This is a genomic window from Streptomyces sp. B3I8 (assembly GCF_030816915.1).
In the GTDB taxonomy this organism is placed as follows: Bacteria; Actinomycetota; Actinomycetes; order Streptomycetales; family Streptomycetaceae; genus Streptomyces.
Genome location: NZ_JAUSYN010000002.1, coordinates 1546646 through 1604316, shown reverse-complemented (window position 1 = coordinate 1604316; position 57671 = coordinate 1546646). Strand labels below are relative to the sequence as shown.

Below are 57671 nucleotides of genomic sequence, written 5' to 3'. Positions count from 1 at the left end.
GCGTCTTCCTCAAGCGCGAGGACCTCAACCACACCGGCTCGCACAAGATCAACAACGTGCTCGGCCAGGCCCTGCTCACCAAGCGCATGGGCAAGACCCGGGTCATCGCCGAGACCGGCGCCGGCCAGCACGGCGTCGCCACCGCCACCGCCTGCGCGCTGTTCGGGCTCGAGTGCACCATCTACATGGGCGAGATCGACACCCGGCGCCAGGCCTTGAACGTGGCCCGGATGCGGATGCTCGGCGCCGAGGTCGTCGCCGTGAAGTCGGGCAGCCGCACCCTGAAGGACGCCATCAACGAGGCGTTCCGCGACTGGGTCGCCAACGTCGACCGCACCCACTACCTGTTCGGCACCGTCGCCGGACCGCACCCCTTCCCGGCCATGGTCCGCGACTTCCACCGGGTGATCGGCGTCGAGGCCCGCCGCCAGCTCCTGGAGCGCGCCGGACGGCTGCCCGACGCCGCCGTGGCCTGCGTCGGCGGCGGTTCCAACGCCATCGGCCTCTTCCACGCGTTCATCCCGGACGAGGACGTACGCCTGATCGGCTGCGAACCGGCAGGGCACGGCATCGGGACCGGCGAGCACGCGGCCACCCTCACCGCCGGCGAGCCCGGCATCCTGCACGGCTCGCGGTCGTACGTGCTCCAGGACGAGGAGGGCCAGATCACCGAGCCTTACTCGATCTCGGCCGGCCTGGACTACCCCGGCATCGGCCCCGAGCACGCGTACCTCAAGGACAGCGGCCGCGGCGAGTACCGCGCGGTCACCGACGACGCCGCCATGCAGGCGCTGCGCCTGCTGTCGCGCACCGAGGGCATCATCCCGGCCATCGAGAGCGCCCACGCCCTGGCCGGCGCCCTGGAGGTCGGCCGGGAGCTGGGCCCGGACGGGCTGATCCTGGTCAACCTCTCCGGCCGCGGCGACAAGGACATGGACACCGCCGCCCGGTACTTCGGGCTGTACGACACCGACGCCGAGGTGGCTGCCGACGCCGCCGACATCGCGGAGATCGAGGGGGACGCCAAGTGAGCGGCAAGATCCAACTCCTGACCGACACCCTCGCCGCCGCCGAGGCGGAGGGCAGGGCCGCGCTCATCGCCTACCTCCCGGCCGGGTTCCCCACGGTGGACGGCGGCATCGCCGCCATCAAGGAGGTCTTCGACGGTGGCGCCGACGTCGTCGAGGTCGGCCTGCCGCACAGTGACCCCGTCCTGGACGGCCCCGTCATCCAGACCGCCGACGACATCGCCCTGCGCGGCGGGGTGCGGATCGCGGACGTCATGCGGACGGTGAGGGAGGCGCACGCCGCCACCGGCAAGCCCGTCCTCGTCATGACCTACTGGAACCCGATCGACCGCTACGGCGTCGAGCGGTTCACCGCCGAGCTCGCCGAGGCGGGCGGCGCGGGCTGCATCCTGCCCGACCTGCCGGTGCAGGAGTCGGCGCTGTGGCGGGAGCACGCCGGGAAGCACGGTCTCGCGACCGTCTTCGTGGTGGCGCCCAGCAGCAAGGACGCCCGGCTCGCCGAGATCACGGAGGCCGGCAGCGGCTTTGTGTACGCGGCCTCGCTGATGGGCGTCACCGGCACCCGTGAGTCGGTGGGCGCGCAGGCGCAGGACCTGGTGGAGCGGACCCGCGCCGCCCGCTCCGACCTGCCCGTCTGTGTCGGCCTCGGCGTCTCGAACGCCGCCCAGGCCGCCGAGGTGGCCGGCTTCGCCGACGGTGTGATCGTCGGTTCGGCGTTCGTGAAGCGGATGCTGGACGCGCCGGACGAGACGGCGGGGCTGAGGGCCGTACGGGAGCTGGCGGGCGAGCTCGCGGCCGGCGTCCGCGAGGCACGACGGTAAACACCGGCGACCCTCCCGGTGGTAAACACAGCAACACCCGCTCACTCGAACGGGTGGACCTGGGACCGGGGAGGCGCGCTGCGCCTCCCCGGTTCGTTTGCCGGGTGTGAGCGAGAAAAACCGTGACCGTGAGGGAAGGCGCACCGCCCGGCAGCGGCTGGCGGACGAGCGCGAGAAGCAGAAGGCCGCCGACCGGCGCCGCCGTACGCTGATCATCGGAGCCGCGGTGATCTGTGTGCTGGGCCTCGCGGCCGTCGGCGGCGTCCTGGCCGCGAACTCCGGCAAGGAGGACAAGAGCGATTCCTCCGGCCCTGCGGTCGCTCCCTCCGGGGCCGTCGGCAAGGACGCGCTGGCCGTCCCTGTCGGCAAGGACTCCGCCGGTGCGGCCCTCACCATCTGGGAGGACTTCCGCTGCCCGGCCTGCCAGGCCTTCGAGAAGACCTACCGCTCGACGATCCACCAGCTGGTCGACGCCGGCCAGCTCAAGGTCCAGTACCACCTGGTCACCCTCATCGACGGCAACACCCACGGCAGCGGCTCGCGCCACGCGGCCAACGCGGCCGCCTGCGCCCAGGACGCGCGGAGATTCACCGCGTACCACGACGTGCTCTACGACAACCAGCCGCAGGAGATGGACGACGCGTTCGCGGACGACGGCAAGCTGATCGACCTGGCCAAGCAGGCCGGAGGGCTGGACACCCCGGCGTTCCGTTCCTGCGTCGAGGGCGGCACGCACAACACCTGGGTGGACAAGTCGAACGCCGCCTTCCAGCACGGGGGCTTCGGCGGCACGCCCACTGTTCTCTTCGACGGCAAGAACCTCGTCGAGGACCGCTCCATGAGCCCGGCGAAGCTGAAGCAGATGGTCGAGGCGGCGAACAAGAAGTGACCGGGGAGAGGACGGCACCCGGGTGTCGCCCCGGGGCACGGTTACCGAGGCGTACGTTATGGACCCGTAGCCCGGCGGGTTGCCGTGCCACAGGTCCGGCACGGTAGCGTCGACCCTGCCATGTACCTTGCCTACATTCCCAGCCCGTCCCGCGGAGTGCTGCACCTCGGCCCCATTCCGCTGCGCGGCTACGCGTTCTGCATCATCATCGGCGTCTTCGTGGCCGTCTGGCTCGGCAACAAGCGCTGGATCGCCCGCGGCGGCCGGACCGGCACGGTGGCCGACATCGCGGTGTGGGCCGTGCCGTTCGGCCTCGTCGGCGGACGGCTCTACCACGTCATCACGGACTACGAGCTGTACTTCAGCGCGGGCCGCGACTGGGTGGGCGCCTTCAAGATCTGGGAGGGCGGCCTCGGTATCTGGGGTGCCATCGCCCTCGGCGCCGTCGGTGCCTGGATCGGCTGTCGGCGCCGGGGCATCCCCCTGCCGGCCTATGCCGACACCATCGCGCCGGGCATCGCCGTCGCGCAGGCGCTCGGACGCTGGGGCAACTGGTTCAACCAGGAGCTGTACGGCCGGGAGACCCACGTGCCGTGGGCGCTGCACATCACCTCCTCCACGGGCGGCCGGGTACCGGGCTACTACCACCCGACGTTCCTGTACGAGTCGCTGTGGTGCATCGGCGTCGCGCTGCTGGTCATCTGGGCCGACCGGCGCTTCACGCTGGGCCACGGCCGGGCGTTCGCCCTGTACGTCGCGGCGTACTGCGTGGGCCGCGCCTGGATCGAGTACATGCGGGTCGACGACGCCCACCACATCCTCGGCCTGCGGCTCAACGACTGGACCGCGCTGGTGGTCTTCCTGCTCGCCGTGACGTACATGATCGTCTCGGCGCGGAAGCGGCCGGGCCGCGAGGAGATCGTGGAGCCGGGGGCGGACGTGCCCGGGGAGCCGGGCACGGAGGGCGCCTCGACGGGCACTTCGACGGACAGCAAGGACGCCGCCAAGGCCGGCGCCGCCGACACCGGGGCCGCCGCGGTGAAGTCCGAGGAGGCCGCCTCCGGGGCGGAGGCCGCCGGGGGTGAGAGGACCGAGGAGGAGAAGGCCGAGGACCGGGGCGAGGCCGCGGCGAAGCCGAAGGCCGCGGGTGAGGGCAAGGCGTCGGCCGGTGCTTCCTCGAAGTCGGCACCGACGGCCGAGAAGAGCTGAGCCCGCGCACACCGGACGCGACGAGAACCGGGGGCCCCGCACGGAGCGCGTGCGGGGCCCCCGGTTCTCGTATGCCGTACGTACAGCGGGCGGGCGCGGGGCTCAGCGACGGCGGCGGGCCAGGGTCAGAGTGCGGTGGGCGACCGCCACCACCGCCGCGTCGATGAAGCGACCGTCGGGCAGGGCCTGGGCGCCCGCCGTGGCCGTGGCCGCCCGCGTGATCTGCTCCGCCTCCACGATCTCCTTCTGCGTCGGCAGGTACGCCCGCTCGATCACCGGCAGCTGACGCGGATGGATCGCCGCTCGCCCCAGGAATCCCAGGGCGCGGCCGTGCGCGCAGGACGCGGCCAGCCCCTCCAGGTCCCGGACGTCCGGGTACACCGACTGCACCGGCGCCGGCAGGCCCGCCGCCCGTGCGGCCGCCACCACCCGGGACCGCGACCAGTCCAGGCCCCGGTCCTCCCGCACCCCCAGATCGGCCCGCAGATCCGCCTCGCCCAGCGCGATGCCGCGCAGCGCGGGGTGCGCACAGGCGATGGCGAACGCGCGTTCCACCCCGAGCGCCGATTCCAGGAGGGCGTACAGCGCGACACCGCCGCCGTCCGCCCTCGCTCCGGTCCTCGCCTCCGCCCGCGCCGGGCCGGTCAGCTCGGCGACCCGCACCACCTCGCGGGGCGAGGTCACCTTCGGCAGCCGCAGTCCGGACACCCCCGGCAGCCCGGACAGCGCCTTGAGGTCGCCCTCCACCCACGGCCCGTCCAGCGCGTTGACCCGGACATGCACCGGCACCGGCTGCCGCTCCCGCAGCCGGTCCGCCGTCGCCGTACGGGCGTACTCCTTGCGGTCGGGCGCGACCGCGTCCTCCAGGTCGATCAGCACCACGTCCGCCCCCGAGCCCAGTGCCTTGCCGACCACGTCCTGCCGGTCGCCGGGCGCGTACAGCCACGTCAGCGGCAGGACGTCGGCGGTCACACGGCCTCCTCGGCGCGCAGCGCCGCGATCTCGGCCACGCTCAGGCCCAGCTCGCCGAGGACCGCGTCGGTGTCGGCGCCGTGCGGCCGGCCCGCCCAGCGGATGCCGCCGGGCGTCTCGGAGAGCCGGAACAGCACGTTCTGCATGCGCAGCACGCCCAGCTCGGGGTCGTCGGGGACGGTGGCGAAGGTACCGAGTGCCTGGTACTGCGGGTCGGTCAGTACCTCCCGCACGTCCTGCACGGGGGCGACGGCCGCCTCCGCCTTCTCGAACTCCGCGAGCACCTCGTCGCGGGTGCGCTCGGCGATCCACGCGCCGACCGCCGCGTCCAGCTCGTCCGCGTGCCCGGCCCGCCCCGCACCGGTCGCGAACCAGGGCCGGGCGGCCAGGTCGGGGCGGCCGACCAGGTCCATCAGCCGTTCGGCGACCGACTGCGCGGAGGTGGAGACGGCGACCCAGCCGCCGTCGGCGGTGCGGTAGGTGTTGCGGGGCGCGTTGTTGGTGGACCGGTTGCCGGTGCGCGGCTGGACGTAGCCGAGCTGGTCGTACCAGACCGGCTGCGGACCGAGCACGGTGAGGATCGGCTCGATGATCGCCATGTCGACGACCTGGCCCCGCCCGGTGCGCTCGCGGGCGGCGAGGGCGGTCATCACGGCGTACGCGGTGGTCAGGCCCGCGACGGAGTCGGCGAGACCGAACGGCGGCAGTGTGGGTGGGGCGTCCGGCTCGCCGGTGATCGCGGCGAAGCCGCTCATCGCCTCGGCGAGCGTGCCGAAGCCGGGCCGGTGCGCGTACGGTCCGAACTGGCCGAAGGCGGTGACCCGGGCCAGGACGAGACGCGGGTTGACGGCGGCCAGTTCCTCCCAGCCCAGGTCCCACTTCTCCAGCGTGCCGGGGCGGAAGTTCTCCACGATCACGTCCGCGGTCGCGGCGAGCCGGAGGAGGACGGACCGGCCGCCCGGCGTGGACAGGTCGAGGGTGCAGGTCCGCTTGTTGCGGCCGAGCAGCTTCCACCACAGTCCGACGCCGTCCTTGGCGGGGCCGTGGCCGCGGGAGGGGTCCGGCTTGGCCGGGTGCTCGACCTTGACGACCTCCGCGCCGAAGTCGCCGAGCAGGGTGGCGGCGAGGGGGCCGGCGAAGAGGGTCGCCAGATCGAGGACGCGCAGGCCGGCCAGCGGCGGGGCGGGGGAGGCCGGTCCGGCGGACGGGGGTGCCTGCGGGGGCGCCTGCTTCCGAGAGACGGTCATGGGCGGTGGATCTCCCGGTGGGTGAGTTGGGCGAGGGTGTCGAAGCCGACGCCGTCGAAGTCGCCGAAGGAGGTGGCGAGCCGGTTCTTGAGCGGGGCGGTCCAGCGCTCCGGCAGCGCGGCGGGGTCGCCCGCGAGCAGGCCGGCGATGCTGCCGACGGTCGCCCCGTTGGAGTCGGTGTCCCAACCGCCCGAGACCACGCGGCAGATGGAGGCCGAGAAGTCGCCGTCCGCGTGGGTGAGAGCGGCGGCGATCAGCGCGGTGTTGGGGACGGCGTGCACCCAGTGGCAGCCGTCGTGCGTGTCGTGCAGCCGGTCCACGACCGTGTCGAAGTCCGTGTGTTCCCGGGCCAGTCCGCTCGCGTGCCGGACGGCGCGGGCGAGCCGGGAGCGGGGCGGGACGACGGCCAGGCCGGCGGCCAGGCAGTGGTGCACGTCGTGGGAGCCGGTGGCGGCCTCCGCGATGACGGCGGCGGTGAACATGGCCGCGTAGACGCCGTTCGCGGTGTGCGTGAGGGTGGCGTCGCGGTGCGCCTGGTCGGCGGCGGTCACCGGGTCGCCCGGGTTGGTCCAGCCGTGGACGTCGGCGCGGATGAGGGCGCCGATCCACTCGCGGAACGGGTTGCGGTGGCGGGCGGTGGACGGGGGTTCGATGCCGGAGAGCAGGTTGCGGTAGGCCACGCGTTCGGCGGTGAACGTCCGCCCGGCGGGGAGTTCGTCGAGCCAGAGACGGGCGACGTCGGCGGTGGTGAACGCGCGGCCGTGACGCCGGAGCAGGAGCAGGTTGAGTACCGGGTAGTTGAGGTCGTCGTCCTCGGGCATGCCGTCGATGTTCTCGGCGAGGGAGGTGGCGGCGGCACGGCGGTTCCACGGCGGTGCGGCGGCCAGGTCCGGGGGCAGGCCGCGGGCGGTGAAGTAGGCGCTGAGGGGCCGGTTACCGGTGGCGGCGGCGAGCGTGCGGAGCACGGTGAGGGGCAGCTTCTCCACCGGCCTGCCGAGGAGGCAGCCGACGGCCCGGCCCAGCCAGGCCGCTTCCAGCGCGGCGGGGGTGGGCCCCCGCTGACCGGGCGGGGTGCCGGCCGGGGACATCGTCGCGGACGGCGCGCAGGCGGCCTTGATGGCCGCGAGGTCCGTCGGCTCGTCGTCCGCCAGTCGGCTGGGCAGGTCGGCCAGTTCGTCCAGCAGGTCCTCGGCCAGCAGCCGCAGGTAGCGGGAGACGGGGTGAGGGGACGCGCCCGCCCTCGACGGGGCTTCGAGGCCGCCCGCCGCCGCCCAGCGGCGCGCGATCGCCTCCGGGCGGCGGCCGTCCTGTTCCGCCTGGCGGAGTTCGTGGCCCAGCAGGTCCTCCGGCTGGACCCAGGTGACGCGCAGCATGTCAGCCCCCGGTCCCGTCGAGGAGCCGTTCGCACCCGGCCTCGTCCCGCGTCCCGCCGAGGAGCGCCTCGAACGCGGCCTCGTGCGCCCGGCGCCGGGCCACGTCCCGCGTGAACACCTCGCGTGCGACTTCCGTGAGGGTCCGCGCCGGGGCGGTCAGGTCCAGGCGGCTCGCTTCGGCGACCGTCTTCGCCCAGTCGTCCGGCACGGGCGAGCCCAGCGCGCCCGTGAGCGCGCCCGCCATGGTGGCGATGGAGTCGCAGTCCCGGCCGTAGTTGACCGAGCCGAGCACCGCGTGCCGGTATTCGCCACCGGAGACCACCAGCATCCCCAGCGCGACGGGCAGTTCCTCGATCGCGTGCAGCCGCGAGGGGCGGCGGGCGCCGAGCGAGGGGGCGCGGTAGTCGGGGCCGACGGTGTCGTACGGCGCCACGGCCCGCCGCAGCGGGCGCAGCGCCGACTCGAAGTCCGTGTACCGGGCGGCCGTTTCGCACACCGCCTCGATCGCCGCCCGGGTGCCGTCCTTCGCCAGTGACAGACAGGCGGCCACCACCGAGCCGGGGGTCGCGCCCGGCGCGCAGGCCGCCGCGACCGCCGCCGCGAACACCCCGGCCGCCTCCCTGCCGTACGACGACTGGTGCGCGCCCGCCACGTCGAGCGCCTCGGCGTACGCGCCCGCCGGGTGGGCCGCGTTGACCAGTCCGACCGGGGCCATGTACATCGCCGCCCCGCAGTTGACGATGTTGCCGGTGCCGGCCTCACGGGGATCGACGTGGCCGTAGTGCAGCCGGGCCACGAGCCACTTCTCGGCGAGGAAGACGCGCTGCAACGGGAGCGCCTCGGCCTCCAGTTCCGGGATCCAGCGCGGGTGTTCGATCAGTTCGGGGACCAGGCGCTCGGCGACCGCGTACGCGTCCAGGTGGTCACGGACGGCGGCGTACACCCGCACCAACGCGTGGGTCATCAAGGTGTCGTCGGTGACGTGGCCGTCGCCCTTGTGGTACGGGGCGAGGGGGCGGGCGGTGCGCCAGCGGTCGCCGTCCCAGGGGCCGACGATGCCGTGGATCAGGCCGCCGTGCCGCTCGGTGATCTGCTCGGGGCTGTGGCCCTCGACCGGTCCGCCGAGGGCGTCGCCGACGGCCGCGCCGACCAGGGCGCCGGTGATCCGTTCGTCAAGAGTGGGCGTCATGTCCGAATCATCCACCTGTGGGGGCCGCTTCCGTGGAGGTCAGGCGTTCGGCGAGGTGTACGAGGTCGGTGCCGGTGAGCCGGGGGAGTGCGCAGCCGGAGAGGGTGCGGCAGGCCTCCCGCCAGGTGTCCGGGATCGCGTCGCCGCCGCCGAGCGCGCCGGTGAGCGCGCCGGCCAGGGCCGGGGCGGAGTCGGCGACCCGGGACAGGCAGGCGGCGGCCGGCACCGCCTCGGCGATCCGCCCGCGGGCCGCCGTCGCCAGGGCGAGCGCGACGGGGACGGTCTCGGCGGCGGCGATGCCGTAGCTGTAGACGTGGTCGACGATCCTGTGTTCCAGGAGCGGGAGCACGGTGAAGGTGTCGGGGCAGGCGGCGGCGAGGTCGAGGGCGTGGCGGGCGTTGCGGCCGATCTCGGTCGTGGTGGGGAGTTCCGCGAGGGCGGCCTCGGCGCACGCGGTGACGTCCTCGCCGGCCAGGGCGAGGGAGAGCGCGGCGGCCATGGCGCGGGCGCCGTGCACGCCGTCGCCGTCCTGGGTGTAGCGGGCGTCGAACTCGGCGAGGTCGGCGGCGCGGCGGGGCTCGCCGGGGTGGGCGACGGCCAGGACGCAGGCCCGTACGCAGGCGGCGTCGTCGAAGTAGTGCGGGTTGTCGTGGCCGGTGGCGGGCGGGCGCAGACCGGCGGCGAGGTTGCCGAGACCGGCCCGTACGGAGATGCGGGCGCGCAGCGGGAGCAGGGCGGACTCGACCTCGGGGGCGCGGTGCGTGGCGGCGGCGACCTCGTCCGCGACGGCGCTCCAGGACAGGTCGATCGCGGCGCGCATGCGGCGGTCGTGGGTGAGGTCGCCGAGGGCGGCGCCGTCGCCCGCGCGCAGCACCGCCTCGGCGGTGAAGGCCGCCCACTCGGCGTCGTCGGAGGGGCCGAGGCGGAGGGGTTCGGGGGGCTGGTTCAGGGCGATGGGGACGGGGAGGGTGGTGGTGGCGTTCTGCTCGGCGAAGGTGTCGAGTTCGCGGGTGAGGCGGCGGGTCCAGTCCGGCATGCGGGCGGCCCGGTGCCGGGCGGCGGGCCACCCCGCGGCGTCGCCCGCGGCGAGGCCGAGCAGGAGGCCCTCGGTGCGACGCGGGGCGCCGGGGACACGGGGGGTCATGGGGCGGGCTCCTCGACGGTCTTGTCGGACGCCGTGAGAACGAGGTGGTCGACGGGGTCTTCGACGGTGGGTGGTGCGGGCGGCGTGTGCGGCGTGTGCGGCACCGGTGGTGCGAGCGGCGTGGCCGGTGCGGGTGGTGCGGGTGGTGCGGGTGGTGCGGGTGGTGCGGGTGGTCCGGGTGGTGCCGGTGGTGCGGGCGGTGTGGGCGGTGCGGGCGGCGTGGCCGGTGTGGCCGGTGCGGGTGTTGTGGCCGGTGCGGCGGTGGTGTCGTCGAGCCCCGGCCCGGCTGCCGTCGGCGCGGGTGGTGCGGCGGTGAGGGTGTCGTCGGCTCCGGTGGGCACCGGCGGGAGGGAGAGGGTGCCCGCGGGTGGGGGAGCCGCGCGGGTCGCCGCCGTGACCAGCGCGTCCGCCACCTCCCGTACGTGGTGGCCCCGCATCGAGGGCAGGCAGGTGCCCCGGGAGGGGCCGATGGCCCCGGCCCAGTCGGCGGGGATGGCCGCCGTGCCCCTGGTGGCGCCGGCCAGCGCGCCCGCCACCGCCGCCGTCGTGTCGGCGTCGCGGCCCATGTTGACGGCCGTGAGCACCGCCTCGCGGAACTCGCCGTCCGCCGCCGCGTACGCGCCGAAGGCGAGGGCGACCGCCTCGGGGGCGAGGTCGGTCCACGGGTAGCCGCCGACGACCACCGCGGAGCGGACCGCGCGTTCGCCCCGGTGGGCCGCGGTCACCGCGCGGCGCAGTGAGCGGGCGGTCCAGGAGTCGTCGGGGACGACCGCCAGCGCGGAGGCCACCACCGCGCCGACCGGTGCCCCGGCCATCGCCGCCGCGACACCGGCCGCCACCGCCTGGCCGCCGTAGATGCCCTCACCCTCGTGGCTGACCGAGCCGTCGATCGCGACCAGCCGGGCCGCCTCGGCGGGCCGCCCGGCGGCGAAGATCCCGAAGGGCGCGGCCCGCATGGCGAGCCCGTCGCTCCAGGCGTGCCGGTGCTGCGCGGAGATCGGCGCCGCCAGCCCCCGGCGAAGGTTCTCCAGCGTGCCGCGCTCGCTGAACCCGGCGCCGCGGAAGGGACCCTCGTCCCGGTCCGCGATCCAGTGGTGCCAGGCGGCCTCGACGTGCGCCACGGTGAGCGCCGAGCCGTGCCGGGCCAGCAGGAGCCCGGAGAACATCGCGTACTCGGTGTCGTCCGTGCCGGCCGGGTGGTCGGTGACGTAACCCGTGACGCGGCCCCAGCGGGCGCGGATCTCGGACGGTTTGAGGTTCTCGGCGGGGGCGCCGAGCGCGTCCCCGACGGCCAGCCCGAGCAGCGCGCCCCGGGCCCGGTCGCGCAGTTCCCGCGGCATGCGGTCGAGGGTTTTGCCGGGGCCCGGTCGCGTGCCGACCCTCGTGGCGGCCGGGAGCGGGGCCTGGTGCGGGGCCGCGGGCGGGTCCGGGGGAGTGCGGGTGGGGGAAGCCATGGGCGCCCTCTCCTTCCGGGGCACGGCACGCACGCCGCTCCCGCGGTGGGAGCGCGGTCCGTGGACACCCCTGGCGGATCTGTCCCCGAACGGCGGTTCACAAGAGCACGAAGTGCCCTGCTGTCACCCGGTCGAGCATCCGGCCCGGTACGGGTCGAATACGCGGCCCGGCACCGGCCGGGCCACCGGCCCGGTACCGAACGGCATCGCACGTACGGCATCGCACGGCACCCAAGGCACCGGACCGCACCCGAACGGGGGCCCGACCGGCCCCCGGACGTACGATCGAAGAGATGCCGCGAACGGCAAAAGCCCAGGTTAGGCGTGCCTTTCCTTGCTGGCGGCCATGGAATCGACGGCGTACCTTAGGTGTTGTCGAAGTATGGATTCAGTCCAGAAAGCTTCTCGCACACACACCCTGGGGGACCGCATGGCCGTCATCGAGACCGGTGCCGCGCTGCACGAGGCACACCGTGACAACCACACCCACCGCGACGTCAACGGCGGCTGGCTGCGCCCCGCGGTGTTCGGTGCGATGGACGGTCTCGTCTCCAACCTCGCGCTGATGACCGGCGTCGCGGGCGGCGACCTGAGCCGGTCCACGATCGTGCTCACCGGACTCGCGGGCCTCGCCGCCGGCGCCTTCTCCATGGCGGCCGGCGAGTACACCTCCGTCGCCTCCCAGCGGGAGCTGGTCGAGGCCGAGCTGGACGTCGAGCGGCGCGAGCTGCGCAAGCACCCCAAGGACGAGGAGGCCGAGCTCGCCGCGCTGTACGAGTCGCGGGGCGTGGAGCCGGCGCTCGCCCGTGAGGTGGCCCGTCAGCTTTCCCAGGACCCCGAGCAGGCGCTGGAGATCCACGCCCGCGAGGAACTGGGCATCGACCCCGGCGACCTGCCCTCCCCGCTGGTCGCCGCCGTCTCCTCCTTCGGCGCCTTCGCGCTCGGCGCCCTGCTCCCCGTCCTGCCCTACCTGCTGGGCGCCACGGTCATGTGGCCCGCGGTACTGCTGGCGCTCGCCGGATTGTTCCTGTGCGGCGCGGTGGTGGCCCGGGTGACCGCGCGCAGCTGGTGGTTCAGCGGTCTGCGGCAGCTCGCGGTGGGCGGCGCGGCGGCCGGTGTGACCTACCTCCTGGGCAGCCTGTTCGGCGGGGTCGTAGGATAGTCTGCGCAGGCTTATGCGGTCTGCCGCATAAATAACCGCGGCGTACGTGGCCGCACAACCAGCCGCACACGTAGTCGCCAGGAGCCGCTACTGTTCGGTAATCCCGGCCCGTTCCGCTGGTTTCGGCGAGTCGGGCACCGGGCATGAGCCGTACGCGCTGTGGGCAATGAAGCCCACCGCACCCGTGGGCCGGGCGACACCGCCCTCCACACCGGACCACCGGTCACCGATCTGCCCGTCCTGGTCCCCACTTCCCGCCGTCGCGCGCGGTACCCCCGCCGCGCTCCGCGGCGACCGCATGACAGATGTCCGCGCGATGTCCTCCCGATGTCCGCATGATGGAACGGAGTATCCGGTTTCCGAGAATCCCTCCATCATGTAATCTGCACGAAATTTTGCGCTCATGTGGACTTGTCCCCGTACACAGGGCGCAGTGCACTTGTCGCAGTGCCACCGCGGTGTCACCGCGCCGCACTTCTCGCAGAGGGCCAGCGTCGTCCCTCGGCACCCGCACCTCCCGCACAGGCCGCATTCGACCGCGTCGACTGCGGGAGGCACGCGCACCCCAGCCAGAACGACGACGGGAGAGCCGATGCGTACGACGCGCCAGCCGTCCCAGCACTCCACGACTGGCCAGAACTGGTCCTTCATGGATGCTCGCCCTGCCGCGCAGGGCTTGTACGACCCGCGCAACGAGCACGACGCCTGCGGCGTCGGCTTCGTGGCCACGCTCACCGGTGAGGCGAGCCACACGCTGGTCGAGCAGGCGCTCACCGTCCTGCGCAACCTGGAACACCGCGGTGCCACCGGCTCCGAGCCCGACTCGGGCGACGGCGCCGGCATCCTGTCCCAGGTCCCGGACGCCTTCTTCCGCGAGGTGGCCGGATTCGAGCTCCCCGAGGCCGGCGCGTACGCCGTGGGCATCGCCTTCCTGCCCGAGACCGGGACGGCCGAGGCCGTCGCCCGCATCGAGGGCCTCGCCACCGCGGAGGGCCTGACCGTCCTCGGCTGGCGCGAGGTGCCGGTCGCCCCCGAACTGCTCGGCGCCACCGCCCGCGCCACCATGCCCGCCTTCCGGCAGGTCTTCGTCACCGACGGGGCCTCGACGGGCATCGCCCTGGACCGCAAGGCGTTCGCCCTGCGCAAGCGCGCCGAACGTGAGGCGGGCGTCTACTTCCCGTCGCTGTCCGCGCGGACCATCGTCTACAAGGGCATGCTGACCACCGGCCAGCTCGAACCCTTCTTCCCGGACCTGTCCGACCGCCGCTTCGGCTCCGCGATCGCGCTGGTGCACTCCCGGTTCTCCACCAACACCTTCCCGAGCTGGCCGCTGGCCCACCCCTACCGCTTCGTCGCGCACAACGGCGAGATCAACACGGTCAAGGGCAACCGCAACTGGATGCGCGCCCGCGAGTCCCAGCTCGCCTCGACGCTCCTCGGCAACGGAAACGCCGAGGCCGCCGCCGGGAACCTCGAACGACTGTTCCCCGTTTGTACCCCGGACGCCTCCGACTCCGCCTCCTTCGACGAGGTCCTGGAACTCCTGCACCTCGGCGGCCGCTCCCTGCCCCACTCCGTGCTCATGATGATCCCGGAGGCCTGGGAGAACCACGCCTCCATGGACGCCGACCGCCGCGCCTTCTACGCCTACCACTCCACGATGATGGAGCCCTGGGACGGCCCGGCCTGCGTCACCTTCACCGACGGCACCCAGGTCGGCGCGGTCCTCGACCGCAACGGCCTGCGCCCCGGCCGCTACTGGGTCACCGACGACGGCCTCGTCGTCCTCGGCTCCGAGGTCGGCGTCCTCGACATCGACCCCGCCCGGGTGGTCCGCAAGGGCCGCCTCCAGCCGGGCCGCATGTTCCTGGTGGACACCGCCGAGCACCGCATCATCGAGGACGACGAGATCAAGGCGTCCCTCGCCGCCGAGCAGCCCTACGCCGAATGGCTCCAGGCCGGCGAGATCGAGCTGTCCGACCTGCCCGAGCGCGAGCACATCGTGCACACCCACGCCTCGGTCACCCGCCGCCAGCAGACCTTCGGCTACACCGAGGAGGAACTCCGCGTCATCCTCGCGCCGATGGCCAAGGCCGGCGCCGAGCCGATCGGCTCCATGGGCACCGACAGCCCGATCGCCGCGCTCTCCGAGCGCCCGCGGCTGCTGTTCGACTACTTCACCCAGCTCTTCGCGCAGGTCACCAACCCGCCGCTGGACGCCATCCGCGAGGAGCTCGTCACCTCGCTGCGCTCCACGCTCGGCCCCTCCGGCAACCTGCTGGAGCCCACCGCGGCCTCCTGCCGCAGCGTCACCCTGCCCTTCCCGGTGATCGACAACGACGAGCTGGCCAAGCTCATCCACATCAACGCCGACGGCGACATGCCCGGCATGAAGGCCGCCACCCTCTCCGGGCTGTTCCGCGTCTCCGGCGGCGGCGAGGCACTGGCCGACCGCATCGAGGAGATCTGCGCGGAGGCCGACGCCGCCATCGGCAACGGCGCCCACCTGATCGTCCTGTCCGACCGGCACTCCGACGCCGAGCACGCGCCGATCCCCTCGCTGCTGCTCACCTCGGCCGTCCACCACCACCTGATCCGTACCAAGCAGCGCACCCAGGTCGGACTCCTCGTCGAGGCCGGCGACGTCCGCGAGGTGCACCACGTCGCCCTGCTCATCGGATACGGCGCCGCCGCGGTCAACCCCTACCTGGCGATGGAGTCCGTCGAGGACCTGGTCCGCGCCGGCACCTTCCTGTCCGGCATCGAGACCGAACAGGCCATCCGCAACCTGATCTACGCCCTCGGCAAGGGCGTCCTGAAGGTCATGTCCAAGATGGGCATCTCCACCGTCGCCTCCTACCGGGGCGCCCAGGTCTTCGAGGCCGTCGGCCTGGACGACGCCTTCGTGGACGAGTACTTCAACGGCACCACCACCAAGATCGGCGGCGTCGGCATCGACGTCATCGCCGAGGAGGTCGCCGCCCGGCACGCCAAGGCCTACCCGGCCACCGGCATCGCCCCCGCGCACCGCGCGCTGGAGATCGGCGGCGAGTACCAGTGGCGCCGCGAGGGCGAGCCGCACCTGTTCGACCCGGAGACGGTCTTCCGCCTCCAGCACTCCACCCGCACCGGCCGCTACGACGTCTTCAAGCAGTACACGGACCGGGTGAACGAGCAGTCCGAGCGCCTGATGACGCTGCGCGGCCTGTTCGGCTTCACCTCCGACCGGAGCCCGATCCCGGTCGACGAGGTCGAGCCCGCCTCCGAGATCGTCAAGCGGTTCTCCACCGGCGCCATGTCCTACGGCTCGATCTCCCGCGAGGCGCACGAGACGCTCGCCATCGCCATGAACCAGCTCGGCGCCAAGTCGAACACCGGTGAGGGCGGCGAGGACGCCGAGCGCCTGTACGACCCGGCGCGCCGCTCGGCGATCAAGCAGGTCGCCTCCGGCCGCTTCGGCGTCACCAGCGAGTACCTGGTCAACGCGGACGACATCCAGATCAAGATGGCCCAGGGCGCCAAGCCCGGCGAGGGCGGCCAGCTCCCCGGCCACAAGGTCTACCCGTGGGTGGCCAGGACCCGGCACTCCACGCCCGGCGTGGGCCTCATCTCCCCGCCGCCGCACCACGACATCTACTCCATCGAGGACCTCGCCCAGCTCATCCACGACCTGAAGAACGCCAACCCCAAGGCCCGCATCCACGTGAAGCTGGTCTCCGAGGTCGGCGTCGGCACGGTCGCGGCCGGCGTGTCCAAGGCCCACGCCGACGTCGTCCTCATCTCCGGCCACGACGGCGGCACCGGCGCCTCGCCGCTGACGAGCCTCAAGCACGCGGGCGGCCCCTGGGAGCTCGGCCTCGCCGAGACCCAGCAGACGCTGCTGCTCAACGGCCTGCGCGACCGCATCGTCGTGCAGACCGACGGCCAGCTCAAGACCGGCCGCGACGTCGTCATCGCCGCACTGCTGGGCGCCGAGGAGTTCGGTTTCGCGACCGCGCCGCTCGTCGTCTCCGGCTGCGTCATGATGCGCGTCTGCCACCTGGACACCTGCCCGGTCGGCATCGCCACCCAGAACCCGGTGCTGCGCGAGCGGTTCTCCGGCAAGGCCGAGTACATCGTCAACTTCTTCCAGTTCATCGCCGAAGAGGTCCGCGAGATCCTCGCCGAGCTGGGCTTCCGCTCCATCGAGGAGGCCGTCGGCCACGCCGAGACGCTCGACGTCACCCGCGCCGTCGACCACTGGAAGGCGCAGGGCCTGGACCTCGCGCCGCTGTTCCACGTCCCCGCGCTGCCCGAGGGCGCCGCACGCCACCGGATCGTCGCCCAGGACCACGGACTGCAGAAGGCGCTCGACAACCAGCTCATCAAGCTGGCCGCCGACGCCCTGGCCGCCGACGCCGCCACCGACGCGGCGCCCGTGCGCGCCCAGGTCGCCATCCGCAACATCAACCGCACCGTCGGCACGATGCTCGGCCACGAGGTGACGAAGAAGTTCGGCGGCGCCGGCCTGCCCGACGACACCATCGACATCACCTTCACCGGCTCCGCCGGCCAGTCCTTCGGCGCCTTCCTGCCGCGCGGCATCACCCTGCGCCTGGAGGGCGACGCCAACGACTACGTCGGCAAGGGCCTGTCCGGCGGCCGCGTGATCGTCCGCCCCGACCGGGGCGCCGACCACCTCGCCGAGTACTCCACCATCGCGGGCAACACCCTCGCCTACGGCGCCACCGGGGGCGAGCTGTTCCTGCGCGGCCGCACCGGCGAGCGGTTCTGCGTCCGCAACTCCGGCGCGCTCGTCGTCTCCGAGGGCGTCGGCGACCACGGCTGCGAGTACATGACCGGCGGCCACGCCGTCGTCCTCGGACCCATCGGGCGCAACTTCGCGGCCGGCATGTCCGGCGGCATCGCCTACGTCATCGACCTCGACCCGGCCGACGTCAACGCGGGCAACGCCGACGCCGTCCACGAACTCGACGAGGCCGACCGCCAGTGGCTGCACGAGGTCGTGCGCCGCCACCAGGAGGAGACCGGCTCCACCGTGGCCGGCAAGCTCCTCGCCGAGTGGGACACCGCCGTGACCCGCTTCAGCAAGATCATCCCCAGCACCTACCAGGCTGTGCTCGCCGCCAAGGACGCCGCCGAGCGGGCCGGTCTCTCCGAGACCGAGATCACCGAGAAGATGATGGAGGCGGCGACCAATGGCTGATCCCAAGGGCTTTCTCAACCACGGCCGCGAGGTCGCCCGTTCCCGCCCCGTCGAGGAGCGGGTGCGGGACTGGAACGAGGTCTACGTTCCCGGCTCGCTGCTCCCGATCATCTCCAAGCAGGCAAGCCGCTGCATGGACTGCGGCATCCCGTTCTGCCACAACGGCTGCCCGCTGGGGAACCTGATCCCGGAGTGGAACGACTTCGCCTACCGCGAGGACTGGTCGGCCGCCTCCGAGCGGCTGCACGCCACCAACAACTTCCCGGAGTTCACCGGGCGGCTCTGCCCGGCCCCGTGCGAGTCGGCGTGCGTCCTCGGCATCAACCAGGCGCCCGTGACCATCAAGAACGTCGAGGTCTCCATCATCGACAAGGCGTGGGACACCGGTGACGTCACGCCGCAGATCCCCGAGCGCCTGTCCGGCAAGACCGTCGCCGTCATCGGCTCGGGACCGGCGGGCCTCGCCGCCGCCCAGCAGCTCACCCGGGCCGGCCACACCGTCGCCGTCTACGAGCGCGCCGACCGCATCGGCGGCCTGCTCCGCTACGGCATCCCCGAGTTCAAGATGGAGAAGCGGCACATCAACCGCCGCATCGAACAGATGCGCGCGGAGGGCACCCGCTTCCGCACCGGCGTCGAGATCGGCCGCGACATCACCGCGGACGACCTGCGCAAGCGGTACGACGCCGTCGTCATCGCCGCCGGCTCCACCACCGCCCGCGACCTGCCCGTCCCGGGCCGGGAACTCAAGGGTGTCCACCAGGCGATGGAGTACCTGCCGCTGTCGAACAAGGTCCAGGAGGGCGACTACGTCACCTCCCCGATCTCCGCCGAGGGCAAGCACGTCGTCGTCATCGGCGGCGGCGACACCGGCGCCGACTGCGTGGGCACCGCCCACCGCCAGGGCGCGGCCTCCGTGACGCAGCTGGAGATCATGCCCCAGCCCGGCGCCGAGCGGAACCCGGTCAGCCAGCCCTGGCCGACCTTCCCGATGCTGTACAAGGTCACCTCCGCCCACGAGGAGGGCGGCGACCGGCTCTACTCCGTCTCCACCACCCACTTCGAGGGTGACGAGGACGGCAACGTGCAGTGGCTGCACCTGAGCGAGGTCGAGTTCGTCGACGGCAGGCTGAACCCGAAGCCGGGCACCGAGCGCAAGATCCCCGCCCAGCTCGTCACCCTCGCCATGGGCTTCACCGGCCCCGACAAGCAGAACGGCCTGATCGAGCAGCTCGGCCTGGACCTCGACGAGCGCGGCAACATCGCCCGCGACGCCGACTTCCGCACCAACGTGCCCGGCGTGTTCGTCGCCGGTGACGCCGGCCGCGGACAGTCGCTCATCGTGTGGGCCATCGCCGAGGGCCGTTCCGCGGCACGCGGCGCGGACCGTTTCCTGACCGGCGCGAGCGACCTGCCCGCGCCGATCCGGCCGACGGACCGCTCGCTGACGGTCTGACGCCCGGCGACGCGGACGCCCGTCCGCCGGGTGTCCGCGCCCGAACCCGGTGACCCGCCGGGACCGCCCCCGGCGGCCCGGCGGTAAGGTCATCGCACACACGTCCCGTACAACGGCGTACGGGCGGGACATCCGGGGGAAGCAGTTCCCCCGGGGCCCCCCCGAACGGCGCCCGCCCTGCCGTCCCCGACCGGACATCTGGGCGGGCGTCGTTGCTTGTGTCCGAAGGCTGTATTTCAGTGCTCGACGCGGTAGCGCTCGCCGTACACCCGCCACACCAGCGGCGTGTCCAGATCGTGGTTGCCGCGGTCCAGGAACCGGCGCAGCGCCGTGTCGATCCGCGAGGTGTCGCCGTGGTCGCCACCGGCGGCGTCCCGCTTGATCGCCTCGCGCCGGACGTCCAGGAACGCCTTCAGATACGCCGTGCGCGAGCCGCCGTCCGACGGCAGTTCCGCCCGGCGCAGCGCCTCGTCCCGCAGGCCGTAGAAGCCGTCCGCGTCGACGCCCGGGCCGTGCAGCACCATCGCGTCGTAGTAGATGAGCCGGCCCAGCGTGCCGAGCCCGTCGAGCTTCGCCAGCCGGACCGCCGGGCCGAAGTAGACCCGGTCGCGCTCCTCCTCCTGCGCGGTGCGGAACGCCTCGACCCGGGCCTCGGCCCGCCAGGCGGCGGGGAAACCGGGGTCGAGCCCCTTGTGCGAGTCGGTGCCGTTCACCGCGCGCAGCGCGGGGAGGTAGCGGGCGAGCCCGTTGTCCGGGTGATCCTCGGTGTACCGCTCCACCAGCGTCAGGAGGTCGTCGGTACCGGTGCAGAACCCGATGATCCCAGCGGTGTAGCCGTGCCCGTCACCGGTGTCCTCGATCGAGCCGTACGCCGAGCGCCAGTCGAGCGTGGAGTTCTCCGCACTGGAGAGGAAACGTTCCGCCAGCTCCTTCTTCGCCGGCGCCGCCAGCCCGGCCGGAGCGTCGGCCACGACGGCGTCGTCCGCGCGGCGCTCCCTCTCGTGCGCGGCGGCCGAGGCGGACGCGGAGGCATCCCCCACAGCCCCCGACCCGCCGTCCGGCGCGACGAGATGCACCACCCCCACCACGACCGGCACAGCGAGAACCAACAGACATCCCCGCCATGCCCCTGACCTTGCCTTCGACCGCTTTTCCCCACCCATACGGCGCAATCTACCGAACAGCCGCGAAACGTTCCTTCCAGGGGCGCGCCCTCGGGGCGAAAACCCTCCGGTCAAGGAATCTCGTACCGCTCCCCGTACGCCCGCCACCGCAGCGGCGTCTCCAACGCCAGATTCCCCTCCCGCAGGAACACCCGCTGCGCCGTGTCCACACGGCTCGTGTCCACCCCCGCCCCCCGCTCCCGCATCGCCGCCCGCCGCACGTCCAGGAACGCCCCGAGGTACGCCACCTCCGACCCGCCCTCCGCCGGAGAGTCCGCCCGCCGCAGCGCCTTCGCCCGGATGCCTCCGAAGCTGCCCGGCGCCTTCCCCGGCCCGTGGAAGACGATCGCGTCGTAATAGATGAACTGCCCCAGCGCCCCCAGCCCGTCCTCCTTCGCCTGCCGCACCGCCGGATCGAAGTACACCCGGTCCCGCTCCGCGTCCTGCGCCCGCCGGAACGCCGGAACCTTCGCCTCCGCCTTCCACGCCGCCGTGAACGGCTTCCCGAGCCCCTCGTGCGAGTCCGTGCCGTCCACCGCGCGCAACGCGGGGAGGTACCGGGCCAGCCGGTTGCCGGGGTGGTCGTCCGTGTACGTCCGCACCAGCGTCAGCAGATCGTGCGTGCCCGTGCAGAACCCGATGATCCCGGCGGTGTACCCCTGGCCGTCGCCGATGTCCTCGATGTAGCCGTAGGCGCTGCGCCAGTCCAGCGTGGCGTTCTCCGCGCTCGCCACGATCTGCTGGGCGATGTCCTTCTTCGCGGGGGAGTCCAGCCCCGCCCCGTGCCCGGAGCCCCGCTGCCCGGCCCCGTCGTCCACGCCCCGGTCGCCGGGGTCGGGGGCAAGGCCGTACACCGCGGCCACGACCAGCACGGCCACGGCCGCCCACAGCAGGTGACGGACTCGCTTCATGCGGTACAGCGTACGGTCGCCGCGCCGCCCTCCGGGGCGGTCCTCCGGGCGGTGGCCAGGCCCGCCGGCGCCCCGGCCGGACGCGGGACCCCGCCCGGCTCAACCGTTCCCCCGTGCCCGCCCCAGCAACTCCGTCACGATCGCCGCGTGTCCCAGCTGCCGGTCGTCGCCCGCCACCACACGGCCGTCCCGGGCCAGCGTGACCTCCACCGTCGGCGCCCCCTTCTCCGCCACGAACCGCCGCACCCGGTACCGGTACCCCGGCCCCGCCCCGTACGCCGCCTCCAGCCCCGCCCGCAGCTCGGCGGCGACATCCGCCGCCACCCACCGCCGCGCCTCCGCGAGCGCCTCCTCACGTGCCCCGGCACCCGCCGCCAGCAGTGCCCGCACGCAACCGGGCGACCCCCGCCGCGCCGCCGCCACCAACGGCGGTTCCCCGCCCGGACCCGGCCGGTCCGGGTCCGCCCCGGCTGCGAGCAGCGCCACGACCACCCCGGCATGCCCCAGCCGCACCGCCCACGTCAGCGCCCGGAACCCGTACTCCTCCTCCAGATCCACCGCCGCCCCGACCGCCAGCAGCGCCCGTACCACCTGCTCGTGCCCGCCGCACGCCGCCCCGCACAGCGGCACGTCCGTGCCGCCGCTCAGCCGGTCCGGGTCCGCGCCGGCCGCCAGCAGCAGCCGGACGATGCCGGGCGTGTCGGCGACCGCCGCGAGATACAGGACCGTCTGCCCGTCCTCGTCGGCCGTCTCCGCGCTCGCGCCGGCCCGCAGCAGCCGTACGACCGCGTCCTCGTCCCCTTCGCGCACCGCCGCGAGCAGACCCGGCGGCCCTTCCTCGTCCATCCTTCGACCCTCGCGCGCCAAGGGCCCACGGGCAAAGGAAGAAAGGGGTGTTCTGCACCACCTGTCACCGTGTCACCGACCGCGCCCGCTCCCTGAGCACACCTCCCACGCCCCGCCGTCCGCCCCCTTACGCGCCACCGCCCGCCGCCTACGTGTCGCACTCCAGCACCGTCCGGCACAGCCCGCACCGCGCCCGCGTCCGACCCCGTACGGGCACCCGGATGCGCTGGAAGCAGACCGGGCAGGGGAACGCCACCCGCACCGACCCCTCCCCGCCCGGCGCGAAGGAGTACCCGACCCCCTCCGGCGCGCGCCCGGCGCCCCCCGCCTGCTCCCGTGCGCGCCGACGCTCGTGCGCGTAACGCCGGCGGCCCGCCCAGCCCGCGGCCGTCAACGGCGGCTCCCGCCCGTCCTGCCGGGCCCGCGTCAGCCCCCGGGTGTACGCCGTGTACGCCTGCGCACTGGTGAACCACACCGACGGGTCCTCCCCGAACGCCAGCGCCCGCTTGGCCACCACGTACCCGAACTCCTCCGGCGTCAGATAGCCCAGCTTCTGCGAGGACGCCCCGTCCTCCCGGTAGGCGTCCAGGAGCAGCCAGCCCGCGCCGAGATAGGCCGCCGCCGTGTCCGTGAGGATCTCGTTGTCCCGCGTGCCGGGAAACGCCAGGTCCAGACGGTGCAGATAGACGTGCATCACCTCGTGCGCCAGCGCCGCGCCGATGTCCCGGCGGTGCGTACGGAAGCGGTCGTTCAGCTCGATGAAGTACTCGGGGCCGGCCGCCAGTTCCACCTGCGCCGCGTGCGTCATCTCCCGGAACCCGACGATCATCCGGGCGTCCGGCAGCCGGTAGTGACGCACCATCTCCCGGGCCACCCGCTGCGCCCCCAGATGCAGATCGTCACCGTCGGCGAACGCCACGTCCACGGGCGCCACGCTCGTCTCGAACGTCCGCACGGTGTCGTACGACAGCCGCCGGTACAGCGCGGTGAGGGCCGACCGCACCGTGTCCAGATGCGGAAAGCCGTGCTCCACAGGCCCGCCGTTCACCACGTCCGCACCCCCGGAAGACGCCGGCCGCGCGACGCCCGGCCGCGCCCTCCACTGTAGGCGCGGCGACCCGCCCCCCGCCGCACACGGCGGTACTGTCCGGCCCGCGGAACGCCCCCGAGCCACACCCCCGCCGCACCGTAGGGTGTGCGCCCATGACCACCAGCAACAGTGCCGGGACCGATCCCGCGGTCCACGCCGAGCTCGAACGGCTGCGCGACAGCATCGACAACATCGACGCCGCCGTCGTCCACATGCTCGCCGAACGCTTCAAGTGCACCCAGCAGGTCGGCCATCTCAAGGCCGCGCACCGGCTGCCCCCGGCCGACCCCGAGCGGGAGACCCGCCAGATCACCCGGCTGCGCCGCCTCGCCGAGAGCGCCAAACTCGACCCCGCGTTCGCCGAGAAACTCCTCAACTTCATCATCGCCGAGGTGATCCGCCACCACGAGCGCATCGCCGACACCTCCGCCGACCCCACCCCGGGCACCCCCACCAACCCCTCCTGAGCAGCCCGCGCCGCCCGCCGCGCCCCACCGCACTCCGGGGCGGCGCCCGCCGTCCGCAGGGCCCCCCTGTGCCGTGCGGACGGCATCGGGCAGCATGGCCACATGTCCGTACTGACGCGCGACGAAGCGCAGACCCGTGCCCGGCTGATCGACGTCCACCACTACACGGTCGACCTCGACCTCACCGCGGGCGACGACACCTTCGACTCCCGCACGACCATCCGGTTCACCGTGCACGGAGACCGCGACAGCACGGACACCTTCGTCGAACTCAAGCCGGCCGCACTGCGCTCCGCCACCCTCGACGGACAGCCCCTCGACCCGCCGCTCCCCGACGACAACCGGCTCCCCCTGACGAACCTCACCCCCGGCGAGCACGAACTGCGCGTCGACGCCGCCATGCGCTACTCCCGCACCGGCGAGGGCATGCACCGCTTCACCGACCCCAGCGACGGCGAGACGTACGTCTACACCCAGATGTTCATGGACGACGTCCAGCGCGTCTTCGCCGCCTTCGACCAGCCCGACCTCAAGGCCGTCTTCGACCTCACCGTCACCGCCCCCCAGGGCTGGACCGTCCTCGCCAACGGCGTCACCGCACACACCGGCGACGGCGTCTGGAAGGCCGCCACCACCCCGCGGATCTCCACCTACCTCGTCGCCGTCGCCGCCGGCCCCTGGCACTCGGTGCGCACCGAACACCGCGGACTTCCCTTCGGCATCCACTGCCGCCGCTCCCTCGCCCCCCACCTCGACGCGGACGCCGACGAGATCCTCGACCTCACCCGCGCCTGCTACGACCGCTACCACGAGAAGTTCGAGGAGCCCTACCCCTTCGACTCCTACGACCAGGCCTTCGTCCCCGAATTCAACGCGGGCGCCATGGAGAACCCCGGACTGGTCACCTTCCGCGACCAATTCGTCTACCGCTCCGCCGTCACCGACGCCGAACGCCAGACCCGCGCCATGGTCATCGCCCACGAGATGGCCCACATGTGGTTCGGCGACCTCGTCACCCTCAAGTGGTGGGACGACATCTGGCTCAACGAGTCCTTCGCCGAATACATGGGCTACCAGACCGCGGCCGAAGCCACCCGCTTCACCGACACCTGGACCGAATTCGGCGTCTCCCGCAAGGCCTGGGGCTACGACGCGGACCAACGCCCCTCCACCCACCCCGTCGCCCCCGAAGCCGTCCCCGACACCGCCTCCGCGCTCCTCAACTTCGACGGCATCTCCTACGCCAAGGGCGCCTCCGCCCTGCGCCAACTCGTCACCTGGCTCGGCGAGAAGGACTTCCTGGCCGGCATCAACACCCACTTCACCCGCCACAAATTCGCCAACGCCACCCTCGCCGACTTCCTCGACTCCCTCACCTCCGCCACCGAACGCGACGTCCACGCCTGGGCCGGCGCATGGCTGCGCACCACGGGCATCGACACACTGAGCGTCGAGCGCCACGGAACGGACACCAACGGCGGCATCCGGATCAGCCACCGGGGCGACCCCGGCGTCCTGACCGGCCGCAACCCCGACGAGGACCACGACGGCCTGCGCCACCTGAACACCTCCCGCCCCACCGGCGGCACGCGCCCGCACCGCCTCGCCGTCGGCTTCTACGACCACGACCTCCACGACACGGACCGCCTCACCCTGCGCACCCGCGTCGACCTCGACCTCGACCCGCACAGCAGCTCCCAGCTCGGCCTCGACATCGGCGGCCCACGCCCCGCCGTCGTCGTCCTCAACGACGGCGACCTCACCTACGCCAAGGTGCGCCTGGACACCGACTCGCTCCGGACCCTGCGCACCCACCTGTCCGGCCTCCCCGACCCCCTCACCCGCGCCGTCGTCTGGAACTCCCTGCGCGACGCCGTGCGCGACGGCGAACTCGCCCCCGACGTCTACCTCGAAACCGCCCGCGCCCACCTCCCGCGCGAGACCGACGTGGCCCTCGTCCAGGGCGTCCTCGCCTTCGCCGCCGGCCAGGTCGCCGACCGCTACCTCACCCCCGGCCACCGGCCCGCCGCCCTCGCCACCCTCACCGACCTCTGCCGCGACCTCGTCCGCCGCACCGAGGACGGCTCCCACCCCGGGCTGCGCCTGACCGCCGTACGCCACCGCATCGACGTCGCCGCACACCCCGACACCATCGCCGCCTGGCTCGCCGAGGGCACCGTCCCCGGCGGTCCCGAACTCGACCCCGAACTGCGCTGGCGCATCCTCGGCCGCCTCGCCGCCCTCGGCGCCGTCGACGAGGACACCATCGCCGCCGAACTCGCACGCGACCCCAGCGCCACCGGCCAGGAAGGCGCCGCCCGCTGCCGCGCCGCACTGCCCGACCCGGCGGCCAAAGCACGGGCCTGGGCCGCCATGTTCACCGACGACCCCGCCGCGGAGCTGTCCAACCACCTCTTCACCGCCACCGCCCGCGGCTTCTGGCAGCCCGAACAGACAGACCTGCTCGGAGAGTACGTCGACCGGTACTACCAGGACGCCACCGCTCTGGCCGCCCGCCGCGGCCCCGCCATCGCCGCCGCCGCAGGACGCTGGGCATTCCCCGCGTACGCCATCGACGCCGACCACCTCCGGCGCGGCGAGAGCTGTCTGCGCGAGGGCGACCCCGTCCCGTCCCTGCGCCGCGGGCTCGCCGACCAGCTCGACGACCTGGCCCGCGCCCTGCGCGTCCGCGAACGCTGACCGACCCCGCCGGGGCGGGCCGTGCACGCGGCCCGCCCCCGCTCACCGCACCGGACCGTCGTCCTCCCCGACCCGGTGCACCCGCACCATGTTCGTCGTCCCCGGAACCCCGGGCGGCGAACCCGCGGTCACCACCACCAGATCCCCGCGCCGGCAGCGCCCGCAGCGCAGCAGCGCCTCGTCGACCTGCCGCACCATCGCGTCCGTCGACCCGGCGGCCGGCACCAGGAACGTCTCCACCCCCCACGTCAGACTCAACCGCGAACGGGTCGCCTGCTCGGCGGTGAACGCCAGCAGCGGAATCGGCGAACGGTAGCGCGACAGGCGGCGCACCGTGTCACCGCTCTGGGTGAACGCCACCAGGAACCCGGCCCCGAGGAAGTCGCCGATCTCCGCCGCCGCCCGCGCGACAGCACCCCCCTGCGTGCGCGGCTTGTTCCGGCCCGTCAACGGCGCCAGCCCGGCCGCCAGGAGACCTTCCTCCGCGGCCTCGACGATCCTCGCCATCGTCGCGACCGTCTCGACGGGATGCCTGCCCACGCTCGTCTCGCCCGACAGCATCACCGCGTCCGTACCGTCGAGGACCGCGTTCGCCACGTCGCTGACCTCCGCACGTGTCGGCCGCGCGTTCTCGATCATCGAGTCGAGCATCTGGGTGGCGACCACCACCGGCTTGGCATTGCGCCGCGCCAGCTTCACCACCCGCTTCTGCACCAGCGGCACCTGTTCCAGCGGCATCTCTACGCCCAGGTCACCGCGCGCGACCATGATCCCGTCGAACGCGGCGACGATGTCCTCGATCGCCTCCACCGCCTGCGGCGTCTCCACCTTGGCGAGCACGGGCAGCCGCCGGCCCTCCTCGTCCATGACACGATGCACCGCCTCGACATCCCGGCCGTCACGGACGAACGACAGAGCCACCACGTCGAACCCGGTCCGCAACGCCCACCGCAGATCGGCCTCGTCCCTCGCGGACAGCGTGGACAGGGCGGGTCGCGCGGACCCGAGGGCGCCCACCGGCCCCCGCAGATCGGCGAGCACCCCGACACTGCGCCCGGTCTCGTCGGCAGCCTTCCGCACCAGGCGGTACCGCTCCTCGTGATCCGCGTGCTCCTCGCGCCCACCGTGCCCGAAAGCGAAGCGGGCCACGTCCATTCCGGCCTCGACCAGCGCCTTGACCCGCTCGTACGAGTCGGTGGCGGGCCCCAGAGTGCAAACGATCTTAACTCGACGCATATGTCCGACTTTATGACAGTGCACCAGAAGTCGCGCGGGGCTGTTTCACACCGCGGCTCCGCCGCGGGGCGCGCGACAAGCCACGACGCGCCCGCGCCCGCCCCTCGATCCCACCCACCCGAGCTCTCACGCACACCAGGCCAAAGGGGGCACAGCCCCACGAGGACGGGAAGGACAGGGGTGGCGGGGGCGAAAACCCCTCACCCACCTCCCGGTCACCAGATCGCAACCCCCGCCCCCTGTCGCACCCCCGACCCCCCGGTCCACAATCTACGCGCGTCACCACACCAACAGCCCCGACCCCACCCACCTCGCCCCACACCACTCATAGGAGCACCCCCTCACATGCCCCTCAACCGCCGCCGCTTCCTGGAGAACGCCGCCCTGACCACCACCGCCGCCACCCTCACCACCACAGCCACCGCCACCACCGCCCACGCCTCCGGCCCCCACAAGAAGCCCGAACGACGCCACACCCTCACGGTCATGGGCACCACAGACCTCCACGGCCACCTCTTCAACTGGGACTACTACAAAGACGCCACCTACACCGACACCGCCGGAAACACCCTCGGCCTCGCCCGCATCTCCACCCTCGTCAACCACATCCGCAAGGAGAAGGGCCGTCACAACACCCTCCTCATCGACGCCGGCGACACCATCCAAGGCACCCCCCTCACCTACTACTACGCCAAGGTCGACCCCATCACCGCCAAGGGCGGCCCCGTCCACCCCATGGCCCGCGCCATGAACACCATCGGCTACGACGCCGCCGCCCTCGGCAACCACGAGTTCAACTACGGCATCGACACCCTCCGCGAGTTCGAATCCCAGCTCGACTTCCCCCTCCTCGGCGCCAACGCCGTCGACGCCACCACCCTCAAACCCGCCTTCCCCCCGTACCTCATCAAGACGTTCCACGTCCACGGCGCCCCACCCGTCAAGGTCGCCGTCCTCGGCCTCACCAACCCCGGCATCGCCATCTGGGACAAGGCCAACGTCCAGGGCAGACTCGCCTTCCCCGAACTCAAGGTCACCAACGACACCACCGGCAAGACCGTCGTCCTCTCCGAACCCCTCTGCTTCGCCGAACGCCTCACCGTCTTCGACATCGAACTCACCCTCCACAGAGGCCGCTGGGAAGTCGACACAGTCAGCGCCTCACTGCACAACACCAACCAGGCCGAGGACGACCCCCGCATCACCGAACTGCTCACCGACGAACACGCCGCCGTCGTCACCTACGTCAACCAGGTCGTCGGCACCGCCACCCAGACCCTCACCACCGTGGACGCCCGCTACAAGGACGCCCCCATCATCGACCTCATCACCAAGGTCCAGGAGGACGTCGTCAAAACCGCCCTCGCCGGCACCGAACACGCCCGACTCCCCGTCCTCGCACAGGCCTCACCGTTCTCCCGCACCTCCGAGATCCCCGCCGGCGACGTCACCGTCCGCGCCCTGTCCAGCCTCTACGTCTACGACAACACCCTCGTCGCCAAACTGCTCACCGGCGCCCAGATCCGCGCCTACCTCGAATACTCCGCCCAGTATTACGTACAGACCGCACCCGACGCCCCCGTCGACATCGACGCACTCACCAACGCCGACGACCGCCCCGACTACAACTACGACTACGTCTCCGGACTCACCTACGACATCGACATCGCCCAACCCGCCGGCAGCCGCATCAAAAACCTCGCCCACGACGGCAACCCACTCGACGACACCGCCCCATTCGTCCTCGCCGTCAACAACTACCGCGCCAACGGCGGCGGCGCCTTCCCCCACATCGCGACCACCAAGGAACTCTGGACCGAATCCACCGAGATCCGCACCCGCATCGCCGAATGGGTCACCGCCAAGGGCGTCCTCGACCCCCAGGACTTCGCCTCCACCGACTGGAAACTCACCCGCGACGGCACACCGGTCTTCTGACCTCCCCGGGAAACACCTCAGACCCCGTCCACGAGAGGCGTCAGCGCCACCGTGCCACCACCCCGCGTGGACGGGACCCCGGACACCACCCGCTCCCGCTCCCGCAACCCGAACGACGTGAACGCCGTCCGCCGCGGCAACGGATACGACTCCTCACCCGTCACCGCGTTCAGGATCCGCGCACTGCGCCACGCCGTCATACCCAAATCAGGCGCACCCACCCCATGCGCGTGCGACTCCGCGTTCTGCACATACACCGCACACCCCGTCGCCGCGATCTCCCGCGCCAGCACCACCCGATAGTGCTCGTCGACACGCGGCCGCTCCGCGGCATCACGGCAGACGTAAGGCTCCAAGGACCGCAACAACGAACCCACCGGACGCTCCCGGAACCCCGTCGCCAACACCACCGCATCCGTCGCCAGACACGTCCGCAACCCCTGCCCCCCGTGCTCCAGATGCAACTCCACCCGGGAACCCGACAACCACCCGGCCGTCCGCACCCGCACACCAGGGGTCAACACGACATCCGGCCAGCCACCGCCCACCACCGAACGGCGATACAACTCCTCCTGCACCGCCGCGATCGTCCCCGCGTCGATTCCCTTGTACAACTGCCACTGCGCGGGCAACAACCGATCCCGCACGGACTCGTCCAACGCGTGGAAATACGCCGCGTAATCCGGAGTGAAATGCTCCAGCCCCAGCTTCGAATACTCCATCGGCGCGAACGCCCCCGTCCGCGCCAACCAGTGCAACCGCTCCCGCCCCACCGGACGATTCCGCAACAGATCCAGAAACACCTCCGCACCCGACTGCCCCGCACCCACCACCGTCACATGACCCGCGGCCAACACCCGCTCACGGTGCTCCAGATAATCCGCCGCATGACACACCGCCACCTCCCGCGCCCCCACCAGAGGCCGCAACGCCTCCGGCACATACGGCTCCGTACCCACCCCCAACACCACATTGCGGGTATGAGCACGCCCCAGCGACTCCACCCCGCCCTCCGCATCCACCCGACTGAAATCCACCTCGAACAACTCACTACGCGGATTCCACCGCACCGCATCCACCTGATGCCCGAAACGCAACGCCGGCAGCCGCTCCGCGACCCAACGGCAATACCCCTCGTACTCCGCCCGCAAAATATGCGGCCGCTCCGCGAAATAGAAAGGGAACAACCTCTCCCGCGCACGCAGATGATTGAGAAAGGACCACGGACTCGTCGGATCGACCAACGACACCAGATCCGCCAGGAACGGCACCTGCAACCGAGTCCCCTCGATCAACAGCCCCGGATGCCAGTCGAACCCCTGCCGCTGTTCGAGGAAGACAGCGTCCAGTCCGGCCAGCGGCTGGGCCAGCGCCGCCAGGGAGAGATTGGCCGGCCCGATGCCGACACCGACGAGATCACGAGGAGACGCGGACGTCATCAACGGAGATGTCCTTCCACCAGACACAGCACACCCGCCAACTCACTCAGGCGCACATGGGGATTGAGAAGAGTGACCTTGAACCACAACCGGCCGCCGAGACGCGCCCGGCCCAACACCGCCCGCCCCTCCACCAACAACCTCCGCCGCACCTCGGCAACGATGTCGTCACCCACCCCCGAGGGACGGAACACCACCGTGCTGATCACCGGCAGGCCGTACAACTCGAACCCCGGACGCCCCGCCACCAGCCCGGCGAACTCCCGCGCCCCCGCGCACACCCCGTCGACCAGCGACCCCAGCCCCGCACGCCCCAACACCCGCAGCGTCACCGCCACCTTGAACACATCGGCACGCCGGGTCGTCCGCAACGAACGCCCCAGCAGATCCGGCAACCCCGCCTCGACATCATCAGCAGCGCTCAGATAATCGGCACGCTGCCCCAGCACCGCCAGGTCCCCACCGTCACGCACCGCGAACACCCCCGCAGCCACCGGCTGCCAACCCAGTTTGTGCAGGTCCAACGCCACACTGTCGGCCGCCTCAAGACCCGCCAGCAGCCCCCGGTACCGGTCGCTGAACAGCAGCCCGCCACCGTACGCGGCATCCACATGCAGCCGCGCCCCGTACCGGGCACACAACGCGGCCACCTCCGGAAGCGGATCGATCAACCCCGCATCCGTCGTCCCCGCCGTCGCCGCGACCAGCACCGGCCCCGCCACCCGCGACAGCGCCGCCTCCAACGCCGCCGCCTCCACCACCCCGCCCGACGCCGGCACCACCACCGGCTCCGCCAGCCCGAACAACCACGCCGCCCGTGCCAGCGAATGGTGCGCGTTCGCCCCGCACATCAACCGCACCCCGGGCCCGCACACCTCCCGCGCCAGCAGCACCGCGAGCTGATTCGCCTCCGTACCCCCCGACGTCACCAACGCGTCCGCCATCCCCGCGAACCGAGCCAACGCCCCCGTCACCGACTCCTCGAGCGCTGACGCGGACGGCGACTGGTCCCAGGAGTCCAGCGAGGGATTGAGCACGCTCACGGCGAGATCCGCGGCGACGGCCACGGCCAGCGGCGGACAGTGCAGATGCGCCGCACACAACGGATCCGCAGGATCGGCGGCCCCCGCCGCCAGCACCCGCACCAGGTCCTCCAGCGCCCCCGGGTCCCCCTCCTCCGGCAGCACCTCTCCGACGGCGTCCCGCACCAGCGCCGCCACCGCCTCCGGCCCGCCGACGGGCAGGGGCCCACCGCGCTCCCGGCCGCCCGCCTCCAGCGCACCGAGCACACAGTCGACCAACGGACGCACAGCAGCGCCGCCGGACGGACCGGAAGCCAGGGCTGACGCGCACATATGACATCCTCCGGGCACGCGGAGCGGAAACCCGCGCCCCGCACCCCCCAACGACACCGCGCGGGCTGAGGCAACGGGTCAGTACTTCGGACCGATGTGAACGTCCATGAGAGCGACGGAGGCTTTGCGGGCGACGGAGATGTTGAAGTGCGCGCCGTCGAGGGAACAGGACGCCCACTCGACACCGAGCTTGTCGAGCGTGTCGGTACACAGCTTCCGGATGTCGTCCGACTTGTTGGTGAAGAAGTACCGCGGGTATTCGTACCGCTTCCGCTCGCCGCCGACGAGCCGGGTGGTCCAGTTGGTGATCCGGCAGCCGTCCGAGTGGATGAGACCCCGGACGAACTCCCAGGGGTGCGCGTCGACGATCTCCTGCTGCCAGGGGACAAGGGCGATGCGGCGCTCGTGCTTCCGACCGGAGCCGTGTTGGGGGAACAGGCAGACCAAGTGCTTCGAGTACACCTTGACGTCACTGCATCCCTTGCGGCGACGGTGCCACACCGAGTTGTCGGGGAACACGGCGCGCATGGCTTGCTCGCATTCGTTCATGAGGCCCACCCATGACTGAGTGCAGGTGATCATGAGAGTCGGCACACGGTGGCCGGAGTAGTGGGTGATGTATCCGTCGCCGAGATACAGGCCGAGCAGGTAGCTGTACGCCGCTGGATCGAGACTGCGCCCGTCACACCGTGGACATGCAGGATCGTGCTTGCCCGGACACTCTCCCCGCTTCGCGCGGTCCATGTGCTTCCAGTAGCCGACCGTGCCCGGTGGGACGCTGAGCCGACGTGCCACGTCGGTGTTCTTCGCGCCGTCCCTCAGCATGGTCAGGGCCTGCTGTCGTACCTGTGTTCCATGGTGGTTCATGTGAACACGGTGCGTGACCGTGAGTAGCGACACGCAGCAAAAAGCGGAGATTCACGAGAATGTGAACCTCCGCTACGGGTGCCGGGTACGGGATTCGAACCCGTATGTCCTTTCGGACAGATGTGTTTGAGACATCAGCGTATGCCGTTCCGCCAACCCGGCCGGCCAACCCCTGAGGAGTGTACCGGGTGACCTCCTGAAGCCGCAGCTAGGTACGCTTTCGGGAGCAGTACCCCGCCCCGAACAAGGAGCCCCCGTGACCGTGCCCGAGTCGCCCCAGTCCGCTGACGCAGCCGATGACGACAAGTCGCACGTGCCTCCCTTGACGACGCGCGTGGTCATCGCCGAGGACGAGGCGCTCATCCGGCTCGACCTCAAGGAGATGCTGGAGGAGGAGGGCTACAGCGTCGTCGGTGAGGCCGGGGACGGGGAGCGGGCCGTCGAGCTGGCCCGGGAGCACCGGCCGGACCTCGTGATCCTGGACGTGAAGATGCCGAAGCTGGACGGCATCTCGGCGGCGGAGAAGATCGCCGAGGAGAGTATCGCCCCGGTGCTGATGCTGACCGCGTTCTCGCAGCGGGACCTGGTGGAGCGGGCGCGCGACGCGGGGGCGATGGCGTACCTGGTGAAGCCGTTCAGCAAGAGTGATGTCGTACCGGCGATCGAGATGGCGGTCTCGCGGTTCACGGAGCTGAAGGAGCTGGAGAAGGAGGTCGCGGACCTCTCGCTGCGGCTGGAGACGCGGAAGCTGGTGGACAGGGCGAAGTCGGTGCTGCAGACCGAGTACGGGCTGTCGGAGCCGGCGGCGTTCCGGTGGATCCAGAAGACGTCGATGGATCGGCGGATGTCGATGCAGCAGGTGGCGGAGGCCGTGATCGCGGACGCGGAGGAGAAGAAGGCGGCGAAGGGCTGAGCCGTCCCTGCGGACCCACGTCACGAGGCCCGCGCCCCGGTCGACCGGGGGCGCGGGCCTCGTCGTGTGCGGTCGTGGTGGCGTCAGTCCTCGCCGAGGTACGCCTTGCGGACCGATTCGTCGTGGAGGAGGTCCTGTCCGGTGCCGGAGAGGACGATGTTGCCGATCTCCATGACGTGACCCTGGTCGGCGAGGGAGAGCGCCGCCTGGGCGTTCTGTTCGACGAGGAGGATCGTGGTGCCCTGTGCCTTGAGCTCCGTGATGGTCGCCATGATCTTCTGCATCATGATCGGCGAGAGGCCCATGGAGGGTTCGTCGAGCATGAGGAGTTTGGGCTGGGACATCAGGGCGCGTCCCATGGCGAGCATCTGCTGTTCGCCGCCGGAGAGGGTGCCCGCGGCCTGCTTCCGTCGTTCGCCGAGGATGGGGAAGAGGTCGTAGGCGCGCTGGATGTCCTTCTCGATGCCTTCCTTGTCCTTGCGGAGGAAGGCGCCGAGCTGGAGGTTCTCCGTGATGGTGAGGCGCGGGAAGATGTGCCGGCCCTCGGGGGAGTGGGCGAGTCCCAGGGAGACGATCTTGTGCGCGGGGACGCCGGTGAGCGGCTTGCCGTCGAACAGGATCCGTCCGGAGCTGGGCTTGAGGAGTCCGGAGAGGGTGCGCAGGGTGGTGGTCTTGCCGGCGCCGTTGGTGCCGATGAGGGTGACGACCTGGCCGCTCTCGACGCTGAACGAGATGCCCTTGACGGCTTCGATCTTGCCGTAGGCGACCTTGAGGTCCTCGACCTCCAGGAGTGCGGTCACTGGGCTTCTCCCTTGGTGGTGCCGGCGCCCTGGGCGCCGTCGGTGCTCTCCGCCGCGTCGGCCTTCGCGCCGTCGGTCCCGGCGGAGCGTTGCGCTGCGTCGGCCTTGGCGGTGTCGGTTCCGGAGGTGTTCGCCGCGGCGTCGGTCTCGGCCGTTTCGACCTCGGCGGCTTCGGCGTCGCCGGGTGCGCCCTCGAAGGGTTCGCCGAGGTAGGCGGCGATGACGCGTTCGTCGGCCTGGACGACGTCGGAGGTGCCCTCGACGAGTTTTTCGCCTTGTACGAGGACGGCGACGCGGTCGCACAGGTTGAAGATGAAGCGCATGTCGTGCTCGATGACGAGGACGGCGATGCCCTTGTCGCGGATGGCGAAGACGAGTTCCTCGGTCGCGCGGGTCTCCTGCGGGTTCATGCCGGCGGTGGGCTCGTCGAGGAGGAGCAGGCCGGGTTCGCTGGCGAGGGCGCGGGCGATCTCGAGCTTGCGCTGTTCGCCGTAGGGGAGGTTGCGGGCGAGGTGGTCGCGTTTGTGGTCGAGCCCGATGAATTCGAGCAGTTCGAGGGCTCGTTCCTCGCTGGCTTTTTCGGCCTTGCGGAAGCCGGGGCCGCGCAGGAGGGCGGACCAGAGTCCTTCCTTGGTGCGGGTGTGGCGGCCGACGAGGACGTTTTCCAGGACGGTCATGTTGGCGAAGAGCCGGATGTTCTGGAAGGTGCGGGCGATGCCGGCTTTGGTGACGAGGTGGGGTTTGGGCGGGAGGATCTTGTTGTTGTAGCTGACGGTGCCTTCGGTGGGCACGTAGAGCCCGGTGAGGCAGTTGAAGAAGGTGGTTTTCCCGGCGCCGTTGGGTCCGATGAGGCCGACGATCTCGCCGGTGTTGACGGTGAGGTCGACGGAGCGTACGGCGGTGAGGCCGCCGAAGCGCATGGTGACGTCGCGGGCCTGGAGTGCGGGTGTGGTCATGGTGGTCACGCCCCTGCCTTGGTGACGCCGAGGGTGGAGTCGGGAAGGCCGCGCTCGGGGACGTCGAGCTGGTCGATCTCGTGGAATTCGAGCTGGCGGCGCCGGTTGGCGATGACGCCTTCGGGACGGAATCGCATGAGGAGGACGAGTGCGATGCCGAATGCGAAGAGTTCGTAGTTCTGGAGGAAGCCGAGTTTTTCGGGGATGAGGTAGAGCAGTGCGGCGCCGAGGAGGGGACCGTTGACGGTGCCCATGCCGCCGAGGACGACGGCGGCGAGGAGGAAGGCGCTGTTGGGCGGGGCTGCTCCGGCGAACTGGTAGGGCGCCGGGTTGACGCTGTAGGAGACGTGTGCGCCGACGGTGCCGGCGAGGCCGGCGAGGGAGGCGCCGAGGGCGAAGGCGACGAGTTTGACGCGGAAGCCGTTGATGCCCATGGCGGTGGCGGCGGTCTCGTCCTCGCGGATGGCGATCCAGGAGCGGCCGATGCGGCTGTCGGCGGCCCGGGTGAAGACCAGGACGACGATGGCCGTGACGAACAGCATGAGGAAGAAGTAGTTGGAGAACCGGCCGAGGGTGAAGCCGGCGACGTCATGGCTGTCGCCGAGGTTGAACCCGAAGATTTCGAGGTCGGGGATGCGGCTGATGCCGTTGGGGCCGTTGGTGATGTTGGGTCCGGAGCTGCCGTCCAGGTTGTTGACGGCGATGCGGAAGATCTCTCCGAAGCCGAGGGTGACGATGGCGAGGTAGTCGCCGCGCAGTCGGAGTGTGGGGGCGCCGATGAGGACGCCGAAGACGAGTGTGACGGCCATGCCGGTCAGGGCGGCGGCCCAGAAGGGGAACTGGGTGCCGGAGAACCGGCTGTACTCGCTGCCGGAGACCAGGGCGGCGGTGTAGGAGCCGACGCCGAGGAAGGCGACGTAACCGAGGTCCAGGAGGCCGGTGAGGCCGACGACGATGTTGAGGCCGAGGGCGACGGTGCCGAAGGTGAGGATGTTGACGCCGAGGTTGGCATTGTGGTCGTCGCTCTGGGTGAAGGGGAAGATCACCGCGGCGAGGAAGGCCAGAGCGACGGCGAAGCCCTTGTGGTGGGTGCTGATCGCGGTGTAGCGGGCGAGCAGCCCCGAGCGGTTGAACGCCAGGAGGGCGAAGGCGAGGAGCAGGACGAAGCCGACGAAGGTCTCGCTGTCGTCGCTGTCGATGCCGATGCCGTAGGTGAAGGCGATCAGGGCGGCGGCGGTGCCGAGGGTGATCACGAGCCGGCGCACCCAGGGGTTGGCCGGGACGGTGATGCGGCCGAGGTCGGCGGCGCTCAGGTAGGCGCGGATGCCGTCGGGGCCGGCCGGGACGGTGAGCGCGCCGGCGAGGGCGAGGGCGCTGGCGACGGCGGCGACGTAGGCGCCGGGGTCGAGGTTGGCGAGGCCGCCGAGGTCGACCGCGATGGCGATGGCCGCGAACCAGCAGACGGTGAACGCGGACAGGGCGGCGGCGAAGAGGGCGGAGGGTGCGGCGATCCTTTCGGCGCCGGGGAGTTTGAGCAGGCCGAGGCGGGTGGCGCCGAAGAAGAGGGTGAGTACGCCGGCGACGATGGCGAGGATCTGAAGGCCGGCGGGGTAGCCGTAGACCGTCAGGTCGCCGGGGAATTCACTGGTCCAGGTCCAGGACATGAAGGCGGAGGCGATGGTTCCGGCGCCGCCGAGGAGGACGAGGGCGAGGCCGGCGCCGGGGGACAGGGGGATGAGTCCGCGGGGTGCGGGTGGGGTGGGTGACACGGTGGGTTCCGGTGTCGTGGGGTCGGGGGTCGTGGTGTGGGTCATGGGATCACGCCCTGTCCGCGACGCGTTCGCCGAGGAGGCCTTGTGGCCTCAGCAGGAGGACGAGGATGAGGAGGACGAAGGCCCAGACGGAGGCCCAGCCCTGGCCGCCGAGTTGTTCCATGCCGGGGATGTCGGCGATGTAGGCGGTGGCCATGGCTTCGGCGACGCCGAGGACGAGGCCGCCGAGCATGGCGCCGTAGATGTTGCCGATGCCGCCGAGGACGGCGGCGGTGAAGGCCTTGAGGCCGGCCTGGAAGCCCATGTCGTATTTGACGGAGCCGTATTTGAGGCCGTAGGCGACGCCGGCGACGGCGGCGAAGAGGCCGCCGATGGCGAAGGCGATGACGATGATGCGGTTGGTGTCGATGCCCATGAGCTGGGCGGTGTCCGGGTCCTGGGCGGTGGCCTGCATGGCGCGGCCGGTGCGGGAGAGGCGGACGAAGAAGGCGAGGGCGGTCATGCAGAGCACGGCGGCGACGACGAGGAAGATGTCGCCGCTCTGGATGCGTACCGAGCCGAGGTGGTAGGGCCCGAAGGGGAGCTGCGGGAAGACGCGGTCGGTCTTGGCGCCGGGGTACCAGTTGAAGACGGCCTGCTGCAGCGCGAGGGAGAGGCCGATGGCGGTGATGAGGGGGGCCAGGCGTGGTGCGCCGCGCAGTGGGCGGTAGGCGAAGCGTTCCGCTCCGACGGCGACGAGGACGGCGACGACCGCTCCGCCGGCCAGCATGAGGGGCAGTGCGAGCCACATGCTGGTGTTGCCGGGGAGCCAGAGGTAGACGGAGAGGGCTCCGAAGCCTCCGGTCATGAAGATCTCGCCGTGGGCGAAGTTGATGAGCTGGACGATGCCGTACACCATCGTGTAACCGATGGCTATCAGCCCGTACATCGAGCCGAGGAACAGCCCGTTGGCCAGCTGCTGCGGCAGTGTGTTCACCGCGCGGCCTCCGTGTGTGAAGTGAGGGGTGGGCCGGTCCGGTGGGACGGCCGGACCGGGGTATGGGAAGGGGGCCGCGCGGTGAGGTGTGGTCTCCCGCGCGGCCCGGGTGGTGCGGTGGGGTCAGCCGGCGTCGTAGGTGCCGCTCTTGACGGCCTTCCACTTGCCGTCGGTGACCTGGTACACGGTGAGCTGCTTGTTGGTGGTGTCGCCGTACTCGTCGAAGGCGACGGGGCCGGCGATGCCGTCGAACTTGACCTTCTGGACCTGGTCGACGATCTGCTGGCGGGCGTCGTCGGGGACCTTGCCGTCCTTCACGACCTCGCCGACGGCCTTGATGATGGCGGTGGCGGCGTCGTAGGAGTAGCCGCCGTAGGTGCCGTAGTCGCCGGGGTACTTCTTGGCCTTGTAGGCGTCGATGAATTCCTTGGCGGCGGGCAGGGTGTCGACCGGGACGCCGACGGAGGTGACGAGGTCGCCCTCGGAGGTCTTGCCGGCGGTCTTGATGTAGGTGTCGGAGAACATGCCGTCGCCGCCGAAGAGCGGGATGTTCGCGCCGGCGTCCTTGAGCTGCTTGGTGAGGATCTGCGACTCGTCGTACTGGCCGCCGTAGTAGAGCATGTCGGCCTTGGAGTTCTTGACCTTGGTGACGAGGGTCGAGAAGTCCTTGTCGCCGGTGTTGACGTGGTCGGTGCCGGCGATCTTGCCGCCCAGCTTGGTGAAGCCGGCGGTGAAGAGTTTGGAGAGGCCGGCGCCGTAGGTCTGCTTGTCGTCGACGACGTAGACCTTCTTCTTCTTGAGCGTGTCGTGGGCGTACTGCGCGGCGAACCCGCCCTGGAGGGCGTCGGTGGTGGCGGTGCGGAAGTACGTCTTGTAGGGGCGCGACTTCTTGGTCTGCCAGTTCTTGCCCTGGGTCAGCTCGGGCGCGGTGTTGGAGGGGGAGATCTCCACCAGGTTGGCGGTGGCGAACACCTGCTGCATCTGGGTGGCGACGCCGGAGTTGAGGGGGCCGACGACGCCGAGGACGTCGTCGGCGGCGACGAGTGCGGTGGCGTTCTGCTGGCCGGTGGCGGGGACGGCCTTGTCGTCGAGGGCCTTCACCTTGAAGGTGACGCCGGGGACGGTCTTGTTCTTGTTGGCGTCGTCGACGGCGATCTGGACGCCGTACTGGATGCCGAGGCCGGTGGCGGAGTTCTGGCCGGTCAGCGGGGCGTCGACGCCGATGACGACGGTCGTGCCGCCCTTGTCGTCGCTGCCGCCGCTGTCGTCCCGAGAGCCGCAGGCGGTGAGGGTGAGTGCTCCCGCCGCCAGGGCGGCGGTGATGGCGGTGAGCGAACGTGGGCGCACGGTCGTAAGTCCTTTCACTGGCGCAGCTGTTTCCCCGTGGAAGCAGCCGAGTCGTACGGCGGCCGGTTTGGCTTTTCGGCTGCGCGGTGACTGGCCGTGACTCTAAGCGCGGGTGTGGAAGGCAGAGGAGAGCTTGGCCAAGGCTGTGACGCTCTTGTTATGACACGAGGTAATGCAGAGCGGTACCGACTGGGTGGAACGGTGGATTTCTGACCCATTCGTCCTGTCCGCATGGTGAGAATCCGCAGTACCGGGACGGATTCGTTCAGGAGTCTCGGCGTTTTTGGTAGTGACGGGAAACCTTGTCAGGATGACTCGTGGGGATTCCGGTACGGGGCGGGGTGCGGGCGGCTCGCCGGGAAAAGTCCGGTGATTTATTGCCCGCGTATTACACAGCGTTACGCCGGGGAAAGGGGTTCCGGCATTTTCATCACTTCGTGTATGTCGTCCCATACGCGGATGCGGGGCCCGTGGCGGACCCCGCGGGCACGGCTGTGCCGGAGCGCGTGGTGCGGCGCTCCGGCACGGGGGGTGCGTTTCAGGCCGTGGCGGGGACGTCCGCCGGGGTGCCGGGGTCGAGGTCCCGCAGCATGCAGGTCAGTCGTGCGCTGCAGACCCGTCGGCCCTCCTCGTCGCTGATGGCGATGTCGTACGTCGCGGTGGAGCGGCCCCGGTGCAGGGGGGTCGCCACGCCGGTGACCAGGCCGGATCGTGCGCCGCGGTGGTGGGTGCAGTTGAGGTCGACGCCGACCGCGAGCTTCTTGCTGCCGCCGTGGAGCATGGCCCCGACCGACCCGAGCGTCTCGGCGAGGACGGCGGAGGCGCCGCCGTGCAGCAGTCCGTAGGGCTGGGTGTTGCCCTCGACCGGCATGGTGCCGACTACCCGGTCCGCCGAGGCTTCGACGATCTTGACGCCCATCCGTGTGCCCAGGTGGCCGGCGGAGAACAGCGCCTCCAGGTCCACTCCGAGCGCGGCGTACTCGTCGACAGTTGTCTGCGGGAAGGTCACGTTCCGCTGTTCACCCATGGGGGCCGGCTCCGTTCGTTCGTCGTGGCCGGTCCCCGTCCGTGACCGGCCGCCGGCGTCCTGCCGCCGGCTTCGCTGAGCGAACGCTCAGTCGGTCGTCGATTGTTCCAGGCGGACCACGACGGACTTGCTGGCGGGGGTGTTGCTGGTGTCGGCCGTGGCGTCCAGCGGGACCAGCACATTGGTCTCCGGGTAGTACGCCGCCGCGCAGCCCCGGGCGGTCGGGTAGTGCACGACGCGGAAGCCGGGCGCGCGCCGCTCCACGCCGTCCCGCCACTCGCTCACCAGGTCGACGTAGGTGCCGTCGGCGACGCCCAGGGCGCGCGCGTCCTCGGCGTTGACCAGTACCACCCGGCGGCCGCCCCGAATGCCCCGGTAGCGGTCGTCCAGGCCGTAGATCGTGGTGTTGTACTGGTCGTGCGAGCGCAGCGTCTGCAGGAGCAGCCGGCCCTCCGGCAGCTCCGGGTACTCCACCGGCGCGGCGGTGAAGTTGGCCTTGCCGGTGGCGGTGGGGAAGCGCCGCTCGTCGCGCGGGGCGTGCGGGAGGGCGAAGCCGCCGGGGCGGGCCACGCGCGCGTTGAAGTCCTCGAAGCCGGGGACGACCCGGGAGATGCGGTCACGGATCGTGGCGTAGTCCCGCTCGAACTCCTCCCACGGCACCCGGCTGTCCGCGCCGAGCACCCGCCGGGCCAGCCGGCACACGATGGCCGGTTCGGACAGCAGCCGCGCACCGGCGGGCTTCAGCCGGCCCCGGGAGGCGTGCACCATGCCCATGGAGTCCTCCACGGTCACGAACTGCTCGCCGCCGCCCTGGACGTCCCGCTCGGTGCGGCCGAGGGTGGGCAGGATCAGCGCGCGGGCGCCGGTGACCGCGTGGGAGCGGTTGAGCTTGGTCGACACATGGACCGTGAGCCGGGCGCGGCGCATGGCGGCCTCGGTGACCTCGGTGTCGGGGGAGGCGGAGACGAAGTTGCCGCCCATGGCGAAGAAGACCTTCGCCTCACCGTCGCGCAGGGCGCGGATGGCCCGCACGACGTCGTAACCGTGCGCGCGGGGCGGGGCGAAGCCGAATTCCTTCTCCAGAGCGTCCAGGAAGGCGGGGGCGGGCCGCTCGAAGATGCCCATGGTGCGGTCGCCCTGCACGTTGGAGTGGCCGCGCACCGGGCACACGCCCGCGCCGGGGCGGCCGATGTTGCCGCGCAGCAGCAGGAAGTTGACGATCTCGCGGATCGTGGGCACGGAGTGCTTGTGCTGGGTCAGGCCCATCGCCCAGCACACGATGACGCGCTCGGAGTCGAGCACCATCCGCAGGGCTTGCTCGATGTCCTCGCGGGTGAGGCCGGTCGCGGTGAGGGTCTGGGCCCAGTCGGCGGCGCGGGCCGCCTCGGCGAACTCCGCGAAGCCGTGCGTGTGCGCGGCGACGAACTCCTCGTCGACCGCACCCTCCGTCTGGAGGATCAGCTTGTTCAGGAGGCGGAACAGGGCCTGGTCTCCGCCGAGGCGGATCTGCAGGAACAGGTCGGTGAGCGCGGCGCCCTTGACCATGCCCTGCGGCGTCTGCGGGTTCTTGAACCGCTCCAGGCCCGCCTCGGGCAGCGGGTTGACGCTGATGATGCGCGCGCCGCCGGCCTTGGCCTTCTCCAGCGCGGACAGCATCCGCGGGTGGTTGGTGCCCGGGTTCTGCCCGGCCACGATGATCAGGTCCGCCTTGTACAGGTCCTCGAGCAGGACGCTGCCCTTGCCGACGCCGATCGTCTCCGACAGGGCCGAGCCGGAGGACTCGTGGCACATGTTGGAGCAGTCGGGCAGGTTGTTGGTGCCCAGTTCGCGGGCGAAGAGCTGATAGAGGAACGCGGCCTCGTTGCTGGTGCGGCCCGAGGTGTAGAAGACCGCTTCGTCGGGGGAGCCGAGCGCGGTCAGTTCCTCGGCGACGATGTCGAAGGCGCGGTCCCAGCCGATCGGTTCGTAGTGGTCGGCGCCCTCGGGCAGGTACATGGGGTGGGTGAGCCGGCCCTGCTGGCCCAGCCAGTAGCCGCTGCGCCCGGCGAGGTCGGCGACCGGGTGCTCGCGGAAGAACTCCGGGGTGACCCGGCGCAGGGTGGCCTCCTCGGCGACCGCCTTGGCGCCGTTCTCGCAGAACTCGGCGGTGTGCCGGTGCTCGCCCTCGGGCCAGGCACAGCCGGGGCAGTCGAAGCCGTCCTTCTGGTTGACGCGCAGCAGGGTCAGCGCCGTGCGCCGCACACCCATCTGCTGCCTTGCCATGACGAGGCTGTGCCGGACGGCCGGGAGGCCGGCCGCCGCGTGCTGCGGCCCGGCGACCTCGGGGGCGTCCTGCACCGGATCTGCCTTCGGCGGCTTCGTTGCCATCGCTCGCTCTCCCTTGGGCCCCGCGGGTGTGAACTGCCTCTGCGATCCTCGCACGCGGCACCGGCAACCGGTCCCCCGGCCGACGGGGTCAGTGTGCGCCGGGCGGGGAGGGGCGGGACGGAAGCGGTGCCGGGGGTGAGGACGGGGCCGGGAGGGGGCGCCGGGGCATGGGTGGGTGCGGGGTGCCGGTGCTCCGGTGGCGGACGTCGCGTCGGCCGGTGGCGGACGTCGTACCGGCCGGTGGCGGACGTCGCGTCGGGGAGCCGGTGGGGCCCGGCTGTCAGTGGGGCGTGGCAGGATCGGGGGCGTGGCAGAGACAGCAGCGAAGAAGACCGACACGACCCCCGGCGGCGACCGTCCACGGCTGATGCTCATGGACGGGCACTCGCTGGCCTACCGCGCGTTCTTCGCGCTGCCCGCGGAGAACTTCACCACCGCGGCGGGTCAGCCGACGAACGCGATCTACGGTTTCGCGTCGATGCTGGCGAACACGCTGCGTGACGAGGCGCCCACGCACTTCGCGGTGGCGTTCGACGTCTCCCGCAAGACCTGGCGCTCGGAGGAGTTCACCGAGTACAAGGCGAACCGCTCCAAGACGCCCGACGAGTTCAAGGGCCAGGTCCAGCTCATCGGCGAGCTGCTGGACGCGATGCACGCGGACCGTTTCGCCGTCGAGGGGTTCGAGGCGGACGACATCATCGCCACCCTCGCCACCCAGGCCGAGGCCGCGGGCTTCGACGTGCTGATCGTCACCGGTGACCGCGACTCCTTCCAGCTGGTCAGCGATCACGTCACGGTGCTGTACCCCACCAAGGGCGTCTCGGAGCTGACCCGGTTCACCCCGGAGAAGGTCGTCGAGAAGTACGGGCTGACGCCCGCCCAGTACCCCGACTTCGCGGCGCTGCGCGGCGACCCGTCGGACAATCTGCCCGGCATCCCGGGCGTCGGCGAGAAGACGGCCGCGAAGTGGATCAACCAGTTCGGCTCGTTCGCCGAACTGGTCGAGCGCGTCGAGGAGGTCAAGGGCAAGGCCGGGCAGAATCTGCGCGACCACCTGGAGTCGGTCAAGCTCAACCGCCGGCTCACCGAGCTGGAGCGGCAGGTCGAGCTGGACAAGAGCGTCGCCGACCTGGAGCGCGTCGCCTACGACCGCAAGGCGGTCACGATGCTCCTGGACACCCTGGAGATCCGCAATCCGTCCCTGCGGGAGCGGCTGTTCGCCGTCGATCCCGGCGCCGAGCAGGCCGAGGTGACCCCGGTCGCGGCCGGTGTCGCGGTGGACGGCGCGGTGCTCGGCGCGGGCGGGCTGCAGCCCTGGCTCGCCGAGCACGGCACGGTCCCGCTGGGCCTTGCCACCGTCGACACCTGGGCGCTGGGCACCGGTTCGGTCGCCGAGGTCGCGCTGGCCACGGCCGCCGGTGCCGCCGCCTGGTTCGACCCGACGGAGATCGACGAGGAGGACGAGCGGGCGTTCGCGGCCTGGCTCGCCGATCCGGCTCTTCCCAAGGTGCTGCACAACGCCAAGAGCGCGATGCGTGTCTTCGCCGAGCACGGTTGGACGATCGAGGGCGTCACGATGGACACCGCCCTGGCCGCCTACCTGGTCAAGCCGGGCCGCCGCTCCTTCGACCTGGACGCGCTCACCCTGGAGTACCTCGGCCGGGAGCTCGCGCCTCCGGCCGCCGCCGACGGCCAGCTCGCCTTCGGCGCCGACGAGGAGGCCGAGGCGGACGCGCTGATGGTGCAGGCCCGCGCGATCCTCGACCTCGGCGAGGTGTTCACCGGCCGGCTGGAGGAGGTCGGCGCGGCCGACCTGCTGCGCGACATGGAACTGCCGACCTCCACGCTGCTGGCCCGTCTGGAGCGGCACGGCATCGCCGCCGACCGGGCCCATCTGGAGTCCATGGAGCAGATGTTCGCGGGCGCCGTCCAGCAGGCCGTGAAGGAGGCCCACGCGGCGGCGGGACACGAGTTCAACCTCGGCTCGCCCAAGCAGCTCCAGGAGGTCCTCTTCGGCGAACTGGGCCTGCCGAGGACGAAGAAGACCAAGACCGGCTACACCACGGACGCCGACGCGCTGGCCTGGCTGGCCGCCCAGACGGAGAACGAACTCCCGGTGATCATGCTTCGTCACCGTGAGCAGGCCAAACTCCGCGTCACCGTCGAGGGCCTGATCAAGATGATCGCCGCGGACGGCCGCATCCACACCACGTACAACCAGACCGTCGCCGCCACCGGCCGGCTGTCCTCCACCGACCCCAACCTGCAGAACATCCCGGTCCGTACGGACGAGGGGCGCGCCATCCGCCGCGGTTTCGTCGTCGGGGAGGGTTACGAGTCGCTGATGACGGCCGACTACAGTCAGATCGAACTGCGCGTGATGGCCCACCTGTCCGAGGACGCCGGTCTCATCGAGGCGTTCACCTCCGGCGAGGACCTGCACACCACCGCCGCCTCCCAGGTGTTCGGCGTGGAACGCTCCGCGGTGGACGCGGAGATGCGCCGCAAGATCAAGGCGATGTCCTACGGCCTGGCGTACGGTCTGTCGGCCTTCGGCCTCTCCCAGCAGCTCAACATCGAGGCCGCCGAGGCCCGCACCCTGATGGAGGCGTACTTCGAGCGCTTCGGCGGCGTACGGGACTATCTGCGCCGCGTGGTGGACGAGGCCCGGGCGACGGGCTACACGGCGACGCTCTTCGGCCGCCGCCGCTACCTGCCCGACCTCAACAGCGACAACCGCCAGCGCCGCGAGGCCGCCGAGCGCATGGCACTGAACGCCCCCATCCAGGGCACGGCGGCGGACATCGTCAAGATCGCCATGCTCAAGGTCGACGAGGCACTGCGGGCGGCGGACCTGGCCTCCCGCATGCTGCTCCAGGTCCACGACGAAATCGTCCTGGAGGTCGCCCCCGGCGAACGTGAGCGGGTGGAGGCCCTGGTCCGCCAGGAGATGACCACGGCGGTCCATCTCAAGGCCCCTCTGGACGTCTCGGTGGGCGTGGGCCAGGACTGGGAATCGGCGGCCCACTGACCGGTACCGACAGCGCACCCGGCTCCGCGCCCCAGCAGGGGGCGCGGAGCCGGGCCGTTGCACGGACCGGTCCGCCCGGCGGGCGAGAATTCCGCGCTCGCACCACAACCGTCCGGCGATCACGACCGTCAAGTAAGGGTGGCGCGCACGCGACTCGCGTCGCGCTCATGGCCAACCGGTGAAGACCCCGCTTCAACGGGTGCCACCCGGCGGCGGGTTGCCGTAGGGTCGCCTGCGGCACGGTGCCCGCGGGCACGGTCGAGCACCGGTACGGAGCAGACGGACGGTCGTCCACGGGAGGGGCGCACTCTATGGCGGCGCATTTCGGCAGGAGGCTCCGCAAGGGAGCGGCAACCACCGCGCTCGCGGCGGCAGCAGTCGCGGCTCTGTCCGCGTCCCAGGCCCCCGGAGTGACCGCCGACGACCACGGCAGACGGACGACCGGCGCCGCCCAGGACGCCCCCGACGTGAACGGCGACGGCACGGCGACCGGCGACGGCCACTACTACACCGACCTGCCCCCGCTCGACAGCCCCACCCCGTCCCCCGGCGACGACAAGGCGTCCGGTTCGAGCGGTGCCGGTGACGACTCCGGCATCCCCGCCACGGTCCTCGACGCCTACAAGAAGGCCGAGGCCGAACTCCGCGAGTCCAAGCCCGGCTGCAACCTGCCCTGGCAACTCCTCGCCGCCATCGGCCACGTGGAGTCCGGTCAGGCCCGCGGCGGCCGCGTCGACGCCCAGGGCACGACCTACTCCAAGATCCTCGGCCCCGTCCTCAACGGCAGCGGCTTCGCCCACATCTCCGACACCGACCACGGCGCCTACGACGGCGACAGCACCTACGACCGTGCCGTCGGCCCCATGCAGTTCATCCCGTCGACCTGGGCCTGGGCCGGCCGCGACGGCAACGACGACGGCGTCAAGGACCCCAACAACGTCTACGACGCCGCCCTCGCCGCCGGCCACTACCTGTGCCGCGCCGACCGTGACCTGTCCGTCCAGGCGAACCTCGACGCCGCGATCCTCAGCTACAACCACTCGCAGGACTACCTCAACACCGTCCTGTCCTGGCTGGAGTTCTACCGCAAGGGCACCCACTCGGTGCCGGACGGCACGGGCACCCTGCCCCGCCACCGAAGCGACGGGAGCGGCGGCCCGGGCAGCGGCACCGGCTCCACCCCGCTTCCGCCGGTGACCTCCACGAAGCCGTCGGCGCACCACACCACCAAGCCCGGCCACTCCGGCTCGGGTTCCGGCTCGCACTCCGGCTCCGACTCGGGCGGCAAGCCGTCCACCGAGCCGTCGAAGCCGAGCACACCCCCGGCCGGCCCGCCCCCCACGCCGACCGACACGGTCGACCACCTCGACGACGCCGGCACCGGCACGTTGACCGCCAGGGCGGGCGGCACGTTCGACAAGAAGATCGCGGTCCGCCCGGAGACCAAGGCGGGCACGGCCGTCGCCAAGGTCCGGGTCCGCTTCGTCGTCGTCGGCGACACGGACGCCACCTTCACCGGCGGCGAGAAGACCGCCACCGTCGTCACGGGCGGCACCGGCACCGCCACCGCGCCCGCCCTCGTGGCCGGCGAGAAGACCGGTGACTTCACCGTCCGGGCCCTGGTCGTGGGCCGCACCGTGGCCGCCCTCGACCACACCGCGACCGTCACCGAGCGGACGGCCGACGCCCTCGCCCGTGTCGGCGACACCCCCCTGACCTGCACCCCCGGCGGCGAGTTCGCCGAGCAGATCCAGCTCGCCGCCACCTACAAGGGCGCCGCTCCCGGCAAGGTCGCCGCCACCGCCACGCTCATCAGGTCGGCGGACGACGCGACCGAGAACGACAAGGGCCCCTACTTCAAGGACCCCGACAGCACGGCCGACGACGCCGACAAGAAGCCCGTCCGCACCCTCGCGGGGCTGACCACCGACGCCGACGGCGTGCTGAAGCTGCCGAAGCTCTACGCCGACGACACCACGGGCACGTTCCTGCTCCGCGTCACCACGGCGGGCGGCGCGACCGTCACGCTCGAACTGAAGGTCGCCGCGGCGGCGTCGTAGACCCCGCGTCTCCACCGGCCGGCCGGTGGAGACGCGAGGCCGGCCGGTGCCTCAACGGCGCGGTCGCGCCTTGGTGTGCCGGGTCGGCTCCGCGGTCGCCGGGTCCTCGGGCCACGGATGCTTCGGGTAGCGGCCGCGCAGCTCCGCCCGCACGGCCCGGTAGCCGTCCCGCCAGAACGAGGCGAGGTCGGCGGTGACGGCGGCCGGCCGCCCGGCGGGGGAGAGCAGGTGCACGAGCACCGGCACCCCGGCGACCACCGGCGAGCTGTGCAGCCCGAACATCTCCTGCACCTTCACGGCGAGCACCGGGCGCTCCGGATCGCCGTAGTCGACACGGATCCTGGACCCGCTGGGCACGGTGATCCGCTCCGGGGCCAGCTCGTCCAGCCGGGCCGCCTCGCCCGAGGCCCACGGCAGCAGCCGGGCCAGTGCCTGCCCGGCGTCGATCCGCGCCAGGTCCGCCCGCCGCCGGGCGCGGCCCAGCTCGGGCTCCAGCCACTGCGTCACGCGGGCGTGCAGCGCCTCGTCGGACACGTCCGGCCAGGGCTCGCCGCGCCGCAGCCGCAGGAACGCCAGCCGCTGCCGCAGCGCCACCGCCTCCGGCGACCACCGCAGCAGCCCCAGCCCCTCCCGCCGCAGCCCCGCCAGGAGCGCCTCGCGGACGGGTCCGGGCGCGGGGTCCGGCAGCGGACGCGCCGTCAGCCCGATCGCCCCCAGCCGCTCCACCCGCTGTGCCACGACGTCCCCGTCGGCCCAGCGGACCTCCTCCTCTTCCGTCCGCAGCGCAGCGGCCGCCTCCCGGGCCACGTCCTCGTGGACGGCGGCGGCGAGCCGCACGCGCGCGTGCCCGCCGCCCGTCGGCCGGTCGGCGACGGCCACCACGATCCACGGCGCCCCCCGCAGCGCCGACCCCTCACCCAGCTCGGCCCGCGTCCCCGACGCCATGAGGTACGACCCGCCGTCGAGCCGGGCCACCCGCTCGGGAAAGGCGAGCGCGACGGCTCGTCCCACCATGCCGTCGTCCCCCGCCCCGGCGGCCTCGGCGACCCGGCTCCGCTCACCGGCCCCCGGGGCTTCGGCGGTCCCGTTCCGCCCCTCGCTCCCCGGGGGTTCCGTGCCCCCCGGGGCTCTGGCGGCTCTGTTCCGCCCGCCGCGTTCCGTCGCGGCCGCGCGCAGCCGCCGCACCTCGCTCCGCCACCGGGCCGCGTACGCGTCGCCCCCGCGCCGGGCGGTGCGCAGCGCGCCGGCCAGGTCGTCGCCGTACGCCCGCGGCACCTCCTCGGAGAGCAGTGCCACGACCTCGGCCGCCGCGCCCGAGGTGTCCAACAGGGCGCGCCCCAGCCGGGGATGCAGTCCCCACCGCACCAGCCGCGCCCCCCGGCCGGTGGCCCGCCCCCGGGGGTCCACCGCCCCGACGGCGGTCAGCACCTGGCGGGCCGCCGCCATGGCCCCGCCCGGCGGCGGGTCCAGCAGCGCCAGCCCCGAGGCGTCGGGGTCGCCCCAGCAGGCGGCCTGGAGCGCGAACGCGGTCAGGTCGGCCACCTTGATCTCCGGCGCCGGGAAGGACGGCAGCCGGACGTCCTCGGCCTCCGCCCAGCACCGGTACACCGCCCCGGGCGCCTCCCGCCCCGCCCGGCCGGCCCGCTGCCGTCCGGCCGCGCGGGAGGACCGTACGGTCGTCAGACCGCTCAGCCCGCGCGCGTGGTCGACGCGCGGCTCCCGCGCCAGCCCCGCGTCCACGACCACCCGCACCCCGGGCACCGTCAGCGACGACTCGGCCACCGACGTCGCGAGGACCACCCGGCGCCGCCGGCCCGGGGACAGCACCGCGTCCTGCACGGCCGCGGGCGCCCGCCCGTGCACCTGCAGCACGTCCACCGGCCCCAGGTCCCCCAGCAGCCCCGCCACCCGGGCGATCTCCCCGGTACCGGGCAGGAAGCACAGGACGTCGCCCGGCCGCTCGGCCAGCGCCCGCCGCACCACCGACGCCGTGTGGGACAGCAGCGCCGGGTCCACCCGCATCCCGTGCGGCGGACGCACGGGCCGGGCCGGCGGCGCCCAGACCACCTCCACCGGATGGGACACCCCCGCGGCCTCGACCACCGGGGCCCCGCCCAGCAGTCGCGCCCACCCCTGCGCGTCGGTCGTCGCCGACGCCGCGACCAGCCGCAGCTCCGGGCGCAGCGTCCCGCGCACGTCCAGGAGGAAGGCGGCGGCCGTGTCGGCGTCCAGGTGCCGCTCGTGGCACTCGTCCAGGACGACGACGTCGACCCCGGGCAGCTCCTGGTCGCGCTGGAGCCGCTGCAGCAGGACACCGGTGGTGACGACCTCCACGCGCGCGTGGCGGCCGACCACGCGCTCCCCGCGCACGGTGAACCCGATGTCGTCGCCGACGTCCTGGCCGAGCAGCCACGCCATCCGCCGTGCCGCCGCCCGCGCCGCGATCCGCCGCGGCTCGGCCACCAGCACCCGGCGCGCGGGCCCACCGCCCACCAGTCCCGCCAGCACCAGCGGCACCAGGGTGGTCTTGCCGGTGCCGGGCGGCGCCACGAGCACGGCGGTGCCGTGCCCTTCTAGGGCGTCGTGCAGGGCGGGCAGGGCCGCGCGGACGGGCAGCGCCTCCAGGGCGTCGTCACGGATCACGCCCCCAGTGTCGTACGGGCCTCGTGTGCCGGTACGGCCCCTCCGCTCAGTCCCGCTCGCACACGAAGATCGCCGTACCGGGGATCAGGCCGCCGCGCAGCGGGGACCAGCCGCCCCACTCGGAGGTGTTCCAGGACGGCCACTCGGGCTCGACCAGGTCCACCAGCCGGAAGCCCGAGGTCACCACGTCCCGGACGCGGTCGCCGAGTGTCCTGTGGTGCTCGACATAGACCGCGTCGCCCTGCTCGTCCTGCTCCACGTAGGGCGTGCGGTCGAAGTAGGAGGCGGACACGGTCAGCCCCTCGGGGCCGGGCTCGTCCGGGAAGGCCCAGCGGACCGGATGGGTCACCGAGAACACGAAACGGCCGCCCGGCCGCAGCACCCGGCGCACCTCGCGCAGTACCAGTCGCGGGTCGGCGACGAAGGGCAGCGCCCCGTACGCCGAGCACGCGAGGTCGAAGGAGGCGTCGGCGAAGGGCAGTACGGCGGCGTCGGCGCACACCAGGGGGAACTTCGCGCCGATGCGCAGCGCGTGCTGGAGCTGGCGGTGGGAGAGGTCGAGCGCGACCGGGCGGGCGCCCTGCGCGGCCAGCCAGCGCGAGCACTGGGCGGCGCCGGCGCCGATCTCCAGGACGTCACGGCCGGCCAGCTCCTCCGCCGGGCCGAGCAGTTCCGCCTCGATCTCGTCGAGACCCTCCGGGCACCAGACGAAGCGGTCGTCACCCAGGAACGTGCCGTGCTCGACCTGGTACTCGTCGGCGTTGCTGTCCCACCAGCCGCGGTTGGCGCGGGAGCTCTCCGTCACCCCCGCGACACGCCGCGTGGCCTCGGGTTCGAGCTGTTCGGACTCTTGGATGATCGGCTCCCTCGTCGTACTCTTCCGTCACATCTCGGCGCCGCCGTCCCGGCGGTGCCCGTGAAGGTGCCGCCGATGCCGCGTGGCCTCCCAGGACGGCAATTGTGCCGGGAATGCGCTGATCCGCCCCGGGTGTGCGCCTTCGCGCATTGACCCTGCCCGGCTGCCCCCGTATGCTACAAGTTGCGCTGCGGGCCTGCGCACCTCAGACGTAGCAGGTCGCGCTCGCATCTGTTGTATGTCCCCTCGGTTCTCGAGGTGCCTCGCGTTGTCGCGGGGTGCTTCCTTGGCTGTCCGGCTTCTGCAGAGCGAAACGGGCTCCCGGCGTAAGCAGTACCTACGACTTCAATGTCCGTACCGGAGCCCTTTCCCACATGACGAGCAGCACCGAGACCACCGCCACCACCCCGCAGGTTGCGGTCAACGACATCGGTAACGAGGAAGCCTTCCTCGCCGCGATCGACGAGACGATCAAGTACTTCAACGACGGCGACATCGTCGACGGCGTCATCGTGAAGGTCGACCGGGACGAGGTCCTGCTCGACATCGGTTACAAGACCGAAGGTGTCATCCCGAGCCGCGAGCTCTCGATCAAGCACGACGTCGACCCCAACGAGGTCGTCGCCGTCGGTGACGAGATCGAAGCCCTTGTTCTCCAGAAGGAGGACAAGGAAGGCCGCCTGATCCTCTCGAAGAAGCGCGCCCAGTACGAGCGGGCCTGGGGCACGATCGAGAAGATCAAGGAAGAGGACGGCATCGTCACCGGTACCGTCATCGAGGTCGTCAAGGGTGGTCTCATCCTCGACATCGGCCTCCGTGGCTTCCTGCCGGCCTCCCTCGTCGAGATGCGCCGCGTCCGCGACCTCCAGCCCTACGTGGGCAAGGAGCTCGAGGCGAAGATCATCGAGCTGGACAAGAACCGCAACAACGTGGTCCTGTCCCGCCGTGCCTGGCTGGAGCAGACCCAGTCCGAGGTCCGCCAGACGTTCCTCACGACCCTGCAGAAGGGTCAGGTCCGCTCCGGCGTCGTCTCCTCGATCGTCAACTTCGGTGCCTTCGTGGACCTGGGTGGCGTCGACGGCCTGGTGCACGTCTCCGAGCTGTCCTGGAAGCACATCGACCACCCCTCCGAGGTCGTCGAGGTCGGCCAGGAGGTCACGGTCGAGGTCCTGGACGTCGACATGGACCGCGAGCGCGTCTCCCTGTCGCTGAAGGCGACCCAGGAAGACCCGTGGCAGCAGTTCGCCCGCACGCACCAGATCGGCCAGGTCGTGCCCGGCAAGGTCACGAAGCTGGTCCCGTTCGGCGCGTTCGTCCGTGTGGACGAGGGCATCGAGGGTCTGGTCCACATCTCCGAGCTGGCCGAGCGCCACGTGGAGATCCCGGAGCAGGTCGTCCAGGTCAACGACGAGATCTTCGTCAAGGTCATCGACATCGACCTCGAGCGCCGTCGCATCAGCCTCTCGCTGAAGCAGGCCAACGAGGCCTTCGGCGCCGACCCGTCGGCCGTCGAGTTCGACCCGACCCTGTACGGCATGGCCGCGTCCTACGACGACCAGGGCAACTACATCTACCCCGAGGGCTTCGACCCCGAGACCAACGACTGGCTCGAGGGCTACGAGACCCAGCGCGAGGTGTGGGAGACCCAGTACGCCGAGGCGCAGCAGCGCTTCGAGCAGCACCAGGCGCAGGTCATCAAGTCCCGCGAGGCGGACGAGAAGGCCGCTGCCGAGGGCGTCGAGACCGCTGCTCCGGCCGCGTCCGGCGGCGGTGGCGGCGGCGGTTCGTACTCTTCCGAGGGTGGCGACAACTCCGGTGCGCTCGCCTCGGACGAGGCGCTCGCCGCGCTGCGGGAGAAGCTGGCCGGCGGCCAGAGCTGAACCCCGGCCACGCGTCGGCCCCCGGCCTGAGCGCCCGTCGCTGAGGTCGGCCGACCGAGCCGAACGGAAGGCCCGCACCCCTCGGGGTGCGGGCCTTCCGCGTTCCCTGCCGTCCCTACCCTCTCTTCGCCGCCTCCGGTACGTCGGCCGCCCCCGAGGGCCGCCCGTTCCCTCCGCGGACCCGGCTCCGGAGCCCGGGAATGCCGGTGTCCCGTGCCACGTTGTCTCCTGTTGGACACGAGGAGGAGCGGTCACAGTGCTTGATCCGCAGAGTTTGTACGCATGGGAGCCGAAAGGCCTGGCCGTCGTCGACATGGCGCTCGCGCAGGAGTCGGCCGGACTTGTCATGCTCTACCACTTCGACGGCTACATCGACGCCGGCGAGACCGGCGACCAGATCGTCGACCGTCTGCTCGACTCGCTGCCCCACCAGGTCGTCGCCCGCTTCGACCACGACCGGCTCGTCGACTACCGCGCCCGTCGGCCGCTGCTGACCTTCAAGCGCAACTCCTGGACCGATTACGACGAGCCCACGATCGACGTGCGTCTCGTCCAGGACGCCACCGGAGCCCCCTTCCTGCTGCTGTCCGGCCCCGAGCCGGACGTCGAGTGGGAGCGTTTCGCCGCGGCCGTGGGGGAGATCGTGGAGCGGCTCGGCGTGCGTCTCGCCGTGAACTTCCACGGCATCCCGATGGGCGTCCCGCACACCCGCCCGGTGGGCCTCACCCCGCACGGCAACCGCACCGACCTGGTGCCGGGCCACCGCAGCCCCTTCGAGGAGGCGCAGGTACCCGGCAGTGCAGAGGCGCTCGTCGAGTACCGCCTGGCACAGGCCGGACACGACGTACTGGGCGTCGCCGCGCACGTCCCGCACTACATCGCCCGCTCTCCGTACCCGGACGCCGCGCTCACCGTCCTGGAGGCCGTCACGGCCGCGACCGGACTGGTCCTGCCGGGCGTCGCGCACTCCCTGCGCACCGACGCCCACCGCACCCAGACGGAGATCGACCGGCAGATCCAGGAGGGCGACGAGGAACTGGTCGCCCTGGTCCAGGGGCTCGAGCACCAGTACGACGCCGCGGCGGGCGCCGAGACGCGGGGCAACATGCTGGCCGAACCGGTGGACATCCCGTCCGCGGACGAGATCGGGCAGGAGTTCGAGCGCTTCCTGGCGGAGCGCGAGGGCGACGGCTGACGCTCCCTCCCGGCGGAGCGGGCCGACAGGGGTGATCCGATGATCCGATAGCCTGCGGACGGCCGTGGTCAGTCGGCATCCGCCGTGGCGCGGACGCACCGACGGGCTCTGCCCGCGGTATCCATCAGGAGTCGGCATGTGGTCCCCGCCGGTGCGGGAGTGGGTGAGGTGAAGGCGCGGTCATGCTGTCCGTGGGCCTGACCGGCGGAATCGGCGCCGGCAAGAGCGAGGTGTCCCGACTGCTCGTCGCATGCGGCGCGGTACTGATCGATGCGGACCGCATCGCCCGCGAGGTCGTGGCCCCGGGTACGCCCGGACTAGCGGCGGTTGTCGAGGCCTTCGGCGAGGAGATCCTCGCCGAGGACGGCAGCCTGGACCGCCCGCACCTCGGTGCCGTCGTCTTCGCCGACCCCGACCGGCTCGCGGTGCTCAACTCGATCGTGCACCCCCTGGTCGGCGCCCGCTCCCGCGCACTCGAGGCCGCCGCGGCCGAGGACGCCGTCGTCGTCCACGACGTGCCGCTCCTCACCGAGAACGGCCTCGCACCCCTGTACGACGTGGTGGTGGTCGTCGACGTGGACCCCGCCACCCAGCTCGACCGGTTGGTCCGGCTGCGCGGCATGAGCGAGGAGGACGCCCGCGCCCGCATGGCCGCCCAGGCTTCCCGCGAGCAGCGCCGCGCCGTGGCGGACGTCGTCGTCGACAACGACGTGCCCTTGCCCCAACTGGAGCGACGGGTTCGGGAACTGTGGGACGACCTCGTCCACCGCGCGCGGCGCACGGCAGCACCGGCCACGGAACAGCCGCCCCGCCGGGGCGTTGAACCACCCCAGTGAGGGAAGGACATCGTCGTGCCCGAAACAAGCGGTTCCCGTGGACGGACTCCCGAAACGGACGTGATCGACTTCCGTGCCGCCGAGCAGCTGCTCGCCGCACGCGACCCACGAGGCGCCGTCAAACTCCTCGACGACGTCATAGGCGCGCACCCCGAGAACACCGCGGCCCGGCTGCTGCGCGCCCGCGCCTTCTTCGCCGCCGCTCAGCTGCGCCCTGCCGAGCTGGAGTTCAGCATCGTCCTCGAACGCGAACCGGACAATGCCTTCGCCCACTTCGCGCTTGCCCGGACCTACGAGCGGCAACTGCGACCCGAGCAGGCCAAGCGGCACTACCGTCTCGCGGCGGCCCTCGACCCCAACCCGCGCTACCTGGAAGCCGCCCGCTTCGACGCGTGACCCGGGGCGGGCCGGGCCCCGGCCCTGAGGATCAGCGTGGCCCCTCCGGTGGCCGGTAGGGCGGGATGTCGCGGCCCGGCTGCCAGTGCGGACCCTGCCGGATGTGCCGCACGACCACGATCAGGTCGACGGTCACGATCAGCCACAGCCCGGCACAGACGGCGGCCCAGCCCGGCCTGCCCGCCAGCACGAGCGCGACCGTGCCGCCGATCGTCCATACCTCGCCCCAGACGCTCAGCCAGAATCGCATCCGCAGCGGACTGCGGGCCGTCGTCGGTTCACTGCCCGTACGCATCGGCCTCACCCCTTCCCATTGTCGCGCCCCGGTGTCGTGTTCCCTCGTCGAACATTCACTCCCACGAGTGACGGGCGGAGGGGAACGGGTGCGCGCCGCCCGTCCGTTCTCCGTTCATGAAGCAGCAGATGCGAGCGGGACACGAGGGGACGGGGCCCGGAGCGATCACCCCGGACGGCTGCGCGGTCGAGCTGTACGCACGGCTGCCCGTGGGGGAGGAGCCGGACATCATCGCCGCGGCGGTGCCGCCGGGAGCGCGGATCCTGGAGCTGGGGTGCGGGGTGGGGCGGATGACCCACCCCCTGCTGCAGCGCGGCTTCCGGGTCACGGCGGTGGACGAGTCCGCGGACATGCTGGAGCGGGTCCGCGGGGCCCGCACGATACGCGTCCCGATCGAGAACCTGCGGCTCGACGAGACGTTCGACGTGGTGCTGCTCGCCTCCTACCTCGTCCACGCGGGGGACGAGGAGGTGCGGCGCGGCCTGTTGCGCACCTGCGTGCGGCACGTGGCGGCGGACGGCTGCGTGCTGATCCAGCGGGAGGGCGAGGACTACCACACCGACCTGCCGCGGGAACGGGTCGACCCCAGCGGGTTCACCGTGCGCATACGCTCCGCGGAGCCGGTCGGTGACGGCGTGAACGAGGTGCGTGCGGAGTACGAGTTCCCGGACGCGACATGGACGCAGACGTTCCTGGCACGGCCCTTGACCAAGGAGCGGTTCGAGGAGGCGCTCGCCGAGGCCGGACTGCGCGTGGACCGCTACCTGACGCAGGACCAGGTCTGGGTACGGACGGTGCCGGTCTAGGGTCTTTCGTTTGGATCAGGCCGGCTGGGAGGCGCGGTGCGTCTTCGACCGACCCGGGCGGGGTTTGGTGCGTGCGGCTGCGAGGCGGAGGAGGGCGCCAGGGCGGAGCCCCGGCAACCGACGACAACGCCGCACAGGCGCGTGCCGGACCCCGCGACGCCGGAATGATCCGAACGAGAGGCCCTAGCCCTGCCGTCACCTTCCCGTCGTCCACCCGGCAGGTGGGCGGGCCCGGCAGGTGGGACGGTCCGGTAGGCGGGACGGGCAGTCGGGCAGGCCCGGCAGGCGGGGAGGTGGCGATTGGGCCGGGGCGGGGTGCCGTACTGCCCGCCGTGTACGTCGGCCTCGGGGGA

The 57671-nt window shown here is 72.0% G+C and carries 41 protein-coding genes, 1 tRNA gene and 1 pseudogene (1 of these 43 cut by a window edge); 18 read left to right on the top strand and 25 right to left on the bottom strand.

Translation table 11 applies throughout. The features are described from left to right. From trpB to lgt, 4 genes are all read left to right on the top strand, one after another. Window positions 1–1031, top strand: partial view of a tryptophan synthase subunit beta gene (trpB, locus tag QFZ64_RS09395; RefSeq protein ID WP_307064298.1) — the 3' portion only. Its footprint begins 253 nt before the window's first position; the window shows 1031 of its 1284 coding nt (coding positions 254–1284); its start codon lies beyond the left edge, outside the window; it ends in the stop codon at window positions 1029–1031. Continuing rightward, complete coding sequence (gene trpA / locus QFZ64_RS09390; RefSeq protein ID WP_307064295.1) at window positions 1028–1849, top strand: tryptophan synthase subunit alpha; 822 nt, start codon at window positions 1028–1030, stop codon at window positions 1847–1849. The genes trpB and trpA overlap by 4 nt, the downstream gene beginning before the upstream one ends. A gap of 106 nt (window positions 1850–1955) precedes the next feature. Further along, window positions 1956–2738 (top strand): thioredoxin domain-containing protein, encoded by a 783-nt coding sequence (locus QFZ64_RS09385; protein WP_307064293.1) that lies wholly within the window; start codon window positions 1956–1958, stop codon window positions 2736–2738. A 120-nt stretch (window positions 2739–2858) separates the two neighbouring features. Further along, the gene (gene lgt, locus QFZ64_RS09380; RefSeq protein ID WP_307064291.1) at window positions 2859–3947 is read left to right on the top strand and encodes a prolipoprotein diacylglyceryl transferase; all 1089 of its coding nucleotides are present in this window, start codon (window positions 2859–2861) and stop codon (window positions 3945–3947) included. Window positions 3948–4049: 102 nt separating this feature from the next. On the opposite strand, the gene QFZ64_RS09375 is transcribed toward lgt, so the two are convergent. The 6 genes and pseudogenes from QFZ64_RS09375 to QFZ64_RS09350 all read right to left on the bottom strand — a co-directional run. After that, window positions 4050–4919, bottom strand: coding sequence for a CoA ester lyase (locus tag QFZ64_RS09375; protein WP_307064290.1), 870 nt, complete (start codon window positions 4917–4919; stop codon window positions 4050–4052). Next, complete coding sequence (locus tag QFZ64_RS09370; RefSeq protein WP_307064288.1) at window positions 4916–6166, bottom strand: CaiB/BaiF CoA-transferase family protein; 1251 nt, start codon at window positions 6164–6166, stop codon at window positions 4916–4918. The genes QFZ64_RS09375 and QFZ64_RS09370 overlap by 4 nt, the downstream gene beginning before the upstream one ends. Beyond that, window positions 6163–7539: an ADP-ribosylglycohydrolase family protein gene (locus QFZ64_RS09365; protein ID WP_307064286.1), complete on the bottom strand. Its 1377-nt coding sequence runs from the start codon at window positions 7537–7539 to the stop codon at window positions 6163–6165. The genes QFZ64_RS09370 and QFZ64_RS09365 overlap by 4 nt, the downstream gene beginning before the upstream one ends. Window position 7540: 1 nt before the next feature. Beyond that, window positions 7541–8728, bottom strand: coding sequence for an ADP-ribosylglycohydrolase family protein (locus QFZ64_RS09360; RefSeq protein WP_307064284.1), 1188 nt, complete (start codon window positions 8726–8728; stop codon window positions 7541–7543). 7 nt (window positions 8729–8735) lie between these two features. Then, window positions 8736–9872 carry an ADP-ribosylglycohydrolase family protein gene (locus QFZ64_RS09355; protein ID WP_307064281.1) on the bottom strand — a complete coding sequence of 379 codons (1137 nt, stop codon included), beginning with the start codon at window positions 9870–9872 and terminating at the stop codon, window positions 8736–8738. Window positions 9873–10267: 395 nt separating this feature from the next. Further along, window positions 10268–11212, bottom strand: a pseudogene (locus QFZ64_RS09350) (ADP-ribosylglycohydrolase family protein); the annotation flags it as partial. 544 nt (window positions 11213–11756) lie between these two features. Between QFZ64_RS09350 and QFZ64_RS09345 the strand changes: the two are divergent. The 3 genes from QFZ64_RS09345 (at window position 11757) to QFZ64_RS09335 (ending at window position 19150) form a co-directional block, all read left to right on the top strand. Continuing rightward, window positions 11757–12488, top strand: coding sequence for a VIT1/CCC1 transporter family protein (locus tag QFZ64_RS09345; RefSeq protein ID WP_307064279.1), 732 nt, complete (start codon window positions 11757–11759; stop codon window positions 12486–12488). Between the two features lie 592 nt (window positions 12489–13080). Next, window positions 13081–17694, top strand: coding sequence for a glutamate synthase large subunit (gene gltB / locus QFZ64_RS09340; protein WP_307064276.1), 4614 nt, complete (start codon window positions 13081–13083; stop codon window positions 17692–17694). Continuing rightward, window positions 17687–19150 carry a glutamate synthase subunit beta gene (locus QFZ64_RS09335; protein ID WP_307064274.1) on the top strand — a complete coding sequence of 488 codons (1464 nt, stop codon included), beginning with the start codon at window positions 17687–17689 and terminating at the stop codon, window positions 19148–19150. Before gltB ends, QFZ64_RS09335 begins: the two co-directional genes overlap by 8 nt. Before the next feature lie 236 nt (window positions 19151–19386). On the opposite strand, the gene QFZ64_RS09330 is transcribed toward QFZ64_RS09335, so the two are convergent. The 4 genes from QFZ64_RS09330 to QFZ64_RS09315 form a co-directional block, all read right to left on the bottom strand. After that, a complete protein-coding gene (locus QFZ64_RS09330) occupies window positions 19387–20313 on the bottom strand; it encodes a chitosanase (RefSeq protein ID WP_373430570.1) in 927 nt (308 codons plus the stop codon). 71 nt (window positions 20314–20384) lie between these two features. Beyond that, complete coding sequence (locus QFZ64_RS09325; RefSeq protein WP_307064270.1) at window positions 20385–21224, bottom strand: chitosanase; 840 nt, start codon at window positions 21222–21224, stop codon at window positions 20385–20387. Between the two features lie 99 nt (window positions 21225–21323). After that, complete coding sequence (locus tag QFZ64_RS09320; RefSeq protein ID WP_307064268.1) at window positions 21324–22070, bottom strand: ankyrin repeat domain-containing protein; 747 nt, start codon at window positions 22068–22070, stop codon at window positions 21324–21326. Window positions 22071–22218: 148 nt separating this feature from the next. After that, on the bottom strand, window positions 22219–23121 hold the full coding sequence (locus tag QFZ64_RS09315) for a hypothetical protein (protein WP_307064267.1): 903 nt from the start codon (window positions 23119–23121) through the stop codon (window positions 22219–22221). 152 nt (window positions 23122–23273) lie between these two features. Between QFZ64_RS09315 and QFZ64_RS09310 the strand changes: the two genes are divergently transcribed. Both QFZ64_RS09310 and pepN read left to right on the top strand, forming a co-directional pair. Next, window positions 23274–23627 (top strand): chorismate mutase, encoded by a 354-nt coding sequence (locus QFZ64_RS09310; protein WP_307064265.1) that lies wholly within the window; start codon window positions 23274–23276, stop codon window positions 23625–23627. Between the two features lie 102 nt (window positions 23628–23729). Continuing rightward, window positions 23730–26327 (top strand): aminopeptidase N, encoded by a 2598-nt coding sequence (pepN, locus tag QFZ64_RS09305; protein WP_307064263.1) that lies wholly within the window; start codon window positions 23730–23732, stop codon window positions 26325–26327. A gap of 42 nt (window positions 26328–26369) precedes the next feature. Here pepN and pyk read toward each other — a convergent pair whose 3' ends face one another. Continuing rightward, complete coding sequence (gene pyk / locus QFZ64_RS09300) at window positions 26370–27563, bottom strand: pyruvate kinase (protein ID WP_307064261.1); 1194 nt, start codon at window positions 27561–27563, stop codon at window positions 26370–26372. Between the two features lie 345 nt (window positions 27564–27908). Between pyk and QFZ64_RS09295 the strand changes: the two genes are divergently transcribed. Beyond that, window positions 27909–29501, top strand: a complete 1593-nt coding sequence (locus QFZ64_RS09295) for a bifunctional UDP-sugar hydrolase/5'-nucleotidase (RefSeq protein ID WP_307064259.1) — start codon at window positions 27909–27911, stop codon at window positions 29499–29501. A 17-nt stretch (window positions 29502–29518) separates the two neighbouring features. On the opposite strand, the gene QFZ64_RS09290 is transcribed toward QFZ64_RS09295, so the two are convergent. The 4 genes from QFZ64_RS09290 to QFZ64_RS09275 all read right to left on the bottom strand — a co-directional run bounded on the left by QFZ64_RS09290 (window position 29519) and on the right by QFZ64_RS09275 (window position 33324). Beyond that, a complete protein-coding gene (locus QFZ64_RS09290) occupies window positions 29519–30940 on the bottom strand; it encodes a lysine N(6)-hydroxylase/L-ornithine N(5)-oxygenase family protein (RefSeq protein ID WP_307064258.1) in 1422 nt (473 codons plus the stop codon). Continuing rightward, window positions 30940–32295 (bottom strand): aminotransferase class V-fold PLP-dependent enzyme, encoded by a 1356-nt coding sequence (locus tag QFZ64_RS09285; protein WP_307064256.1) that lies wholly within the window; start codon window positions 32293–32295, stop codon window positions 30940–30942. Before QFZ64_RS09285 ends, QFZ64_RS09290 begins: the two co-directional genes overlap by 1 nt. Window positions 32296–32373: 78 nt before the next feature. After that, entirely contained in the window at window positions 32374–33162 is a 789-nt protein-coding gene (locus tag QFZ64_RS09280; protein WP_307064254.1) for a helix-turn-helix domain-containing protein, read from the bottom strand. 79 nt (window positions 33163–33241) lie between these two features. Beyond that, window positions 33242–33324: transfer RNA gene (locus tag QFZ64_RS09275), tRNA-Leu, on the bottom strand. A gap of 94 nt (window positions 33325–33418) precedes the next feature. Between QFZ64_RS09275 and QFZ64_RS09270 the strand changes: the two genes are divergently transcribed. Further along, complete coding sequence (locus QFZ64_RS09270) at window positions 33419–34075, top strand: ANTAR domain-containing response regulator (protein ID WP_307064252.1); 657 nt, start codon at window positions 33419–33421, stop codon at window positions 34073–34075. Between the two features lie 83 nt (window positions 34076–34158). On the opposite strand, the gene QFZ64_RS09265 is transcribed toward QFZ64_RS09270, so the two are convergent. The 7 genes from QFZ64_RS09265 to QFZ64_RS09235 form a co-directional block, all read right to left on the bottom strand. Next, window positions 34159–34875, bottom strand: coding sequence for an ABC transporter ATP-binding protein (locus QFZ64_RS09265; protein ID WP_307064251.1), 717 nt, complete (start codon window positions 34873–34875; stop codon window positions 34159–34161). After that, complete coding sequence (locus QFZ64_RS09260; protein WP_307064249.1) at window positions 34872–35831, bottom strand: ABC transporter ATP-binding protein; 960 nt, start codon at window positions 35829–35831, stop codon at window positions 34872–34874. Before QFZ64_RS09260 ends, QFZ64_RS09265 begins: the two co-directional genes overlap by 4 nt. A 5-nt stretch (window positions 35832–35836) precedes the next feature. Beyond that, on the bottom strand, window positions 35837–37645 hold the full coding sequence (locus QFZ64_RS09255; protein WP_307064247.1) for a branched-chain amino acid ABC transporter permease: 1809 nt from the start codon (window positions 37643–37645) through the stop codon (window positions 35837–35839). 4 nt (window positions 37646–37649) lie between these two features. Beyond that, a complete protein-coding gene (locus QFZ64_RS09250; RefSeq protein ID WP_307064245.1) occupies window positions 37650–38579 on the bottom strand; it encodes a branched-chain amino acid ABC transporter permease in 930 nt (309 codons plus the stop codon). Between the two features lie 123 nt (window positions 38580–38702). Beyond that, window positions 38703–39926: a branched-chain amino acid ABC transporter substrate-binding protein gene (locus QFZ64_RS09245; RefSeq protein WP_307064243.1), complete on the bottom strand. Its 1224-nt coding sequence runs from the start codon at window positions 39924–39926 to the stop codon at window positions 38703–38705. 538 nt (window positions 39927–40464) lie between these two features. Next, on the bottom strand, window positions 40465–40953 hold the full coding sequence (locus QFZ64_RS09240) for a PaaI family thioesterase (RefSeq protein ID WP_307064241.1): 489 nt from the start codon (window positions 40951–40953) through the stop codon (window positions 40465–40467). A gap of 87 nt (window positions 40954–41040) precedes the next feature. Next, window positions 41041–43320: an FdhF/YdeP family oxidoreductase gene (locus QFZ64_RS09235; protein ID WP_307064240.1), complete on the bottom strand. Its 2280-nt coding sequence runs from the start codon at window positions 43318–43320 to the stop codon at window positions 41041–41043. A gap of 307 nt (window positions 43321–43627) precedes the next feature. On the opposite strand from QFZ64_RS09235, the gene polA reads away from it, so the two are divergent. Beyond that, window positions 43628–46351 carry a DNA polymerase I gene (polA, locus tag QFZ64_RS09230; RefSeq protein WP_307064237.1) on the top strand — a complete coding sequence of 908 codons (2724 nt, stop codon included), beginning with the start codon at window positions 43628–43630 and terminating at the stop codon, window positions 46349–46351. Between the two features lie 311 nt (window positions 46352–46662). Next, on the top strand, window positions 46663–48411 hold the full coding sequence (locus QFZ64_RS09225; protein ID WP_307064235.1) for a lytic transglycosylase domain-containing protein: 1749 nt from the start codon (window positions 46663–46665) through the stop codon (window positions 48409–48411). Window positions 48412–48462: 51 nt separating this feature from the next. Here the strand turns inward: QFZ64_RS09225 and hrpB are convergent, their stop codons facing one another. Continuing rightward, window positions 48463–51054 carry an ATP-dependent helicase HrpB gene (hrpB, locus tag QFZ64_RS09220; RefSeq protein ID WP_307064232.1) on the bottom strand — a complete coding sequence of 864 codons (2592 nt, stop codon included), beginning with the start codon at window positions 51052–51054 and terminating at the stop codon, window positions 48463–48465. A 46-nt stretch (window positions 51055–51100) separates the two neighbouring features. Further along, window positions 51101–51913 carry a class I SAM-dependent methyltransferase gene (locus tag QFZ64_RS09215; protein ID WP_307071627.1) on the bottom strand — a complete coding sequence of 271 codons (813 nt, stop codon included), beginning with the start codon at window positions 51911–51913 and terminating at the stop codon, window positions 51101–51103. 371 nt (window positions 51914–52284) lie between these two features. Between QFZ64_RS09215 and rpsA the strand changes: the two genes are divergently transcribed. The 4 genes from rpsA to QFZ64_RS09195 all read left to right on the top strand — a co-directional run bounded on the left by rpsA (window position 52285) and on the right by QFZ64_RS09195 (window position 56217). Beyond that, window positions 52285–53790, top strand: a complete 1506-nt coding sequence (gene rpsA / locus QFZ64_RS09210; protein ID WP_307064230.1) for a 30S ribosomal protein S1 — start codon at window positions 52285–52287, stop codon at window positions 53788–53790. Window positions 53791–54046: 256 nt separating this feature from the next. After that, window positions 54047–54985 (top strand): PAC2 family protein, encoded by a 939-nt coding sequence (locus QFZ64_RS09205; RefSeq protein WP_307064228.1) that lies wholly within the window; start codon window positions 54047–54049, stop codon window positions 54983–54985. 182 nt (window positions 54986–55167) lie between these two features. Then, entirely contained in the window at window positions 55168–55821 is a 654-nt protein-coding gene (gene coaE / locus QFZ64_RS09200) for a dephospho-CoA kinase (RefSeq protein ID WP_307064226.1), read from the top strand. Between the two features lie 15 nt (window positions 55822–55836). Next, complete coding sequence (locus QFZ64_RS09195; protein ID WP_307064224.1) at window positions 55837–56217, top strand: tetratricopeptide repeat protein; 381 nt, start codon at window positions 55837–55839, stop codon at window positions 56215–56217. 31 nt (window positions 56218–56248) lie between these two features. Here the strand turns inward: QFZ64_RS09195 and QFZ64_RS09190 are convergent, their stop codons facing one another. Beyond that, window positions 56249–56512 carry a DUF6343 family protein gene (locus tag QFZ64_RS09190; protein ID WP_307064222.1) on the bottom strand — a complete coding sequence of 88 codons (264 nt, stop codon included), beginning with the start codon at window positions 56510–56512 and terminating at the stop codon, window positions 56249–56251. 128 nt (window positions 56513–56640) lie between these two features. Here QFZ64_RS09190 and QFZ64_RS09185 point away from each other — a divergent pair, with 128 nt between their 5' ends. Further along, the gene (locus tag QFZ64_RS09185; protein ID WP_307071626.1) at window positions 56641–57318 is read left to right on the top strand and encodes a bifunctional 2-polyprenyl-6-hydroxyphenol methylase/3-demethylubiquinol 3-O-methyltransferase UbiG; all 678 of its coding nucleotides are present in this window, start codon (window positions 56641–56643) and stop codon (window positions 57316–57318) included. Window positions 57319–57671: the final 353 nt, after the last annotated feature.

What these genes read in the sequence shown, in the direction of transcription:
- QFZ64_RS09355 (WP_307064281.1), bottom strand. Translation starts at nt 9,872, where the DNA reads ATGACCCCCCGTGTCCCCGGCGCCCCGCGTCGCACCGAGGGCCTCCTG.
- QFZ64_RS09235 (WP_307064240.1), bottom strand. Translation starts at nt 43,320, where the DNA reads ATGGCAACGAAGCCGCCGAAGGCAGATCCGGTGCAGGACGCCCCCGAG.
- QFZ64_RS09335 (WP_307064274.1), top strand. Translation starts at nt 17,687, where the DNA reads ATGGCTGATCCCAAGGGCTTTCTCAACCACGGCCGCGAGGTCGCCCGT.
- QFZ64_RS09360 (WP_307064284.1), bottom strand. Translation starts at nt 8,728, where the DNA reads ATGACGCCCACTCTTGACGAACGGATCACCGGCGCCCTGGTCGGCGCG.
- pepN (WP_307064263.1), top strand. Translation starts at nt 23,730, where the DNA reads ATGTCCGTACTGACGCGCGACGAAGCGCAGACCCGTGCCCGGCTGATC.
- QFZ64_RS09330 (WP_373430570.1), bottom strand. Translation starts at nt 20,313, where the DNA reads ATGGGTGGGGAAAAGCGGTCGAAGGCAAGGTCAGGGGCATGGCGGGGA.
- QFZ64_RS09295 (WP_307064259.1), top strand. Translation starts at nt 27,909, where the DNA reads ATGCCCCTCAACCGCCGCCGCTTCCTGGAGAACGCCGCCCTGACCACC.
- pyk (WP_307064261.1), bottom strand. Translation starts at nt 27,563, where the DNA reads ATGCGTCGAGTTAAGATCGTTTGCACTCTGGGGCCCGCCACCGACTCG.
- QFZ64_RS09240 (WP_307064241.1), bottom strand. Translation starts at nt 40,953, where the DNA reads ATGGGTGAACAGCGGAACGTGACCTTCCCGCAGACAACTGTCGACGAG.
- QFZ64_RS09280 (WP_307064254.1), bottom strand. Translation starts at nt 33,162, where the DNA reads ATGAACCACCATGGAACACAGGTACGACAGCAGGCCCTGACCATGCTG.
- lgt (WP_307064291.1), top strand. Translation starts at nt 2,859, where the DNA reads ATGTACCTTGCCTACATTCCCAGCCCGTCCCGCGGAGTGCTGCACCTC.
- QFZ64_RS09310 (WP_307064265.1), top strand. Translation starts at nt 23,274, where the DNA reads ATGACCACCAGCAACAGTGCCGGGACCGATCCCGCGGTCCACGCCGAG.
- coaE (WP_307064226.1), top strand. Translation starts at nt 55,168, where the DNA reads ATGCTGTCCGTGGGCCTGACCGGCGGAATCGGCGCCGGCAAGAGCGAG.
- rpsA (WP_307064230.1), top strand. Translation starts at nt 52,285, where the DNA reads ATGACGAGCAGCACCGAGACCACCGCCACCACCCCGCAGGTTGCGGTC.
- QFZ64_RS09260 (WP_307064249.1), bottom strand. Translation starts at nt 35,831, where the DNA reads ATGACCACACCCGCACTCCAGGCCCGCGACGTCACCATGCGCTTCGGC.
- gltB (WP_307064276.1), top strand. Translation starts at nt 13,081, where the DNA reads ATGCGTACGACGCGCCAGCCGTCCCAGCACTCCACGACTGGCCAGAAC.
- QFZ64_RS09370 (WP_307064288.1), bottom strand. Translation starts at nt 6,166, where the DNA reads ATGACCGTCTCTCGGAAGCAGGCGCCCCCGCAGGCACCCCCGTCCGCC.
- QFZ64_RS09190 (WP_307064222.1), bottom strand. Translation starts at nt 56,512, where the DNA reads ATGCGTACGGGCAGTGAACCGACGACGGCCCGCAGTCCGCTGCGGATG.
- QFZ64_RS09365 (WP_307064286.1), bottom strand. Translation starts at nt 7,539, where the DNA reads ATGCTGCGCGTCACCTGGGTCCAGCCGGAGGACCTGCTGGGCCACGAA.
- QFZ64_RS09325 (WP_307064270.1), bottom strand. Translation starts at nt 21,224, where the DNA reads ATGAAGCGAGTCCGTCACCTGCTGTGGGCGGCCGTGGCCGTGCTGGTC.
- QFZ64_RS09290 (WP_307064258.1), bottom strand. Translation starts at nt 30,940, where the DNA reads ATGACGTCCGCGTCTCCTCGTGATCTCGTCGGTGTCGGCATCGGGCCG.
- QFZ64_RS09185 (WP_307071626.1), top strand. Translation starts at nt 56,641, where the DNA reads ATGCGAGCGGGACACGAGGGGACGGGGCCCGGAGCGATCACCCCGGAC.
- QFZ64_RS09255 (WP_307064247.1), bottom strand. Translation starts at nt 37,645, where the DNA reads ATGACCCACACCACGACCCCCGACCCCACGACACCGGAACCCACCGTG.
- QFZ64_RS09345 (WP_307064279.1), top strand. Translation starts at nt 11,757, where the DNA reads ATGGCCGTCATCGAGACCGGTGCCGCGCTGCACGAGGCACACCGTGAC.
- QFZ64_RS09285 (WP_307064256.1), bottom strand. Translation starts at nt 32,295, where the DNA reads ATGTGCGCGTCAGCCCTGGCTTCCGGTCCGTCCGGCGGCGCTGCTGTG.
- QFZ64_RS09320 (WP_307064268.1), bottom strand. Translation starts at nt 22,070, where the DNA reads ATGGACGAGGAAGGGCCGCCGGGTCTGCTCGCGGCGGTGCGCGAAGGG.
- QFZ64_RS09225 (WP_307064235.1), top strand. Translation starts at nt 46,663, where the DNA reads ATGGCGGCGCATTTCGGCAGGAGGCTCCGCAAGGGAGCGGCAACCACC.